Here is a 55,206-nt window from a genome sequence, read left to right on the forward strand (position 1 = left end):
GCGGGGCTCCCCCGGGGGGGTGCGGGGGCCGCCGGGGGGCGGGGGGGGGGGGTGTGGGGGGGGGGGCCCCCCCGGGCGGGGGGGGGGGGGGGCGGGCCCCCGGGGGGGGGGGGGCCCCCCCGCCCTGGTGAGCCCGGTCGGCTCAGGGATGGCGCAGGCCGCGCTGCCAGTCGGCCTCGGGCTTGGCCCGCTCGAAGACCAGCCGCTCGTGCAGCCGGAACGGCCGGTCGGACCAGAACTCCAGGGAGGTCGGGCGGATCCGGTAGCCGCTCCAGTGCGGCGGACGCGGCACGTCGCCGTCGCCGAAGCGGGCCGTCTCGCGGGCCACCGCCTGCTCCAACTCGGCCCGGTCGGCCAGGGGTTGGGACTGCTGCGAGGCCCACGCCCCGATCCGGCTCTGCCGGGCCCGGGAGGCGAAGTAGGCGTCCGCCTCGGCCTCGGTGGCCGCCTCCACCGGGCCGCGGAACCGGACCTGACGGCGCAGCGACTTCCAGTGCAGCAGGCCGGCCGCCTGCATGTTCTCGGCCAGCTCGGCGCCCTTCCGGGACCGGGTGTTGGTGAAGAACACGAAGCCGTCCGGGTCGAAGTCCTTGAGCAGCACCATCCGGACGTCGGGGAGCCCGTCCTGGCCGGTGGTGGCGATCGCCATCGCGTTGGCGTCGTTGAGCTCGGTGTCCTCGGCCTCGGCCAGCCAGCGCGCGAACAGCTCGAACGGGTCGGTCGCGCCCTCGGTGCCGGTCGGCGACGGGTCGGTCAGCGGGCTGTCGGTCAGCGGGGTGTCGGTCACGGTCAGCCCTTCAGTTCCTGCATCTCGGCCAGCACGTGGCGCCACTTGTCGTCCTCCGGCCCGCGGTCGGTGATCAGGTGCGGCACCCCGTCGGTGTCCACCAGCACCTCGGCGGCCGGCGGCACGTTGAGGAACTCCATGTGCTGGGTGGCGCAGTACGCGCCCACGTCGAGGATCAGCAGGTGGCTGCTGCCGTCCACGCCGTCCGGCACCCAGACCTCGCCGGGCAGCACGTAGTCGTGCCGCAGGATGGTGCGACCGCGCAGGGCGGCGGTGCAGCCGCCGGTCTGCCCGTCGGTCGGGATCTCCCGGAGCTCCTCGTCCAGGAAGACCACGTGGTGGTGGCGCTCGCGCAGCTGGGCCGAGGGCATCAGCATCCGGGTGCCGTCGGTCACCACGATGTTGGACACCGGGTTGGTGATCACGCTGCGCTCGACGCCGAGCAGCAGCGCACCGGTGTCGGCCAGCACGTCGCGGGCCGGCTCGAACATGAACCGGACGTGCTCCGGGATGCCCATCCGGTCGGCGATCGCGCGCAGGTCGCCCAGGTACTGGCCCCAGTCGAAGTGCTTCTCGTCCTCCGCCCACGCCTCGTAGACGAAGCCGTGGCCACCCGCGAAGTTGATCGAACGGGTCTGCGGGAAGTGCTCGTTGAAGATCGAGAACAGGGTCTCGATGATCTCGGTCATCGCCTCCCGGGAGTTGCCGCTCCCGCAGTAGACCTCGAAGCAGTCCAACTCCCGGCCGTGCTCGGCCAGCAGCGCGGAGAGCTGGTCCAGCTCGCGGAGCTTGATGCCGGGCTTGCCGGAGTCCAGGCTGTCGATCCGCGCGCTGATCGAGGGGGCGCCGGCCTCCAGGGAGAACCGCACCTCGTCCAGGCTGGACAGGAAGGTCGGGTGGCCGGTCTGCGCCCAGTAGGTCATCTCCTCGTCGGAGACGTGCCCGGGCGAGACGATGAACCGCTCGAAGCCGAACTGCTTCAGCAGCCGGTACTCGCCGGGGAGTTGGACCAGCAGGCCGACGCCGAGCCGCTGGAACGGCCGCAGCACGTGCGGGTTGGAGTTGGGGAAGAACGGCACGTACAGGTCGACCCGGTCCCGCAGGCCGGCCGCCTCGGCCGCCCGCATGATCCGGTCGACGTTGCGCAGCAGCTGCGCCTCGCTGTACACGAACACCGGAGTGCCGACCTGCTCGGCGATCGTCTTCAGGTCGGCCGAGCCGAGCCAGCCGTGGGCGAGCTTCGATTCGGTGGCGCTGGTCATGGAAATGCCGGAAGACATTCGAGAACCCCCATGCGGAATTGTCCGAAGAACCCCTCGGATGGTCACACCCCTGCCCCGAAAGGGAGAGTGACGAAGAACGCGCACCCGTACAACGGCGGGGCACAGTGCGTCTTCGAGATCAAGGTCGAGCGTAAGGTGACAATGTCATGATCACAAGGAACATCCGGCCCCAGCGATCTTGAAACGGCTACGGATCGTTACTCCTTCGCAGGTCAGCGCGACCGTGAAGCTCATGTGGAAAGTCGAATCCTCTCGCATGGTGAGATTTCCGGTGTCCGATATGACCTCATGTAAACCAGTGTAAAAATATCGAAGAGACTGATTCCGTTTGTGTGACCCTCCGTCAGATCGGGCCATACGGGGCCGAGTTGGACGTATCGGAAGCCTCCGGCAGACGGTTGACAGGGGCCGGGTGGAATCGTCTACGTTCTTTGTCGGCAAGGAAATGCACGGCCGTGTGCCCGAGTGGTCAGGGGGCCGCCTGCAAAGCGGTTCACATCGGTTCGAATCCGGTCGCGGCCTCGTGGCGGCGTCCGGCCGTGGTCACCGGGACACGGTCGGACGCCGCGGCTCCGACGTCCGGGCGGTGCCGTCCCCGGCCTCGCCGGCGATGCCGTCGGTGCCGTCGGTGCCGTAGGGAAAGGTGCGGACCGGCCGGAGGATCGCAGCGGCATGACCTGGGGCGGACACGCTGCCATGGTCCGAGGTGGATTCGGCCGCCTCGTGCGCGAGGATGGGGGCATGCCGAACCGTCTCGCGGACGCGACCTCCCCGTACCTGCAGCAGCACGCCGAGAACCCGGTCGACTGGTGGGAGTGGGGCCCCGAGGCCTTCGCGGAGGCGGAGCGGCGCGGGGTGCCGGTACTGCTCAGCGTCGGGTACGCGGCCTGCCACTGGTGCCACGTCATGGCGCACGAGTCCTTCGAGGACGAGGCGGTGGCGGCGTACGCCAACGAGCACTTCGTGGCGGTCAAGGTGGACCGCGAGGAGCGGCCGGACGTCGACGCGGTGTACATGGAGGCGGTGCAGGCCGCGACCGGGCAGGGCGGATGGCCGATGACGGTGTTCCTGACCCCGGGTCAGGAGCCGTTCTACTTCGGGACGTACTTCCCGCCGGAGCCCCGGCACGGGATGCCCGGGTTCCGGCAGGTGCTGGAGGGGGTGCAGGCGGCCTGGCGGGACCGGCGGGACGAGGTCGGTGAGGTGGCGGCCCGGATCCGGGCGGACCTGGCGGAGCGGGCCTCGGTGTACGGGGTCGGCAGCGGGGTGCACCGGGCTCCTGGGGGCGATGAACTGGCTTCTGCGGTGGAGGAGTTGGCGCGCAGCTACGACGAGAAGCGGGGCGGTTTCGGCGGGGCGCCGAAGTTCCCGCCGTCGATGGCGGTGGAGTTCCTGCTGCGGCACCACGCCAGGACCGGCGCGGCCGGGGCGCTGGAGATGGCGGAGCACACCTGCGAGGCGATGGCCCGCGGCGGGATCTACGACCAGCTGGGCGGCGGCTTCGCCCGGTACGCGGTGGACAACCGCTGGGTGGTGCCGCACTTCGAGAAGATGCTCTACGACAACGCCCTGCTGCTCCGGGTCTACCTGCACCTGTGGCGGACCACCGGCGCCGCGCTGCCGCGCCGGATCGCGCTGGAGACGGCCGACTTCCTGCTGCGTGAACTCCGCACCCCCGAAGGCGGGTTCGCCTCCGCGCTGGATGCGGACAGTCTGGACGAGGCGACCGGGAAGAACGCCGAGGGGGCGTACTACGCCTGGACGCCGGGCCAACTCGCCGAGGTGCTGGGGGAGTCGGACGCGGCAGTGGCCGCCGGACTGTTCGAGGTCACCGGGGAGGGGACCTTCGAGCACGGGAGCTCGGTGCTCCAGCTGCTCGCCGATCCGGCGGACGAGGGGGCCTACGAGCGGATCAGGACCGCGCTGTACGAGGCCCGGCTCGGCCGGCCGGCGCCGGCCCGGGACGACAAGGTGGTGGCGGCCTGGAACGGGCTGGCGATCGCCGCACTGGCCGAGGCCGGCGCACTGCTGGACCGGCCGGACCTGGTGGCGGCGGCCGAGCGGGCCGCCGATCTGCTGATCACCGTGCACCTCACCGAGGACGGCCGGCTGCTGCGCACCTCCCGGGACGGCCGGGCCGGGGCCAACGCGGGGGTGCTGGAGGACTACGCGGACACTGCCGAGGGCTTCCTCGCGCTGTACGCGGTGACCGGCGGGACGGAGTGGCTCGGGCTGGCCGGCGGCCTGCTGGACGTGGTGCTGGCGCACTTCCGGGACGAGGCGTCGGGGGCGCTGTACGACACCGCCGACGACGCCGAGGAGCTGATCCGCCGTCCGCAGGACCCGACCGACAACGCCACCCCCTCCGGGTGGACGGCCGCCGCGCAGGCGCTGCTGACCTACGCCGCGTACACCGGCTCGGAGCGGCACCGGACGGCGGCCGAGGGGGCGCTCGGCATCGTCGGCGCGCTGGGCGGCCGGGCACCGAGGTTCGTGGGCTGGGGCCTGGCCGCGGCCGAGGCGCTGGCGGACGGGCCGCGCGAGGTGGCCGTGGTCGGTGCCGAGGGCGACCCCGGGCGGGCGCTGCTGCACCGGACGGCGCTGCTCGGCACCGCACCGGGCGCGGTGGTGGCGGTCGGCGAACCCGGTTCCTCGGAGGTGCCGCTGCTGGCCGGACGGCCGTTGGTGGGCGGGGCGGCCGGGGCCTACGTCTGCCACCACTTCGTGTGCGAGGCGCCGGTCGCGGAGGCGGCCGAGTTGGCGGCGAAGGTGGGGGCCCGGCACGCCGGAAATGAGGGTGCGTGAGGTGCCGGATTTCAGGCAGGATGCGGCATGACCTGGACTCTTTCCTCCTCCCTGGACGACTTCCGCGCGCAGGCCGGTGATTTCCTGGCCGCCCATCCGGCGGAGAACACCGTCCTGCTGACCCTGGTGCACAACCTCGCCACCGCCGGGCTGCACGTCTTCGGCGAGGCCGACCCGTGGTTCGGCTGGTGGCGGCCGGAGCCGGACGCACCGGTGGCCGCCGCCTTCGCCCGGACACCGCCGTTCCCGCTCCGGCTGAGCGCGATGGAGCCGGAGGTGGCGGCCGAGCTGGCGGTGGCGCTCGCGCAGGACGGGCGGGAGCTGCCCGGGGTCGGCGGCGGGAAGGACGCCGCGGAGGCGTTCGCGGCTGCCTGGAAGCAGCAGACCGGGGTCGGGAGCAGTGTCAGGTCCGAGGAACGGCTGTACCGGCTGGGCGAGCTGACCGACCCGTCGCCGCTGCCCGCCGGTGCGGTCCGGCCGGCCAGGCCGGCCGAGACCGATCTGCTGACCGACTGGTTCGGGGACTTCGTCGCCGAGGCCGAGCTGGCCATCCCCGGGGAGAACCACCGGCCGACGGTGGAGCGGCGGATCGCCGGGGGCGGGCTGCTCGTCTGGGAGCACGAGGGGCGGGTGGTCTCCTTCGCCGGGGTCAGTGAGGTGATCGCGGGGATGTCCCGGATCGGGCCGGTCTACACCCCGCCGCAGGACCGCGGCCGGGGCTACGCGAGCGGCGTGGTCGCGGCGGGGTCGGCGCAGGCGCTGGCGGCCGGTGCGGCGGAGGTGCTGCTCTACACCGACCTGGCCAACCCCACCAGCAACTCGATCTACCAGAAGCTCGGCTACCGCCCGGTCGAGGACTGCCTCTCCATCGACCTCGCCTGACCCCACCCCCTACGCCGCCCGTACCGCGCTCGGGCCGCGCTCGGACCGCCTATGGACCGCCCGGAGGGCTGTCAGGGGCGCGAGGAACTGCGCGAGTCGGAAGACGGTGGGCCGATTGCCGGGTTCGGAGGGCCACTTGCAGGTGAGGCTCCGCACCCGGCACACGGGTCGCCGTCTCCCGCCGCGCGCAGTTCCTCGCGCCCCTGGTCCGTGCCCTTCCGGTTGGCATGCCTTCTGCTGTGCGTAGCTCCTTCGGACCACGCTCTGGACCGCCCGGAGGGCGGTCAGGGGCGCGGGGAACTGCGCGGGTCGGAAGACGGTGGGCCGATTGCCGGGTTCGGAGGGCCACTTGCAGGTGAGGCTCCGTTCCCGGCACGCGGGTCGTTGCCTTCCGCCGCGCGCAGTTCCTCGCGCCCCTGGTCCGTGCCCTTCCGGTTGGCATGCCTTCTACTGTGCGTAGCTCCTTCGGGCCGCGCTCTGGGCCGCCCGGAGGGTGGTCAGGGGCGCGGGGAACTGCGCGGGTCGGAAGACGGTGGGCCGATTGCCGGGTGTGGAGGGTCACTTGCAGGTGAGTCTCCGTTCCCGGCACGCGGGTCGTTGCCTTCCGCCGCGCGCAGTTCCTCGCGCCCCTGGTCCGTGCCCTTCCGGTCGGCATGCCTTCTGCTGTGCGTAGCTCCCTCGGGCCCCTGGTCCGTGTCCTTCCGGTCGACGTGCCCTCCGCCGCCCCTGGCCGGTGCTCTTCCGCCCGGCCGCTACTCCCAGTCCCAGCGGATGCCCAGCAGGCAAGGGCTCAGTGAGCTCGCGACCAGATGGACGCAGTGGTGCCCATCGAGTGTCAACTCCTCGCTCTCGTAAGGCGGTTCGCCGGGAGAACGGGTCGCGAAGCGGTGGCAGCGGACCGGCAGGGCGGCCGGGTGGAAGGTGATCTGGAGGACGTACTGCCCGGCACCGGAGTTGAAGCCCCGGACGTACTCGGTGGACGGCACCGCCGCCGGGGCGTCGTCGAAGCCGTACCCCAGCAGGTGGGTGTCCCCGGTCCGCAGTCGCCGGTCCAACAGCAGCTCGGCGACCAGCAGTTCGGCCGCCGGATCGCGCCGGACCCGTCCCGGTCGGCAGTTCTCCTCGCCCCGCACCCGCACGGCGGAGATGTCGCAGCCGGGGTCCCCCTGGTACAGCGCGAGGTAGCGGTCGATGCCGTCGCGGTGGGCCCGCAGGGCGTGCTGGGAGTCCCGGCTGACCATCTGCCGGTCGGCGCCGATCCGGACCCGTTCGATGTGGGTGACGGTGTGCAGGCCGGTGTCGGGCGGGCTGGCGATGGTGGCGAGCAGGCCGTCCACCGCGACGGCCGGGCCGATCAGGTCGCGGTAGGGGAGCACGGCGGGGCCGACGGCCGGTTCGGCGGGGGCCTGGCGAGGGCCGAGCAGCCGGGTCAGTGAGTGCTCGGGCAGCTCCAGTACTTCCTCCAACACCCGTACCGCGCGCAGCGATTCGGGCCGCTCGGGGCGGCGCCGGCCCTGCTGCCAGTAGCTCAGGCTGGTCACCCCGACCTGGACGCCGCGCTGGGACAGGTGCAGCCGCAGCCGGTGCAGGGCGAGGCCCCGGGCGGTGATGGCGGCCCGTAGGGCGAGGTGGAACGGGCCGGTGCGGAGGGCGGCTGCGAGCTCGGGTTGGACGGTCTGCTGCACGGCTGGCTCCCGTCTGTCAGTTGACCGTGAATATTCACACGCCCGTGCCGAGTTGTCACCGGTCCGGACGTGTTGACGTGGGCCGGGTGCCCGTCGCGTTCACAGCTCACGGGGTCCCGTTCACACCCGCCCGGGGGCCCTGACGAGGTGCGTTGACCGGCTCGCGTCATGGGCCGATGCTCACTGCACCGCGCCCCGTCGCGGTACCCCCACATCCCCTCTCCTGCGGGAACGCAAGGAGGAGAAGCCCATGCGAACGTCCAGTACACGTCTGCGCCGTGCCGTCGCCGCACTCGCGCTCGGCGTCCTCGCCCCCACCCTCGCGGCGGTCACCACCGTCACCCCGGCCCAGGCGGCCACCGCCCCCCAGGCCAGGCCCGCCGCCGCCCAGGCCCCCGGTGCCGTCACGGCGCTCGGGGCACGCAGGCTCAACATCACCATGCAGCAACAGCAGCAGACCAACTGGTGCTGGTCGGCGAGCGGCAACACCATCGCCACCTTCTACGGCTACACCTACAGCCAGAACCAGTTCTGCAACGCCGCCTTCAACCGCTCGATCAACTCCAGCTGCCCGAACAACCAGGCCACGCTGGGGAACGTGCAGACGGCGCTGCGCTACATCGGCATCAACTCCGGCTCGTACGTCACGGGTTACCTGCGCTACACCACGGTGCAGACCGAGATCGACGCCAGCCGGCCGATCGAGACCCGGATCCAGTGGTCCTCCGGCGGTGGCCACATGCACGTGATCTACGGCTACGACACCGGAAACAACTGGGTCTACTGGGGCGACCCGTGGCCGTCCAACTCCCGCTACAACTGGGCGGACTACAACTACTACGTCAACAACAACACGTTCTCCTGGACCCACTCCCTCTACCGGATCGGCGCCTGAGGAGACGACCATGACCAACACCATCCGTAGGCACTCCGCCCGGCTGCTGGCCGCCGGCCTGCTGGCCGCCACCGCCACCCTGGCCTCCGCCCCGCTCGCCCAGGCGGCCGACCCGGCCCCCGCCGCAGCCCCCGCCCAGCTCGCCCCCACCGAGCTGGGCGCGGCCCGGGCCGCGGCCGAAGCACCGTCCGTCACCGACCAGTTGGGCCGGTTCTTCGCCCGCAAGGGCGTCCCGCCGAACCAGTCCATCGCGCTCTCCCCGGCCGACGAGGCCAGGGCCGCCGCGCAGGCCGCACCCCGGCTGAGCGGCGACACCGTCCCGGTCTACCTGCTGGACCCGGGCTTCGTGGCCGGCACCCCGGGCGCCCCGGTGGCCCGGGCCGAGTTCACCGCCAGCAAGGCCGTCGCGGCCGACGGCCAGGTGGCCTCGGTCTGGACGGCCAAGCAGGGCGCGGGCTGGCGGGTCGTCAACATCGCCACCGGCGGCGACGAGACCGACTACGCGGCGCAGGCGGCCTCCACCGGCGGTGGCACCGCCTTCCGCGAGCCGCAGATCGACGCCTGGTACGTGCTGCGCGGCGGCCGGGTGCTGCCGTTGGACGAGGACGCCCGCAAGGCGGTCGGCGCCGGGGTGAGCCTGGCCGACTACCAGCAGCAGGTGCGGCAGCGGTACGGCGACAAGCTGCCCGGTTCGGCGTACGACCGGGCGGGCAAGGGCGGTGGCTACCAGGCCGCTCCGGTGGCGGAGCCGGACGGCCCGTCGCTGCTGACGGCGGGCACGGCGGGCGCGGCCCTGCTGGTCACCGCCCTGACCGGCCTCGGACTGCGGACGGCCCGGCAGCGGGCCCGGAGGTAGCACCGGGGCGGACGGCCCGGACGCGGCACCAGAGCGTCCGGCGAAGGTCACCACAACAGCACCCCAACAGCACGACAGCAGCACGACAGCAGTGGGAAACGGAGGGCGCGGTGCCGGAAACCGGCACCGCGCCCTCGGTCTTTTTTGACGAAGCGTTGACCCCTCGTTCGCCTTCCTGCCGGTCCGGCATGTCACCGTGTGTGCCGTCGGAATCCCATGGAGTGTCAGAGGAGGGGAGCAGATGGCGGTGCGGTTCACGGGGACGCTGGTCGCGCTGGCGGCGGCGTTCGCGGTGGTGCTGGCCTACGTGCTGGGCGGGCCCAGGATGGTCTGGATCGTCGCGGCGGCCGAGGTCGGGCTGGTGATGCTGGACGTGGCCCGCCGGTTCAAGGTGCGGGCGCTGCGCCGCAGAGCAGCGATCCGGCCGGAGGCCGATCACTGCGAGCAGTGCGCCCGGGCCCGGCAGCGGCTGGAGGGCCGACGCGCCCGCTGACGGCGTGTGCCCGCCGACGACGTGTGCGCTGGCGGCCCGCCCGCTGACGGCGTGTCCCCGGCGACCAGCCCCTGGTGGCCCGCCCGCTGACGTGGTCTCAGTTCGCGACGCTGTACGCGATCAGCGAGACCCCGACGTACTGCGTGATGAACGCCCCCAGGGTGAAGGCGTGGAAGACCTCGTGGAAGCCGAACCAGCGTGGTGAGGGGTTCGGCTTCTTGAGTCCGTACACCACCCCGCCCACGCTGTAGAGCACGCCGCCGACCACCATCAGCACCATCACGGCCACCCCGCCGGTGCGCAGGAAGTCCGGCAGGAAGAACACCGCCGCCCACCCCAGGGCCAGGTAGCACGGGGTGTAGAGCCAGCGCGGGGCGCCGACCCAGAAGACCCGGAAGGCGATCCCGGCCAGCGCTCCGCCCCAGACCAGCCAGAGCAGCAGCTGCTGCCGGCCGCCGTCCAGCAGCAGGATGGTGAAGGGGGTGTACGAGCCCGCGATGATCAGGAAGATGTTCGCGTGGTCGAGCCGGCGCAGCACCGCGTCGCCGCGCGGGCCCCAGTCGAAGCGGTGGTAGACCGCGCTCACGCCGAACAGCATCCAGGCGCTGATCGAGTACACCGTGCAGGCGATCCGGGCCTCGGTCGAGCCGGCCAGGCAGATCAGCACGATCCCGGCGGCCACCGAGGCCGGGAACATCCCCGCGTGCAGCCAGCCGCGCCACTTGGGCTTGATCTCCGCCAGTGCCTGGCTCAGGACATCCGTCATGGCGCGATCCTACCTACGGTCCCGTAGGTTACCAATAAGTAGGAAGTGATGATCGCCACCTTTGTACGTTCTGGAGTGTTCGGTGGTGGCACTCGGGGTCCCCGAGAGGGACGCCGATGCCTTGTTACCCGTCAGTACTTAGACAAGAAGGCGTAAAAATTGCGCCAATCACGCCTCTCTGCCATGTCAGGGGCTTGAGCCCGGAGCTACGGTGTAGACACCCTCAACCACCGCGACGCCGCCTCCCCGACGAGATGGCGTGAAACGGAGCGATCGTGTCGAACGAGATCTCTGCGCCCAGCGCACCCGCGCCGACCCGTCACAAGCGCCTGCTCGCCTGGGTGAGCGAGATCGCGGAGCTGACCCAGCCGGACGCCGTCGTCTGGTGCGACGGCTCAGAGGAGGAGTACCAGCGCCTCGCCGACCAGCTGGTGGCCCAGGGCACCTTCACCAAGCTCAACCAGGAGAAGCGGCCCAACTCCTACTACGCCGCCTCCGACCCGACCGACGTGGCCCGGGTCGAGGACCGCACCTACATCTGCTCCGAGCAGGAGAAGGACGCCGGCCCGACCAACAACTGGAAGGCCCCCGCCGAGATGCGGGAGCTGTTCACCGGCGCCGAGGGCCTGTTCAAGGGCGCGATGAAGGGCCGCACGATGTACGTCGTGCCGTTCTCCATGGGCCCGGTCGGCTCCCCGCTGGCCGCGTACGGCGTCGAGATCACCGACTCCGCCTACGTCGCCGTCTCGATGCGCGTGATGACCCGGATGGGCCAGGCCGTGCTGGATCAGCTCGGTGAGGACGGCGAGTTCGTCAAGGCCGTGCACACCGTCGGCGCCCCGCTGGCCGAGGGCCAGGCCGACGTGCCGTGGCCGTGCAACACCACCAAGTACATCTCGCACTTCCCGGAGACCCGGGAGATCTGGTCCTACGGCTCCGGCTACGGCGGCAACGCGCTGCTCGGCAAGAAGTGCTACGCGCTGCGGATCGCCTCCACCATGGCCCGGGACGAGGGCTGGCTGGCCGAGCACATGCTCGTCCTCAAGCTCACCCCGCCGTCCGGCGCGGAGCCGAAGTACATCGCCGCCGCCTTCCCGTCCGCCTGCGGCAAGACCAACCTGGCGATGCTCCAGCCGACCATCCCGGGCTGGAAGGTCGAGACCATCGGCGACGACATCGCCTGGATGCGGTTCGGCGCCGACGGGCAGCTCTACGCGATCAACCCGGAGGCCGGCTTCTTCGGCGTCGCCCCGGGCACCGGCACCGACACCAACGCCAACGCGATCGACACCCTCTGGGGCAACACGGTCTTCACCAACGTCGCGCTCACCGACGACGGCGACGTCTGGTGGGAGGGCCTGACCGACGAGCCGCCGGCCCACCTGACCGACTGGCGCGGCAACGACTGGACCCCGGAGTCCGGCACCCCCGCCGCCCACCCCAACGCCCGGTTCGCCGTCCCGGCCGCGCAGTGCCCGACCATCGCGCCGGAGTGGGAGGCCCAGGGCGGCGTGCCGATCTCGGCCATCCTGTTCGGCGGTCGCCGGGCCACCGCCGTCCCGCTGGTCACCGAGTCCTTCGACTGGCAGCACGGCGTCTTCCTGGGCGCCAACATCGCCTCCGAGAAGACCGCGGCCCAGGAGGGCACCGTCGGCGAGCTGCGCCGCGACCCGTTCGCGATGCTGCCGTTCTGCGGCTACAACATGGGCGACTACTTCGCCCACTGGCTGAAGCTGGGCGCCGAGGCCGACGCCGCGAAGCTGCCGAAGATCTACTACGTCAACTGGTTCCGCAAGAATGCCGGCGGCGACTTCGTCTGGCCCGGCTACGGCGAGAACAGCCGGGTGCTGAAGTGGATCGTCGAGCGACTGGAGGGCATCGGCGCCGGTGTGGAGACCCCGATCGGCGTGCTGCCGACCGTCGAGGGCTTCGACCTCAAGGGCCTGGAGATCGCCGACGCCGACCTCGACCTGCTGTTCTCGGTCGACAGGGACATCTGGCGCCAGGAGGCCGCCCTGGTCCCCGCCCACCTGGAGCTGTTCGGCGAGCACACGCCGAAGGCGCTCTGGGACGAGTACGCGGCGCTGGTCGACCGCCTGGGCTGACGCCCGGTGAGCTGACCCGGCGTCACGGAACGGCCGGAGCCCCGACCGTACGATCCCAACCCTCTGGGGATCGTCCGGGCGGGGCTCCGGCCGTTCTGCCGAAGGCGCGCTACGGCTGCACGTAGCCGGAGAGGAAGTCGCCGATCCGGGTGACTGCGTCGGTGATGTCCTCCGGGCGGGGCAGCGTGACCAGCCGGAAGTGGTCGGGCTCGGGCCAGTTGAAGCCGGAGCCCTGGACGATCAGGATGCGCTTGGCCCGGAGCAGGTCCAGCACCATCCGGGCGTCGTCCTTGATCTTGTAGACCTGCGGGTCCAGCCGGGGGAAGGCGTAGAGCGCGCCCTTCGGCTTCACGCAGCTCACCCCCGGGATCGCGTTCAGCAGCTCGTACGCCGCGTCCCGGGACTCCAGCAGCCGGCCGCCGGGCAGCAGCAGGTCCTTGATGGACTGCCGGCCGCCGAGCGCGGCGGCCACCGCGTGCTGGGCCGGCATGTTGGCGCACAGCCGCATGCTGGCCAGCACGTTCAGGCCCTCGATGTAGCTGGCCGCCCGGTGCCGGTCGCCGGAGAGCACCATCCAGCCGGACCGGAAGCCGGCCACCCGGTAGGACTTGGACATCCCGTTGAAGGTGACGCAGAACAGGTCCGGCGCCAGGGTGGCCAGCGGGACGTGCACCGCGTCGTCGTAGAGGATCTTGTCGTAGATCTCGTCCGCGTAGAGCACCAGCTTGTGCCGTCGGGCGATCTCGGCGATGCCCTCCAGCACCTCGCGCGGGTAGACCGCACCGGTCGGGTTGTTCGGGTTGATCACCACGATGGCCCTGGTCCGGTCGGTCACCTTGGCCTCGATGTCGGCCAGGTCCGGGTACCACTCGGACTGCTCGTCGCAGCGGTAGTGCACGGCGGTGCCGCCGGCCAGCGAGACCGAGGCGGTCCACAGCGGGTAGTCCGGGGCCGGGACGAGCACCTCGTCGCCGTCGTCCAGCAGGGCGGTCATGGCGAGCTGGATCAGCTCGGAGACGCCGTTGCCGAGGAAGACGTCCTCCACCGTGAGGCCGTGCAGGCCGCGGTCCTCGTAGTGCATCACGATGGCGCGGCGGGCCGAGAGCAGGCCCTTGGAGTCGCCGTAGCCGTGCGCGGTGGAGAGGTTCTTCAGGATGTCCTGGAGGATCTCCGGGGGCGCTTCGAAGCCGAAGGCGGCGGGGTTGCCGGTGTTCAGCTTGAGGATGCGATGGCCCTGGTCCTCCAGTCGCATCGCCTCGTCGAGCACCGGGCCGCGGATGTCGTAGCAGACATTGGCGAGCTTGCTGGACTGGATGACCTGCATGCTCGGTAATGCTACGGCCGCGAGGCCCGGAACAGGCACGTGGCCTTGCCCACAACATCAGGTGTTCCGGGAGACTGTGCCCCATGACGGCGATTCTGGGCGGGGCGCTGGCCGGGCTGCTGGCGGTGCCGTGGGTGCGGTGGTCGGTGCGGCGGTGGGCGGTGCCCTATGAAGGGGAGAGCGCGTGGCCGGTGCCGCTGCCGGTGCTGGGCGTGGTGACGGTGGCGGCCGGGGCGGCGGTCGGGTCCGGGTACGGGGCGGTGGCCGGCTGGCCGGTGCTGGTCTGGCTGGCGGTGCTCGGCGTGCCGCTCGGCCTGATCGACGCCTCCGTGCACCGGCTGCCCGACGTGCTCACCCTGCCGCTCGCCCTCGGCACCGCCGCCCTGCTGGTGCTGACCGAGCGTCAGGGGCTGCTCCGCTGCCTGCTCGCGGCGCTGGCGCTCGGCCTGGGCTTCGCCCTGCTGGCCCTGCTGGTGCCGATCGGCCTCGGGGACGCCAAGCTGGCTCCCAGCCTGGCCGCCCTGCTGGCGGTCAGCGGCTGGTCCACGGTGCTGGCCGGGCTGGTGTGGACGGTCGTGCTGGCCGGGGTGTGGGCGGTCGCGCTGCTGGCCACCCGGCGGGCCGGCCGCCAGGACGACCTGGCGTTCGGCCCGCCGCTGCTGCTCGGCACCCTGCTCGCGGTGCTGCTGGCGGGGTAGCCGGCGGGGTGGTCCCGAGCCTCCGTCAGCAGCCTCCGTCAGCCGATCCAGTGCGAAGCGGCGCTGTGGCGGTACGTGTTGACCGACCTGCTGCCGGGGGCGATGAGCGTGCCGGCCCCGGCGTAGTTGGAGTTCTCGAAGACCTCCACCCGGGTGTCGGTGCGGTTCCACCACGAGCCGACCCCGTCCAGGAGCCGGATCGAGGTGCCGGGGTAGCTGAGGCCGATGTAGCTGCTCCGGCTCGCGGTGGTGTCGAAGACGTGCCCGGTGAAGTCCCGGCCGTAGTAGAGGCAGAACTCGCCGCTGTCGCAGACCCCGTCACCGGTGGCGGCGGAGGCGGTGCCCGTCATGCCGGAGGTCAGCGCCGCCGCGCCGGCCAGACCGATGATCGCCTTGCGGAACGCACGCATGACCACTCCCCGTCGGAGGCCGACCGATCGTCGAACTGTCAGGCGCGGTACGGGAGTCGGCTTCGCCCGGCCGCGCCACGACAGAATCCTACGCAGGCGCACGGCCCTGCCCGGCTCCGGAATCGGCCATGCCGGTGCGCAGGTGGCGGGAGAGCACGTCGGAGGCCCGCCACGCCTGGAGCGGCGTGACGGGCCTCGGGGTGCGCGACCCCACCCTCATAGGGCGCGCACCGGGGGAGGTGTTACGGCATGGCGTGGACGAACGGGCCCACGGTGTTGGAGAAGGCGTTGCCGTTGTTGGCGTCCCAGTTGGTCGACCAGGTCATCGCGCCGCGGATGGTCGGCCACTTGGCCGGCGGGACGAAGGAGCCGCAGTTGGTGCCGGTGGCCAGGCAGCTGAGCGCGTTGTTGACCACGCTCGGGGCCACGTAGCCGCCGCCGGCCGCCTTGGTCGAGGCCGGGACGCCGATGCCGACCTGGTCGGGCCGCAGGCCGCCCTGGATCTGGGTGCAGACCTGGGAGGTGATGAAGTCGATGGTGCCCTGGGTGTAGACCTTGCCGTCGCAGCCGTTCATGCCACCGGAGTTGTAGAACTGGGTGTTCATCACGGTCAGGATGGACTTGGTCTTCAGCGCCAGCTTGAAGTACGCGCCCTCGGTGGAGTAGACGCCGATGGTCTCCGGCGCCATGGTGAGGACGAACTTCGAGCCGATCTTCGCCTGCAGGTTGAGCAGCGCGTTGCCCAGGTGCTCCGGGTTGACCCCGTTCTCCAGGTCCACGTCGATGCCGTCGAAGCCGTAGTCCTTCAGCACCGCGTAGGCGGTGTCGGTGAAGGCGGTGGCGGCGGTGGCGTCGTTGACCGTGATGGCGCCGTTCTGGCCGCCGATGGAGAGGACGACCTTCTTGCCGGCCGCCTGCTTGGCCTTCACGTCGGCGCGGAACTGCGCGTCGGTGTAGCCGCCGAGCTTGCTGGACAGGCCCGGGTCGAGCTGGAAGGTGATCGCGCCGGTCCGGGTCGGCACCGAGTCCGCGAACGACACCTCGATGATGTCGTAGGCGCTCTGCACCTCACTGAGCTTCTGGACCGTCGCGCCGTTGTCGAAGTTGTGCCAGTAGCCGGTGAGCACGTGCTTCGGCAGGTCGGTGACCGGACCGGTGGGGGTCGAGGTCGGCGTGACGGTGGGGGTCACGGTCGGGGTGACCGTGGGCGTCACGGTGGGGGTCACGGTCGGCGTGGGGGTGACCGTGGGCGTGACGGTGGGGGTCGGGGTGACGGTCTGGGTCGGCGTCGGGGAGGCGGTGCCGCCCGGGCCGGTCAGCGTGATGTCGTCCGCCTGGTAGGCGGCCTGGCCGTACCAGCCGTGCACGTAGAGCGTGACGCTGTTGACGTTCGCGCCGGTGGTGAAGGTGGTGGAGAGCTGGTTCCAGCTGGACTGGCTCGACCAGACCGACGGGTCGGTGCCGCCGGTGCCGCGCACCCCGAGGTAGGTGTACGGGCCCTGGACCCAACCGGCCAGCGCGTAGCTGGTGTTGGGCAGCACGCTGACGGTCTGCCGGCACTCGGCGGTGTCCGAGCTGCTCGGCGCCGCGTTCAGCGCGTAGGAGCCGGTGCGGGCCGGGGAGGAGACGGCGGAGGCGGTGCCGGTGCAGGTCCAGCCCGAGAGGTTCCCCGCCTCGAAGCCGCCGTTGGCCACCAGGTTCCCGACGGCGGCGTTGGCGCCGCCCGCGAACAGGGCCAGGCCGGTGGCGGCGAGGGCGAGCGCGGTGCCGCCGGCCGCGAAGGCGGGGACGGGGCTGCGCCGGCGCCGGTGGGACGGCTGCGACAGCGTACGAGCCATGGAGACGCTCCTGTGGGGAGGGAGGAGCCGCCGCGGTGGGGGGCGCGGCGGCTCCGTTGTGGGGGAGGGGAGTCCGCTGTGGTTCCGGTGGGAGCGGCGGCCGTGTGGGGCGGCCACGTGCTCTTGGTCACAAGCTGGACTAGACCAATGGCAAGCGTCAAGGAGTCGGCGGGCGGCTTACGGCATATTTAAGGAACAGGAGACCGTTCCGTGTCCCGGGTCACGGCGCCGTCGTCAGGTCGTGACACGGTCGGTACCTGCGGCTTTACCGTGCGGACCGGTGCCGGAGTAGGCTGCGCAGGGTATTTTTCGGCACCCTGCCCGGGGCCGAGGCACGGAGGGACCGAACAACATTGGGTCTGCGCGACGTCGTCGAGCGCACGCCGGGTCTCCGCACCCTGCTGGACAACGCCTACCGGCTCTACGGCCGCCGGGTCGAGGTCCACCTGGAGAACACCCCGCACCACATCGGCGTGATCCTGGACGGCAACCGCCGCTGGGCCAAGGCGACCGGTGGCACCACTGCGGACGGCCACCAGCGCGGCGCGAACAAGATCAGCGAGTTCCTGGGCTGGTGCGAGGAGACGCACGTCCAGGTGGTCACCCTCTGGATGCTCTCCACCGACAACCTCTCCCGCCCGGCGGACGAGCTCGTCCCGCTGCTCGGCATCATCGAGGACACCGTCCGCCGGCTCGCCGCCGACGGCCGCTGGAAGGTGCACCCGGTCGGCGCGCTGGACCTGCTCCCCGAGCGGACCTCCTCCACCCTCAAGGACGCGGCCGAGGCCACCGCCCACGTCAACGGAGTCACCGTCAACGTCGCGGTCGGCTACGGCGGCCGGCACGAGATCGCCGACGCGGTCCGCTCGCTGCTCCAGGAGCACGCCGAGCGCGGCACCTCGATCGAGGAGCTGGCCGACCTGCTCGACGTCGAGCACATCGCCGAGCACCTCTACACCAAGGGCCAGCCCGACCCGGACCTGGTCATCCGCACCTCGGGCGAGCAGCGGCTGTCCGGCTTCCTGCTCTGGCAGAGCGCGCACTCGGAGTTCTACTTCTGCGAGGCGTACTGGCCGGCGTTCCGGCGGGTGGACTTCCTGCGGGCGTTGCGCGATTTCCAGCTGCGCAACCGTCGGATGGGTCTCTGAGGCCCCGTCGGACGGGACCGCCCGGCTGCGGTGGGGGTCGGCCGGGGGTGTGGGGTTCTCCCCCGCAGTGGAGGGGCCTGCTGCTGCGAGGCGTACCGGCCGGCGTTCCGGCGGGTGGACTTCCTGCGGGCGGTGCGGGACTTCCGGCTGCGCGACCGTCGGACGGGTCTCCGAGGCCCCGTCGGACGGGACCGCCGCCCCAGGGGTGTCCCGGGTGGTCAGGGCCGTTGGCCCACGGTCGGCCTGACGTACCGAAAGTTAACCAACAGGATGATCTCCAGGTGGGTTCGTCAGGTCTGAGGTGAGGGAATAGACCCACCATGACCGGTACCCGGCCGCCCGGGTCGGGGGACCGGCTCTGGAGGCCAAGTGGTCAGTACCAAGAGCCGCCGGACACCAGACCGGCGCACGTACGTTCTCGACACCAGCGTGCTCCTGGCGGATCCACTCGCCATGACCCGCTTCGAGGAGCACGAGGTCGTCCTCCCCGTGGTCGTGGTCACCGAGTTGGAGGCCAAGCGGCACCACCCGGAGCTCGGCTACTTCGCCCGCCAGGCGCTGCGCCTGCTGGACGACTACCGGGTCCGCTTCGGCCGGCTCGACGAGCCGATCCCGGTGGGGGAGGTGGGCGGCACCATCAGGGTGGAGCTCAACCACTCCGACACCTCGGTGCTCCCGGCCGGCTACCGCATCGGCGGCAGCGAGGCCGACACCCGGATCCTCGCGGTCGCGCGCAACCTCCAGGCCGAGGGGTACGACGTCACCGTCGTCTCCAAGGACCTGCCGATGCGGATCAAGGCCAGCTCGGTCGGTCTGCTCGCGGAGGAGTACCGCGCGGAGCTGGCGATCACCTCGGGGTACACCGGGATGTCCGAACTCCACGTCTCCGGCGACCAGGTGGACGCGCTGTTCGGCGCGGCCCACGACGCCGCGCTCGACGTGGAGGGTGCGGACGGGCTGCCGGTGCACACCGGTCTGGTGCTCACCTCCGAGCGGGGCAAGGCCCTCGGCCGGGTCACCGCGGACGGCCGGGTGCGGCTGGTCCGGGGCGACCGGGAGGCGTTCGGCCTGCGCGGTCGCAGCGCCGAACAGCGGGTGGCCCTCGACCTGCTGCTCGACCAGGAGGTCGGCATCGTCTCGATGGGCGGCCGGGCCGGTACGGGCAAGTCCGCGCTGGCGCTGTGCGCCGGCCTGGAGGCCGTGCTGGAGCGCGGGCAGCACCGGAAGGTGATGGTCTTCCGTCCCCTCTACGCGGTCGGCGGGCAGGAGTTGGGATACCTGCCGGGCAGCGAGGCGGAGAAGATGGGCCCGTGGGCCCAGGCGGTCTTCGACACCCTCTCGGCGGTCACCACGCCGGACGTGATCGAGGAGGTCATCTCCCGGGGGATGCTGGAGGTCCTGCCGCTCACCCACATCCGGGGGCGCTCGCTGCACGACGCCTTCGTGATCGTGGACGAGGCCCAGTCGCTGGAGCGGAACGTGCTGCTCACCGTGCTGTCCCGGATCGGCCAGGGCTCGCGGGTGGTGCTCACCCACGACGTGGCCCAGCGGGACAACCTCCGGGTCGGCCGGTACGACGGGGTGGTCGCGGTGGTGGAGAAGCTGAAGGGCCATCCGCTGTTCGCCCACATCACCCTGACCCGGTCGGAGCGTTCGCCGATCGCCGCACTGGTGACCGAGATGCTGGAGGACGTCGGCCCCTAGGCGGGCCGGCCCGGTAGGGCATAGCGGGGCAAGTACGGACAACGGGACCTGGTACGAAGTATCAGGTCCCGTTGCTGTCATCAGATCTGACTGTCAGTCGGACGCGTCCCCGCCAAACACCCTGGTGGCGAAGGTTGTGACATCTGCCACGCGAAGGGGAATTGCGTTGACCCGTCCCGGTGCGGCATGGTGAGGGTTCTGTCAGGCCCCGCGTACGGCACATATCACCCGACAACTCCGGTCGGCGGGTGGACAACTGAACAGCCATGAGCCGTACGCCGCCCGAACGAACCGCCGATCCGGCCTGCCGGAGAGGTGCCGGGCCAGCGTCTCCCGTGACCAGAGCACCACCATGGAGGCCAGTGACCAGGGGCATGGTGCACCCGGACGGTCACGGCTGCGGGTGCTGCTGGAAGGAAACCATGTGACTCGGATCTCGGTCCGGGGAGTTGCCGTGGCCTCCGCCACCGCCGTCACCGCTGTCGGTGCGGTCGTGGGTGTGGCTTCGGGCAGCGAGGGCGCGAAGCAGACCCAGCCGGTCGATGTCGCCGGAGCCACCCTGCTCCAGGACGTCCCGGTGGGCGCCCACGCCCAGACGGTCAGCGACCACTTCGCCGCCCAGGCGTCCGCGCAGCAGGCTTCGGCCGACGCCGCCGCCAAGAAGGCCGCCGAGGAGGCCGCGCGCCAGAAGGCCGCCGCCGACGCGCAGGCCAAGGCCGACGCGGAGAAGGCTGCCAAGGAGGCCGCGGAGAAGGCCGCCAAGGCCGCCGAGGCCAAGCGCAAGAGCGACGAGGAGGCCGCGAACCGCGCCAAGGCGCGCTCCGTGATGGCCAGCGTCCCGGCCGGCTCGGTCCAGGAGATGGCGGCCCAGATCGTCGGCAACGACGCGCAGTTCCAGTGCTTCAGCCAGATCGTGAAGCGCGAGAGCGGCTGGAACTACACCGCCAGCAACCCGAGCTCCGGCGCGTACGGCCTGGTCCAGGCGCTGCCCGGTTCCAAGATGGCCTCGGCCGGCGCGGACTGGCGGACCAACCCCGCGACCCAGATCAAGTGGGGCCTCAACTACATGAACAGCCGCTACGGCTCGCCCTGTGGCGCCTGGTCGTTCTGGCAGTCCCACCACTGGTACTAGACACCACGTCAGACCACGCGCACGGCCCCGACCTGTCCTCAGGTCGGGGCCGTCGTCGTCCCGGAGGGGGCGGGCCGCGCCGCCCGGAAGCGCTTGACCGTGCGCGCGGGCGGTGCGGCCGGGTGCGGACGCGGTGCCCGGAGTGGGTCCTGGTGCCTCCGGGGCCGGTCCGCGGACAGGCGGTCCGTGTACTCCGGCCCCTGCCCGCGACTCAACTGTCCGAAACATCCCGATTCGTGGATGTCTGATCGAGCCGGTCCGGGGTATCCGTGAGCCGGGCCCGGTCGGGCCGGGTACCGTCGTCCCCGGACGGCCGTGGCGGGACCCACGGCGCGCGAGCGGGGAGCGGTGGTCGAGGTGGCACAGGGCCTCTGGTTGTCCCGGGCGGCAGCCCGGTTGGGCTCCGCCCTCCAGCGGGGCGCGGCGCGGGCCGGGCAGGCGGCGGCCGAGCCGGGCGGGAGCGGCGGACTGCCGGTGGTCCGGGAGGCGCCGGCCGGTGCGCAGTCGTCGGTGCAGTCGCAGTCGCAGCCGGTGCCGCAGGTACGGGTCTTCGTCGAGGCGCCAGCCGAGCCGCCCCGCCCCGAGCCGGTCCGCGAGGCGTACCAGGTCCGCCCGGACACCCCGGCCGAGGCGCTGCCGTGGGGCCTGCGGGTGGCGGCCGAGTCGACCTGGCGGCTGCTGCTGCTGGCGGCGGCCCTCTACCTGGTCTTCCGGGTGGTCGACATGCTCCGGCTGGTGGCCTTCGCGGTGCTGGCCGCCCTGCTGGTCTCGGCCCTGCTGGAGCCGGTGGTCTCCTGGCAGAAGCGGCACGGCGTACCGCGCTCGCTGGCGGCGGCCAGCAGCTTCCTGGCCGGGATAGGCGGCATCGGCCTGGTCGGCTGGTTCGTGGTCTGGCAGGTGAGCACCAACCTGCACGACGTCACCGACCAGGTGCAGGCCGGCGTCGAGCGCCTGCGGGAGTGGCTGGTCACCGGACCGCTGCACCTGACGGAGCAGCAGATCACCGACTTCGCCAAGCAGATCTCCACCGCGATCGGCACCAACTCCGAGCAGATCACCTCGGCCGGCTTCACCGGCGTGACGGTGGCGGTGGAGGTGCTGACCGGCGTGGTGCTGGCCTTCTTCACCACCTTCTTCCTGCTCTACGACGGCGCCCGGATCTGGAACTGGCTGCTCGGCGTACTCCCCCGGCAGTCCCGCTACGCGATGGCCGGGGCCGGCCCCAAGGCGTGGAGCACGCTGACCGCGTACGTGCGCGGCACCGTCTGCGTGGCCTTCATCGACGCGCTGTTCATCGGGATCGGCATCGAGCTGCTCGGGGTGCCGCTGGCCATGCCGCTGGCGGTGATCGTCTTCCTCGGGGCCTTCGTGCCGCTGGTCGGCGCCCTGGTGACGGGCACCATCGCGGTGCTGATCGCGCTGGTGACGGTGGGTCCGTTCACCGCGCTGATGGTGCTGGTGGTGCTGGTGGCGGTGCAGCAGATCGAGGGCCACCTGCTCCAGCCGCTGATCCTCGGCCGGGCCGTGCGGGTGCACCCGCTCGCGGTGGTGCTCGGAGTGGCGGCCGGCACCATCGTCGGCGGGATCGGCGGAGCGGTGGTGGCGGTGCCGCTGATCGCGGTCACCAACACGGTGGTCTCCCACCTGCGCCGCCGGGCCGCCGCCGGGCAGGAGGTCTTCGAGGCGCTGGAGGCGGCCCAGGCCGCGCAGGCGGCCGACCGGGCCTGAGGCCCGGAGCACCTGAGACCGGAGCATCTGAGACCTGGAGCGCCCGAGACCCGGAGCGCCCGAGACCCGGAGCGGACGTACGACGGGGCCCCTTCCGTTTCACCCGGAAGGGGCCCCGTCGAGGTTGACGAGCCGTCAGACCAGCGCCTCGGTGGAGAGCGCGGCCTCGGCGTCCAGCACGGACGCGACGGCCTGCAGCACGGCGGCGATCTTGATGGACGCCTGGATGGTCTCCTGGTCCACGCCCGCCTTGCGCAGTACGCCCTCGTGCGAGTCGAGGCACTGACCGCAGCCGTTGATCGCGGAGACCGCGAAGCACCACAGCTCGAAGTCGGCCTTCTCGACGCCCGGGGTGCCGATGATGTTCATCCGCAGACCGGCCCGCATGCCCGCGTAGTCCTTGTCGGACAGCAGGTGGGTGGTCCGGTAGTAGACGTTGTTCATGCCCATGATCGCGGCTGCGCCCTTGGCGGCGTTGTACGCCGCCGGGCTCAGCTCGGCCTTGGCCACCGGCTCCAGCTCGCGCAGCACCGAGGCCGAGCGGGTCGCCATGGCGCAGGAGAGCACGGTGCCCCAGAGCTGCTGGGAGGGCAGCTCGGAGTTGCCTATCACGGCGCTCAGGTTGAGCTTCAGGTCCTTCGCGTAGTCCGGAAGGGCCGCCTTCAGTTCGTCGAGCGCCATGGGTCAGCCCGCCAGCAGGGACTGGGCGTCGAGGGTGTCCTCGCCCTTGTTCCAGTTGCACGGGCACAGCTCGTCGGTCTGCAGGGCGTCCAGCACCCGCAGGACCTCCTTGGGGTTACGGCCGACGGAGCCGGCGGTCACCATGACGAACTGGATCTCGTTGTTCGGGTCCACGATGAAGACCGCGCGCTGGGCGGTGCCGTCCGCACCCTCGACGCCGCAGGCCCGCATCAGCTCGTGCTTGACGTCGGCCAGCATCGGGAAGGGCAGGTCGCGGAGGTCCTTGTGGTCCTTGCGCCAGGCGTGGTGGACGAACTCGGAGTCGCCGGAGACGCCGAGGATCTGGGCGTCGCGGTCCGCGAACTCCTCGTTCAGCTTGCCGAACGCGGCGATCTCGGTCGGGCAGACGAACGTGAAGTCCATCGGCCAGAAGAAGACGATCTTCCACTTGCCCTCGTAGGACTTGTGGTTGATCTCGGCGAAGGCGTTCGCGGCGTCGAGGTCGACACAGGCGTTGAGTTCGAACTCCGGGAACTTGTCACCGATCGTCAGCACGTTCGCTTCTCCAGACTTGGAAACTGAGGGGATTTGTCCGGTATCCGGACAACATCCACAGTCGCACACCGGGACTGATAGGGGAAATCGTTAGACTCGATCCATCTGATCGGAGAGAGCTATCAGTCCCATGAGCACCAAGCCCCGCACCTCCCGCGCGCCGCGCACCCCCACCATCGCCCAGCTGAAGGCGTTCCTCGCGGTCGCCGAGCACCGCCACTTCCGCGAGGCCGCGGCCGTCAGCGGCACCAGCCAGCCCGCGCTCTCCGGGGCGGTGGCCGCCCTGGAGGAGACGCTCGGGGCGCAACTGCTGGAGCGTACGACACGGAAGGTCATCATCACTCCCCTGGGGGAGCGGGTCGCCGAGCACGCGCGCCGGGTGCTCGCCACCCTGCACGCCCTGACCGAGGAGGTGGAGGCGGCGCGGCGCCCGTTCACCGGGCCGCTGCACCTCGGGGTGATCCCGACGGTCGCGCCGTACCTGCTGCCGGTCGTGCTCCGGCTGGTCCGCGACGCCTACCCGGACCTGGAGCTGCACGTCCACGAGGAGCGCACCCCCTCGCTGCTGGAGGGGCTGGCGGCCGGGCGGCTCGACCTGCTCCTGCTCGCCCTCCCGGCGGGCGGCGCCTCGCCGACCCGGGACATCCCGCTGTTCGACGAGGACTTCGTGCTGGTGGTGCCGCCGGAGCACGAGCTGGCCGGGCGGACGGACGTGCCGCGCGACTCGCTGCTCGACCTGGACGTCCTGCTGCTGGAGGAGGGCCACTGCCTGCGGGACCAGGCGCTCGACCTGTGCCGCGAGGTCGGCGCCGACGCGGGCGGCTCCACCCGGGCCGCGGGCCTCTCCACCCTGGTCCAGCTGGTGGCCGGCGGCCTCGGGGTGACGCTCCTCCCGGCCACCGCCCTCGACGTGGAGACCGGCCGCACCGACCGCCTCGCCACCGTCCGCTTCGCGCACCCCGCCCCGGGGCGCCGGATCGGCCTCGCCACCCGCCCCGGCTCGGCCCGGGCCCCGGAGCACGAGCGCTTCGCGGTCGCCCTGCGCGAGGTCCTGACGGAGCTCCCGGTCCGCATCGTCGCCTGACGGCGGGGCGGCCCGGGCCGGGGCCGGACGACCAGGGGTCCGGCGGGGGGACGGGAGGTGGCCGGGCGGTTGTCCAAGGTTCTCGTGGAGTTGCCGGTCCGGATCATGTCCTGACGGGTACTCAACTCCTAGGCTGATCGCACTGGACATGGGGGTGGGCGGATGTACGTCGCCAGGGTCGAGGTGGAGAACCTGCGCGGATTCCGGGGTGCCAGGACGGTCGATCTGGACCTGACCAGGCCGGACGGGTCGCACGCCGGGTGGACCGTCCTGGCCGGTCCGAACGGAGCGGGAAAGACCACCCTGCTGGCGGCCGTCGCGGCGGCGCTCGGGGAGCCCACCGACCCGTCGGGGTGGCTGCCGGAGGGCGCCGAGGAGGGGGGCGTCCGGCTGGACGGGGCGCACTGGCGGGTGACCCGGGCCGAGGACGGCGGACTGCACTGCCGGCGCAACGGGCCGCGCGGGTTCCTGGCGCACTACCCGTCCCGGCGCCACCTCACCGAGGGGGTCTCCTGGCTGACCGGCCAGCAGCTGCTGGCCTTGGAGCGCCAGCCCGGTGCGGTCGAACTGGTGGACGGCGTACGGGCCCTGCTGGACGACGGGCTCCTCCCGGCGGGCCGCCGGCTCGGCCGGATCGACTGCGACGGCATCCGGATCGCCGAGGCCGGCCGGGAGGCACCGCTCGGGGACGGCGGCACCGGGGAGCTGGTCGGCCTGGTGCTGGACCTGCTGGCCAGGGTCCACCGGACCCACCCCGACGAGGAGTTGGTGATCGACGGCACGCCGCCCACGGTGCCGGTGGCCGGCGTGGTGCTGATCGACGAGGCCGAGGCGCACCTGCACCCGGAGGGCCAGCAGCGGCTCGGCGCCTGGCTGGTGGCGCACTTCCCGGGCCTGCAGTTCATCGTCTCCACCCACAGCCCGTACGTCTGCCAGGCCGCCGACCCGGGCGGACTGGTCCGGGTGCCGGGGCCGGCCGAACGCCGCAGCCCGTACGTGCTGGACGAGGACCTGCACCAGCGGGTGGTCTACGGCAGCGGTGACGACACCGCGCTGACCGAGCTGTTCGCGATGCCGAGCGTGTACTCGCCGGAGGCGGAGGAGGAGCGGCGGCTGCTGATCGCCCTGGAGCAGAAGCTCTACGCCGGGCGCGCCTCGGCCGCCGAGCTGGCCGCGTACCGGGAGCTCGGCGCCAAGCTGAACGCCTCGCTGGCGGCCCGGGTGGACGAGGCCCGGGACAGACTGGGGGGTGGGCGGTGATCCCACTCCAACGGCCGCCGCTGAACGACGAGTTGGCCGCCGAGCTGGCCCGCCGGACCGAGGCGGTCCGGCGGGCCGGGCTGACCACGGCCAGCGGGCGGGCGGCCTGGCGGACCGCCCGGGCGCCGAAGGCCCGGCTGCGGGCGCTGCTGCACCGGATGTCCCCGGGCCTGCTGCGCTGCATGTACTGCGGGGACAACCTGGGCACCGACATCGACCACTTCGAGCCGATCGCCCGCGCCCCGCTGCGCACCTTCGACTGGCACAACCACCTGCTGGCCTGCGCCTACTGCAACTCCAACCAGAAGCGCGACCTCTTCCCCTGCGACCCGTCCGGCGAGCCGCTGCTGATCGATCCGGCGGCCGAGGACCCGGCCGACCACCTGCTGCTCTACCTGGAGTCCGGCGCCTACCAGGGCCTGACCGCCAAGGGCCGCGCCACCATCGAGGTGTTCGCCCTCAACTCCCGGGCGGAGCTGGTGCGCGGGCGCCGGCTGGCGTTCGCGGTGGTGAAGGCACTGCTGCGGGACTGGCGGGCCCGCACCGAGGCGGGGGACCACGCCACCGCGGCCGAGGTGGCCGACGCGCTGGACCAGCTCTGGCAGGCCGACGTGGTCCGTGCGGTGCACCGGCTGACCGCCAACCCGCCGCTGGCCGAGGCGGTGCTCGGCCCGGAGGCGGCCGGTGCGCTGGCGGCCCTGGCCGCCGCCCCCTACCGGCCGGGCGGCGGGCGGAACTGAACTTTCGTCGGTACCGGCCGCCCGGGCCGGGCCCGTACCGTCGCACGGGTGACCTCCACCGACCTCCGGGCAGCCGCCCCGGCCTGGCTGCTCGCCGCCCTGCTGTGCCCCGCCCTGCTACCGCTGTCCGCCGGAGGAGTGCTGACCCCCGGAGGGCCGTGACCTCGGTGGGAGCGCGGGGCCGAGCGGCGGCAGCCCCCGTCGGTCAGGTGGCCGGGCGGGGGGTGGGGAGGCGCTGCTCGAACCAGACCACCTTGCCCGCGCCGAGCCGGGTGGCGCCCCAGCGTTCGGCGCAGCGCGCGACTATCTGGAGCCCCCGGCCGCGCTCGTCGTCCGGGCCGGCCCGGCGGGCCCGGGGGAGCAGGGCGCTGTCGTCGCCGACCTCGCAGCGCAGGACCGAGGTCCGGACCAGGCGGAGGGTGACCGGGCGGGTGGCGTGCTGGATGGCGTTGGTGACCAGCTCACTGACCATCAGCTCGGTGTTGTCCACCAGGGATTCCAGTCCCCAGCGGCGCAGTGCGTGCCCGGCCAGCCGGCGGGCCCGGCCGGGGGTCTCGTGCCGGGGCTGGAGGTACCAGTAGGCGACGTCCTCGGCCGGGATGCCGTCGAAGGTGGCGGCCAGCAGGGCGATGTCGTCGGCCCGGTCGCCGGGCGGCAGGATCCGCAGGGCCTCCTGGCAGAGCTGCTCCGGGGTGCGCGGTGCCCCGTGGCCGAGCCGGCTGCGGAGCAGTTCGAGCCCGGTGGCCAGGGGACGGCGGCGGGTCTCCACCAGGCCGTCGGTGAAGAGCAGCAGCGCCGAGCCGGGCGGTGCGGGCAGCTCGACGGAGGTGAAGTCCACCCCGCCGACCCCGATCGGCGCCCCGGCCGGCAGCTCCAACAGCTCGGCCTTGCCGTCGGGTTGGACCAGGACGGGCGGTACGTGCCCGGCGTTGGCCAACACCACCCGGTTGGCGATCGGGTCGTAGACCGCGTAGACGCAGGTGGCCAGGTGCTGCTCCCGGCCGAGCCGCTGGGCCTGCTCGTCCAGGTGGTAGAGCACCTCGTGCGGCGGCAGGTCGAGGGCGGCCAGGGTCTGGGCGCTGGTGCGGAGTTGGCCCATGATGGCGGCCGAGGTGAGCGAGTGGCCCATCACGTCGCCGACGATCAGCGCGACCCGGTTCCCCGGCAGCGGGACGGAGTCGTACCAGTCGCCGCCGACCTGGGCGCCGCGCTCGCAGGGCAGGTAGCGGTGGGCCAGCCGGACGCCGTGCCGCTGCGGCAGGTGGGTGGGCAGCATGGAGCGCTGCAGCTCGTCGGCGATCTCCCACTCGCGGGAGTAGCGCAGCGCGGTGTCCACCGCCAGGCCGGCCTGGGTGGCCAGGTGGGCGGCGGTCGCGGTGTCGGTGGCGTCGAAGGCCAGCGCGGCGTCGTAGGCGGCGGTCAGGGCGAACGCGTCCGGCGCCCCGGGTCCGGTGAACTGGCCTTCCTGCACGTGGAGTTCGGAGCTCGGGGCGGAGAGCTTGGACGGCCGGCGGATCAGCAGCAGCAGGCCGAGCACGGTCTTGCGCCCGCGCAGCGGCAGTGCCAGCAGCGCCGTCCCGGCGGCGAGCCGCCCGAGGGTACGGGCCCCGTACAGCTCCTCCAGCAGCGGCCGCAGCCGGGCCGCCGACGGGGTGCCCAGCACCACCGGCCCGGTCGGGAACTGCTGGTTCAGCGCCCGGGCCACCGCGCCGCCCGGCACCAGCCGGCGGGTCCGGGAGCGCCGGCCGAGCCGGGTGCCGTGCAGGTGGTGGATGGTCAGCGCGGCCGGGCTGCCGGAGAAGCGCTCCATGTCGGGCAGCGGGTCCCGCAGGTGCACCACGGCGGCGTCGGCCAGCGCCGGCACCAGCACCTTGCCGAGGTTGCGCAGGGTGTGGGCCAGGTCGAGCGAGCTGTTGATCCGCCGGGTGGCGTTGTCCAGGTACGCCAGGCGCTCGGCGGTGCGGGCCCGGCCGCCGGGCAGCAGCGGGGGACGCCGCTGCGGCGGCACGACGGGTGACTGCCCCGTCCGGGGCTCGGGAAGGTCGCGCACGGGCTGCCGTTCTGCGAGGGTTGGCGTTTCTGCGGGGCGGGCGGGCGGGCGGGTGGTCGGTCGCGGTGCGGTCCGGCACGGGGCGCGGGCGGTGCGGGTGCGGATGCGCCGCGCGGACGGGGTGTCAGCCCGTCCGGCGACAGCGGAGGAAGAGCTGCTCCTCCGGCGGCAGCGTGGTGCAGGCGGGGGCGTACGGGTGGCCGTCGTGGCACTCCACGGTGAAGCCGGCCCGGTCCAGGGTCAGCTCCAGCTCCTCCCGCAGGTACCCGCTGATCCTTATCTCGTGGCCCAGGAAGGGCAGCGGGGCGTGGTCCAGGTCGGCCTCGACCATGCCGAGCGCCAGCAGGCCGCCGGGCCGCAGCAGCGTCCGGATCCGGCCCAGCACCTCCGGGATCTCCGCCTGCGGCAGCAGGATGAGCGAGAAGAACGCGGTCGCGGCGGCGTACCGGCCGGCCGCCTCCGGACCCAGCTCCGGCACGCCCCAGGCGTCCACCGCCCTCGGCGTGGCCAGGTCGTACATGTCGATTCGGTGGTACTCGGCCTCCGGCACCGTGCTCCGGGCCAGCCGGAGCATGCCGTCCGCGAGGTCCACCGCCGTCACCCGCAGGCCGCCCTCGGTGAGCTGACGGACCGTCGGGTCGCCCGTCCCGCAGCCCACGTCCAGCACCCGGGCGCCCGGCTCCAGCTCCTCCAGCAGCCAGCGGCCCGCGTCCAACTGCCCGGACTTGGCCGGGAACGCCTCCGCGTACCCGGCACCGATCGCGTCGAAGGCCACGGCCTGGAGCGCGCGCTCGGCGCGGCGGCGGCGCTGGTGGTGCTGCGGGGCCTGGGTGCCTTGCGGCGGGTGGGTCGGGTGCGGGGCCGGACTACCCGGAGCGCTCGGGGCACCCTGGCCGGGCTTGCGGCCGGGCTGGGAACCGTGACCCCGCGCGGGATCGGATATCTGTCCGGTCGTCACGATTGAGAGGCACCTTTCACCCTGGCCGCCGGCCGGCGGTGCCCGGGCGGCCTCCGTCGGCCTCCGCCCACCGCTCGTGACGGTCCGTCACGCTCCCGCGTCACACCCTGCTCCGCGCCGCCGTCCTGCCGCTCCCTCTGCCTCTGTCGGCTCGCCGTCAATACGTCGCTGGCCTCCGAGAATAGGCGCGATCAACCGACCGTAGGGTCCTTTTCCGGCCAACTCGTGCCGGTCGGGACGATTTTGGCCTGGATGACGGGAGCACTCCGGCGCGGGCAGGGTGGTGCGGACATCCGGTCCGCGCCGTGTGGCGCGATCGGGTGGCGCGACGGGGTGGCGCGGTGCCCGACCCCGGCCGTCACCCGGTCACGGAGCCGACGGGGCGTCCGGGCGGAGCTGACCGAGCTGACGGAGAGTGCCCGGAGGACGTTTATTGGTTGTCAATCGGGGCCTGCCAGAGTGGTCTCAGCGCCGGGGAAGCGTCGAGGCGCTCCCGCAGCCGGGGGGCTGCGGGAGCGCTGACGCTCGACGGGGGACCTGCTGGGGGGCGGGTGTCACGGCGCGGGGGGTGCCGTGGGCTCGGTGTGCTGCTGCTGGAGGATGAGGTCCTGTACGGGGACGACCTCGGGCACACCGAGCCGGGTGAAGACGGCCAGCGCCTCCTGGAGACAGGCCAGGCCACGGGCCGGCTGACCGAGTTTCAGCAGCGCCTCGCCGAGCGCCGCGTTGGCCAGGCCCTGGCAGTAGGCGGCGTCCAGCTCTTGGGCGATGGCGAGCGACTCGTCGGCCGCCTCGGCCGCCTCGGGGTACTGCCCGTCGGCCAGCAGACAGGGGGCGAGCCGGGCGAGCGCGTAGCCCTCCCAGATCCGGCGCTGCTCCGACTGGTACAGCTTGTGCGCCTCGCGCAGGTGCGGGGCCGCCTCACCGGGGGAGCCGGTCGACCTGAGCACCACGCCCAACTGGTAGAGCGTGTCGGCGAGGCAGGGCGTGTTGCCGGAGGCCCGCGCGGCGGTCACGGCCGCCTCGGCCGAACGCGCCGCGTCCTCCTGCTGGCCCAGGTCCAGGTGCGCCCGGGCGATGTTGCCCAGCAGCCGGGCCTCGCTGATGGTCGCGCCCAGGCTGCGGCTGATCTCGCGGGCCTGCTCGAAGAACGGCAGCGCCTCGGCCGGCCGGTCGGCCAGGCTGAGCACCACGGCGAGCAGGTTGGCGGTGTTCGCCCGCAGGTGGGTCCGGTCATCCGGCCCCTGGAGGTCGAGACTCCGGCGGAAGGACAGCTCCGCCTCGTGGTACTCACCGGCAACGTGCTGGAGGAAGCCGAGGGCCAGCCGCACCCTGGCCAGGGCAGGGGCGTCCGCGTGCGGTTGGTCGGCGTTGTGCAGGGCCACCCGGATGCGCGGTCCGTGCGTCGGGTCCTCGACCAGGCTGTTGAGCACGGTCAGCAGGTCCACTGCCGGCCGCAGCAGTTCCAGGGGCTCGGTGACGGCGGCATCGATGGTGCTGAGCACCAAGGACAGTTCTTCGCGGAGCCAGCTGCGCGCGGCGGAGCTGTCGGTGAGCGGACGGCCGGAGGCGATCGGCTGGTGGAGGGTCTCCGGCAGCACGTCGTCGGGCTCGATCGCCCGGGCCGCGTTGCGCATGGTGGCCAGCAGCCCGTCCAGCAGCCGAAGGAGAGCCGCTTGTTGCTCTCCGGTGTCCTTCAGCTTCTCGTTCTGCCGCTGGGCGAACAGCCGGAGCAGGTCGTGGTACCGGTACCGGCCGGGAGTGAAGCACTCCAGCATGTTCGCCTCGACCAGTGCTTCGGCGAGGGACTCCGCCTCGTACTCGTCGGTCCCGAGCAGCGCGGCTACGGCTTCCAGCGGGAGGTCCGGGGAGTCGACCAGCGACAGCAGTCGGAAAGCCCGCGCCTCATCGGGGCTGAGCTGACCGTAGCCGAGGCCGATGGTGGTCTCCACGGCGAGGTTGCCGAGCTGGAGCTCGTGCAGCCGTCGCCGTTGGTCCGCTAAGCGTCTGGCCAGGTCGGAGACGCTCCAGCGGGGGCGGCTGGCCAGCCGGGCAGCGGCGATCCGGACGGCCAGTGGGAGGAATCCACAGGCCGTCACCACGGCCAGTGCGGCCTCCGGTTCGGCCGCCACCCGCTGCTCGCCGACGATCGCCGAGAACAGCGCGAGGGCCTCCTCCGGAGTCAGTTCCTCGACGTCGACCAGGTGGGCACCCGGGAGCTCCGCCAGCCGGGAGCGGCTGGTGACCAGCACGGCGTTGCCGGAGACCCCGGGGATCAGCGGCAGCAACTGCCGGGCGTCCTTGGCGTTGTCGAGCAGGATGAGCATCCGCCGGTCGGCCAGCAACGAGCGGTAGAGCGCGGCGCGCTGCTCCAGGGTGTCCGGGGTCTCCGGTGCGCCGAGGGCGTACAGGAAGTCACCGAGCACCACGGCCGGGTCGGCAGGTGAGGCACTGGGTCCGCGCAGGTCCACGTACAGCTGGCCGTCCGGGAAGGAGGAGCGGATGCTGTGCGCCAGGTGCACGGCCAGTGTGGTCTTCCCGACACCGCCGATGCCCGCCAGCGAGGTGACCACGACGGCCTGGCCCGAACCACTCCGCAGGACATCGCGGAGTTCGTGGACCAGCTCGGAACGGCCGCTGAAGTCCGATACGTCGGCCGGAAGTTGAGCCGGCGGGACGAAGGGCGGCGCCTCCTCCTGCTCCACGGAACGACCGACCGGTCCCACCACCGGCATCAGGGTCGGGTCCCCGGCCAGGATGCGTGAGTGCATCGCGGCCAGTCCGGCACCCGGCTCGACGCCCAGCTCCTCGATGAGCAGCTTCCGGGTGTCGGTGTAGACACCGAGCGCCTCGGCCTGCCGGCCACAGCGGTACAGCGCCAGCATCAGCAGTTCGCGCAGCCGCTCCCGGAGCGGGTGCTCGGCCGACAGCGAGCTGAGCTCGGAGACGGTCTCGGCGTGCAGACCGATCTCCAGAGCCGAGGCGCAGCGCTCCTCGCAGGCCGCGACCTGACGCTCCGACAGCCGGATCCTGTGCGCCTCCGCGTGCGGGCCGGGGATGCCGGCCAGCGGCCGTCCGGACCACAGCTCCAGGGCGGCGGCCAGCAGCCGGTGGGCCTCCCGGTAGTCGCCGCCCGCCTTGGCCAGGGCGGCCCGGGTGAACTCCCGCTCGAAGACCGCGAGGTCGAGCGCCTCGCCCGGGACGCGCAGTGCGTACCCGTCGCTGACCGAAATCAGTAGCTCGGCGGGCGCCCGGACCTCACGGTTCGGCTCGATCAGCGAGCGCAGCCGGGAGACGTAGGTGCGCAGGGCGGCGACCGCCTGTGGCGGCGGCCGGTCACCCCACAGACCGTCGACCAGGTCCTGGGTCGCGACGGGCCGGCCCTGGTTCAACAGCAGGGCGACCAGCACGGCTTGTTGCTGCGGCGAGCCGAGGGAGAGGGGTTGTTCCCCGCGCCAGGCTTGCACGGGGCCGAGCACCTGGAAGCGCAGCGTGGGTGGCTGCTGCTCTAGCTCCATGGAATTCCCCCGATGGTGGCCAAGGTGAGGCGCCAGCTTATGAGCAAGCGGGCAAACGTTGGAGAAGCGGACGGGCCTCGGGATGTTTATAAGACATTTAGCGGGCCCTACGATACTGGGCGCACGCCCCGACCCGTCCGTCCGGGCTGACTGATCTGATTACCTGAAAGGCGGCGTCATGGCCGAGAACGAGACCACCACCGCGACCCCGAACGAGGCTCTCCCGGTGGCGGAGGCCGCACCCGTCGAGCAGTCCCTCGCCGCCGTCGAGCCCGACGCGCAGCTCTTGGAGGTCCTGGAGGACCTCTCGGCCGACGAGACCGAGGGCGAGGTCGCTCCGGAGGCCGAGCCGAAGAAGGACGGCGGCTACGAGCCGCTCGGAAACATCATCAACCGCCCGTAAGTACCGTATTAGCGTCAAATGCCCCGCCCCACCTCACAGGTGGGGCGGGGCACTCGCGTTATTCGGCCGAGCGGACCCGCAGGCTGGTGATCAGCGGACCGTCGGTGACCTCGGCGAAGAAGTCGTTCCCCTTGTCGTCGACCACGATGAAGGCGGGGAAGTCCTCGACCTCGATCCGCCAGACCGCCTCCATGCCGAGCTCGGGGTACTCCAGCACCTCGACCTTCTTGATGCAGTCCAGCGCCAGCCGCGCCGCCGGTCCGCCGATCGAGCCCAGGTAGAAGCCGCCGTGCTCGTTGCACGCCTTGGTGACCTGCTTGGAGCGGTTGCCCTTGGCCAGCATCACCATCGAACCGCCCGCCGCCTGGAACTGGTCGACGTAACTGTCCATCCGCCCGGCGGTGGTGGGGCCGAACGAGCCCGAGGCGTAGCCCTCCGGGGTCTTGGCCGGGCCGGCGTAGTAGACCGGGTGGTCCTTCATGTACTGCGGCATGCCGTCGCCCGCGTCCAGCCGCTCCTTGATCTTCGCGTGCGCGATGTCGCGGGCGACCACCAGCGTGCCGGTGAGCGAGAGCCGGGTCTTGACCGGGTACTTGGAGAGCTCCGAACGGACCTCCGACATCGGCCGGTTCAGGTCGATCCGGACCACCTGGTCGTCCAGGTGCTCGTCCGTGGTGTCCGGCAGGTACTTGGCCGGGTCGGTCTCCAGCTGCTCCAGGAAGACGCCCTCGGCGGTGATCTTGCCCAGCGCCTGACGGTCGGCCGAGCAGGAGACGGCCATCGCGACCGGCAGCGAGGCGCCGTGCCGGGGCAGGCGGATCACCCGGACGTCGTGGCAGAAGTACTTGCCGCCGAACTGCGCGCCGATGCCGATCTTCTGGGTGAGCTCGGTGACCTTGGCCTCCAGCTCCAGGTCCCGGAAGCCGTGGCCGGTGGCCGCGTCGCCGCTGGTCGGCAGCGAGTCCAGGTAGTGCGCGGAGGCGTACTTGGCGGTCTTCAGGGCGAACTCGGCGCTGGTGCCGCCGACCACGATCGCCAGGTGGTACGGCGGGCAGGCCGCGGTGCCGAGCGAACGGATCTTCTGCTCCAGGAAGTTGAGCATCGAGGCCTCGTTGAGGATGGCCTTGGTCTCCTGGTACAGGTACGACTTGTTGGCGCTGCCGCCGCCCTTGGCCATGAAGAGGAACTTGTACGCGTCGCCGTCGGTCGCGTACAGCTCGATCTGGGCCGGCAGGTTGTTGCCGGTGTTCTTCTCGTCCCACATCGTCACCGGGGCCATCTGCGAGTACCGCAGGTTCAGCTTGGTGTACGCGTCGAACACGCCCTGCGCGATGGCGGACTCGTCGCCGCCGGAGGTCAGCACGTTCTGGCCGCGCTTGCCCATCACGATCGCGGTGCCGGTGTCCTGGCACATCGGCAGGATGCCGCCGGCCGAGATGTTGACGTTCTTCAGCAGGTCCAGCGCGACGAAGCGGTCGTTCGGGCTGGCCTCCGGGTCGTCCAGGATGCGGCGCAGCTGGGCCAGGTGGTCCGGGCGCAGGAAGTGCGAGATGTCGTGCATCGCCTCGGCGGTGAGCAGGCGCAGGGCCTCGGGCTCCACCTGGAGGAAGCGGCGCCCGGCGGCCTCGACGACGCTGACGCCCTCGGAGGTGAGCTTGCGGTACGGGGTCGGGTCCGCACCGAGGGGGAGGAGGTCGGAGTAGGCGAACTCTGGCGTGGGAGCCATGCGTGGAGGTCCTTAACTGATCCGGCTGCGTCGACGAAGCACCCTCAAGGTTAGGTGCCCGCGCGACGGGGGTTGCGCGCAGGTGAGCCTGCGTGACGGGAGTCACTACGACTTGGTCATAAGGCCGGTTCGAACAGACCTCCGGTGACTAGGCTTGGAGGGTGGAGAACTCCGAGCCGTCCAAGGCCGATCTGACCAAGCGTCCGGTGGACGCCTCGCCCGCCCCGGCCGTCGCGCCGGCCGTCGCCCCGGCCGCCACCGCGCCCGTGGCCGTCCCGGCCGCCGGCCCCGTCCCGGAGGCCGAGCTGCGCGCCTCCGACGCCGACCGGGAGCGGGTCGCCGAGCTGCTCCGGGATGCCTACGCGGAGGGCCGGCTGACCGTCGAGGAGCACTCCGAGCGGATCGAACTCGCTTACGGTGCCAAGACCCTGGGCGAGCTGGTGCCGCTCACCCGGGACCTGCCGGTGTCCGCGACCCCGCCCTCGCTGACCAAGCCGCAGCCGGCCGCCGAGCGCCCGCCGGTGCTGCCGGCCCGGACCGAGGCGCCCACCGTGGTGGCGATCTTCGGCGGTGCGGCCCGCAAGGGCCGCTGGCGGGTGGGCTCGCAGCTGCGCGCGGTGGCGCTGTTCGGCGGGGTGGAGATCGACCTCACCGACGCGGTGTTCGAGTCTCCCGAGGTGGAGATCGAGGTGTTCGCGATGTTCGGCGGAGTGGACGTCAAGGTCCCGGAGAACGTCTCGCTGCACGGCAGCGGGCTCGGCCTGTTCGGCGGCTTCGACGTCAAGGAGCAGACCGTGGCCGATCCGTACGCCCCGGTGGTCCGGGTCAAGGGGGCGGCGATCTTCGGCGGTTGCAGTGCCAAGCCGCGTCGCGGCAAGAAGCTCAAGGACTGGGTGCGCAAGCAACTCGAAGGCTGAGCAGGAGAGTTGGCCGGTGCCGGGCCGGCGGGGCGTCGCCTGCCGGGGCGGCACCGCCCGGCCCGGCGAGTGCACTGCGTAGTCATGCGCATGCGGTGTGCATGAACCGGGGTACGGCGGGGTAGTTCCTGACGCACATCGTTTCTTGAACGGCTGTGACCCCGGGGGCGGCTGAGGTTTCGACCCGACGCGTGCGGGGTCGCTGCGGGGCAGCCGGGCAGGGAGCCCTTTCACCCCGAGCCTTGAGCCTCGTCAGGAGTAAGCCGTGCTGCATCCGATCGAGTCCAGCCCCCGCGCCGCCACCGTGGCGGTCCACGCCGCCTCCTCGCCGGTGGCGGTGGTGGCCCCGAGGCTCGACTCACAGGACGACAACCCCTGGCACACCGGGGCGGCCTGCCGCCGGGACGAGGCCGTGCTGTTCTTCGCCCCGTCCAAGGAGCCGACCGCGGCCCGGCTCTCCCGCGAGGAGCAGGCCAAGCAGGTCTGTGCCCGCTGCCCGGTGCTGCTGGAGTGCCGGGAGCACGCCCTCACCCAGCCGGAGCCGTACGGCGTCTGGGGCGGGCTCACCGCCGCCGAGCGCCGGGTGGTGCTGGCCCGGCGCCGCCGCCGGGACACCGAGCGCCGCATTCCGGCCGCCCGCCGGATAGCGGGCTGACCGCCCGTCAGGGCGGCGGCTGCCGGAGACCGTCCGGCCGCCGCCGCCCTTCGGCGCGCGGTGATCAGTTGGCGCGGTCGAAGTCGATCGCGCTGTAGGCCCGCAGCTTGGACAGCTTGTGGGTGGAGTGGATCTCCCGGATGGTGCCGCTCTTGGAGCGCATCACCAGCGAGCTGGTGGTGGCGGTCTCCGAGCGGTAGTGCACGCCGCGCAGCAGCTCGCCGTCGGTGATGCCGGTGGCGACGAAGAACACGTTCTCGCCGCTGACCAGGTCGTCCGTGGTGAGCACCCGGTCCAGGTCGTGGCCGGCGTCCAGGGCGCGCTGGCGCTCCGCGTCGTCCTTGGGCCAGAGCTTGCCCTGGATCACCCCGCCCATGCACTTCATGGCGCAGGCCGCGATGATCCCCTCGGGGGTGCCGCCGACGCCCATCAGCAGGTCGACGCCGGTGCCCTCACGGGCCGTCATGATGGCGCCGGCCACGTCGCCGTCGGAGATGAACTTGATCCGGGCGCCCGCCTCGCGGATCTCCCGGACCAGGGTGTCGTGGCGCGGGCGGTCCAGCACCATCACGGTGACGTCCTCGACCGCGGTGCCCTTGGCCTTGGCGACCCGGCGGACGTTCACCGCGACCGGCGCGGTGATGTCGACGTACTCGGCCGCCTCGGGGCCGGCCACCAGCTTGTCCATGTAGAACACCGCACTGGGGTCGAACATGGTGCCCCGGTCGGCCACCGCCAGCACGGCCACCGCGTTGCCCATGCCCTTGGCGGTCAGCGTGGTGCCGTCCACCGGGTCCACCGCGACGTCGCACTCGGCTCCGGTGCCGTCGCCGACCCGCTCGCCGTTGTAGAGCATCGGGGCTTCGTCCTTCTCGCCCTCGCCGATGACGACCACGCCGTTCATCGAGACGGTCGAGACCAGGGTGCGCATCGCCTTCACGGCGGCGCCGTCGGCGCGGTTCTTGTCGCCCCGGCCGACCCACCGGCCGGCCGCCATGGCGGCGGCCTCGGTCACCCGGACGAGTTCGAGGGCGAGGTTGCGGTCGGGGGCCTCCGGGGCCACCACCAGGGAGCTGGGGAAGTTGCTGTGCGGGGCGGTCATCGTCGTTACCTCTCTGTACGCGACGGCCAGAGCGCCCGACAGAGTTGCCTGGTCGAACGCCGTGATGAGGGTGCTGCGATCGTATCTGTCCACCAGATGACTGTCTGTGGCGCACCCCCGGTGACCGGGTGTTCCGTCCGGTTCCGTCCGGGTTCACCCGTCGGAGTGCACCCCGGTCGTCCGGAGTCGCAGGGGTATGGGTCACCATGGGGGGGTGGCAGGCAACAGCAGCATGAGAGGCCGGCAGACGGTACGGGACATGGTCCTGTCGATGCTGGCGGTCGGGTTCGTGGTCTTCGTCGGGTACCTGTTCATCCCGCACTCGGAGGGCGACGGCATCAAGGCGGTGGACTACCGCTCCACGCTGGCCTCGGCCAAGCGTGCCGCGCCCTACCCGGTGCTGGCCCCCGAGGGCCTGGGCACGGACTGGAAGCCCACCTCGGTCACCTACGACGGCGGCGCCAAGGGCAGTGCGGCCTGGCACCTGGGCTTCGTCACCCCCTCCGGCCAGTACGCCTCGGTCGAGCAGCGGGTGGCCGAGCAGGAGAAGGCGGTGGCCGAGACGGTCGAGGGCGCCAAGCCGGACGGCACCGCCACGGTGAACGGCCAGGAGTGGCAGCGCTACCAGGGCAAGTCCTACCGGGCGCTGGTGGTGCGGACCGGCACCGCCACCACGGTGGTCACCGGCACCGCCTCCTGGGAGGAACTGACCGGCTTCGCCGAGCGCCTGAAGTGACGGCGGACGGCTGACACGCGCAGCCGGCACACGCACGGGAGCCCCCGGCCTGGTGGCCGGGGGCTCCGTCGTGCTCGGTGCCGTGCTCGGTCGCTGACGGAGGGTCAGACGGTGGTGACGACCTCGTCGTACTCCAGGCGCGGGGAACGCGGGAACCAGGCGTCCTCGCCCGGCTTGCCGATGTTCACCACGGCCAGCACCGAGTGCTCGCCGTCGCCGAAGAAGTCCTTGTTCAGGCCGTCGGCGTCGTAGCCGGTCATCGGGCCCGCGGCCAGGCCGGCGGCGCGCACGCCGATGATGAAGTACGCGAGCTGCAGCGAGGCGTTGAAGCGCGCCGAGGCGGTGCGGCCCTCGATCTCCTCGAAGTGGCTCTTGGCGGCCGGGTAGTGCGGGAAGAGCTTCGGCAGCTCCTCGTGGAACTCGTGGTCGGCGGCCAGGATCGCGACCAGCGGGGCGGCCTCGGTCTTCTTCTTGTTGCCGTCGCCCAGGTGCGAGACCAGGCGGGCGCGGGCCTCGTCCGAGCGGACCAGGACGATGCGCAGCGGCGACTGGTTCATCGAGGTCGGGGCGTACTTGACCAGGTCGTAGATGGCCTGGACCTGCTCGTCGGTGACCGGCTCGTCGGTGAAGGTGTTGGCGGTGCGGGCCTCGCGGAACAGGAGGTCCTGAGCAGCGGCGTCAAGAACCAGGGTCATTGCGGTCCACCTCATGCGGAAAGTGAAGAACGGAAGCTTTCGAACAGCCGGTCGTGCGCCGTTCGTACGGGTCCAACGTTAGGTGAAACTTAAACAATTCCGCAACTCATCAGTGGTCTCTGTCACATCGAGTTCACGGAGGCCCCGTCGGCCCCGCTGCTCACTCCCCCGTCGTGCCCCCGCCGCCCTCCTCGGCGGCCAGCGCCGCGTCCAGCCGGGCCCGCGCGCCGTCCAGCCACCGCTGGCAGACCTTCGCCAGCTCCTCGCCGCGCTCCCAGAGCGCCAGCGACTCCTCCAGCGGCACCCCGCCGGCCTCCAGCCGGCGGACCACGTCGAGGAGAGCATCCCTCGCCTGCTCGTAACCGAGGCCGTCGTCGGCGCTATTCCCCAGGGACTCTGTCATGTCGTCAGGGTAGGCGCCGGAAGCGACAATTCGCTGTCAGGTCCGCCGCTCGCGGACTAGCCTGCCCGCCATGATCACGGTACGGGCGGCCACCCCCGCCGACGCCGCCGAGCTGGTGCGGCTGCGCGGGCTGATGTTCGAGTCGATGACCGGCGCGGCGGCGCCGGGGGAGTGGGAGGCAGCCGCCGGGACGGTGCTCCGCGAGCGGCTGGCGGCGCCACCGGAGCAGCTCACCATGCCCGCCTTCGTGGTGGACGACCCCGCCCGCCCCGGTCGGCTGGCCGCCTGCGCGGTCGGCACCCTGGAGCGGCGGCTGCCCGCCCCCGGCCATCCGGACGGTCTGTTCGGCTTCGTCTTCAACATCTGCACCGACCCGGACCACCGGCGGCGCGGCCTGGCCCGGGCCTGCACGGTCGCGCTGCTGGACTGGTTCGACGAGCGCCGGGTGACCCGGATCGACCTGCACGCCGCCCGGGGCGCGGAGCAGCTCTACCGCAGCCTCGGCTTCGGCGAGCACTCCGTCCCGCTCTCCCGGACCCGGTTGCGGTAGGCGGTGCCGAGCGGGCTGCCCCGGGTGCTACGGACCGGTGTCCGAGCTGCCGTTGCCTCCCGTGCCTCCCGGCGTGCCCCCCGCCCGCTACGCCTGATCCACCGTCACCTCGAAGGCCCCTTCGGCGACCCGGGCGTGCAGCCGCTCGCCGGCCGCCAGCGCCGCCGGGTCGGTGACCACGTGCCCGTCCGCCCGCTGGAGCACCGCGTAACCGCGCTCCAGGGTGGCCAGCGGGGAGAGCGCCACCACCCGGGCCAGGGTGTGCCCGAGGTCCGAACCGGCCGCGTCCAGCCGGTGCCCGAGCACCCGGCGGGCCCGGCCGACCAGCTGCGCGACCTCCTCGGCGGGCCCGTCCACCAGCCGGTGCGGCGCGGCCAGCACCGGGCGGCTGAGCACCCCGGCCAGCCCGGCCCGCTCGCGCTCCACCCGCTGGGTGACGTGCCGTCGGGCCCGGTCGCGCAGCTGGTGCACCCGGGCCAGCTCCTCGCCCACGTCCGGCACCACCCGCTTCGCCGCGTCGGTCGGGGTGGAGGCGCGCAGGTCGGCGACGAAGTCCAGCAGCGGCTGGTCCGGCTCGTGCCCGATCGCGCTCACCACCGGCGTCCGGGCTGCCGCCACCGCCCGGATCAGGGTCTCGTCGGAGAACGGCAGCAGGTCCTCCACGCTGCCGCCGCCCCGGGCCACCACGATCACGTCCACCTCGGGGTGCGCGTCCAGCTCCTCGACGGCCGCCGTCACCCGGGCCACCGCGCTGACCCCCTGCACCGGCACGTTCCGCACCTCGAAGCGGACGGCCGGCCAGCGGCGCCGCGCGTTCTCCAGCACGTCCCGCTCGGCGGCCGAGTCCCGCCCGGTGACCAGGCCGATGCAGTGCGGCAGGAACGGCAGCCGCTTCTTCCGCTCGGCGTCGAACAGGCCCTCGGCGGCCAGCGCGCGCTTCAGGTGCTCCAGCCGGGCCAGCAGCTCGCCCAGCCCGACCAGCCGGATCTCGGTCGCCCGCAGAGAGAGGGTGCCGCGTGCCACGTACCACTCGGGCTTGGCGTGCACCAGGATCCGGGAGCCCTCCCGGACGTCCTCGGCCACCTGCTCGAAGACCTGCCGGAAGCAGGTGACGGTCAGTGAGACGTCCCGGTCCGGGTCACGCAGCGTCAGGAACACCACCCCGGCGCCCGGTCGGCGGCTCAGCTGGGTGATCTGCCCCTCCACCCAGACCGCCCCGAGCCGGTCCACCCACCCTCCGATGAGCGCGGACACCTTGCCGACCGGGATCGGCGCCTCGGGTGAGCTGCTGTTGGCCATACCGAGGAGGCTATCCCCGGACACCGACGCGCACGCCCCCGACGACCGCGCCGGGCGGGGCTCCGGCGGGGCTCCGGGGGCGCCGGTTCCCGGTGGGGACCGCCGGGCTCCGGGGCGGCGGACTCGGCGTCGTCGGTCCCGTCCGGCCGAGGGGCTCGTCCCCGGGCTCCGTTCTGCGCGCCTCGGCGGGGGCAACCGCTTCCGGTGCGGCCCGCAGGGCTCCGTGCCGTCGGAGTCGGGGAGACACCGCCCGGCCCCACCGGCTGCCCGCGCCCGGCCCCACCGGCCGTCGCGGGCGCGGGCAGGACCCCGCCCGAGGTGCGGTCGGCGACGGCCGCCGTCCGGAGAGCCCGCCCTCACCCCTCGCCCCCCTCCGCCGCGACTAGGCTGGCCCGGCGACGGGGTGTCAACTGCGGGGAGTGGCGAGGCGATGACGATCACCAAGGGCGCCAACGTGCCGGTGGCCACGGCCGAGGTGCGGGTCGAGCTGGGCTGGCGGGCCGGGCCGGGCGTGCCGGACGCCGACGCCTCCGCGTTGCTGCTGAGCGGCGGCCGGGTCCGTTCCGACGCCGACTTCGTGTTCTACAACCAGCCCCAGGACGCCGCCGGCACCGTCCGCCACAACGGCAAGCAGCAGCTCCCGGACGGCTCCGTGGTCGACGGCCTGACGGTCCGTCTGCCCGTCGTGGAGCCCGGCGTCGAGACGGTGGTGCTGGCGGCCTCCAGCGACGGCGGTCCGTTCGGCGCCCTCCCCGGCCTGTACCTCCGCCTGCTGGACCCGGCCACCGGCGCCGAACTGGTCCGTTTCGACGACCCCGGGGCGACCACCGAGACCGCCTTCGTGCTCGGTGAGCTCTACCGTCGGGGCGAGGGCTGGAAGTTCCGCGCGGTCGGCCAGGGCTACGACTCCGGGCTGGCGGGTCTGGCCACCGACTACGGCATCCAGGTCGACGAGGAACCTGCCGCCGTCCCCGCCCCCGTCCCCGTCGCTGCTCCCGTTCCCGCTCCGCCGGTTCCGCCCGCCGCGCCCCCGGCCGCGATGCCCGATTCGTTCGAGCTCCAGCCCCCGGTCCCGGCCGGGTACCCGGCCCCGCCGCAGTCGCAGCCGCCGTACCCGCCGCAGCCGGGCTACCAGGGCCAGCCGCCGTACCCCGGTCCGGCGCAGCCGCCGACCCCGACCCCGCCCTATCCGACCCCGTACCCGCCGCAGCCGGGCTACCAGGGCCAGCCGTCGTACCCCGGTCCGGCGCAGCCGCCGACTCCGGCCCCGCCCGGGTACCCGGCCCCGCCGCAGTCGCAGCCGCCGTACCCCGCCCCGGCCGCCCACCCGGCCGAGCCGCACGCCCCGGCGTCGGCCACCCCGACCGCCCCGCTGAACTTCTCGAAGATCACCCTCACCAAGGAGGCCCCCAAGCTCTCGCTGCGCAAGCACGGTGCGGTCGGCGGCCTGCTCCGGGTGAACCTGAACTGGGCGGCGGGCCAGGCCACCCAGGCCGGGCAGCCGCAGAAGTCCGGCGGCTGGCTGGCGAAGCTGCGCAACGCGGCCCAGGGGACCCAGGGCGCCCTGGCCGGCCGGGACCTCGACCTGGCCTGCCTCTGGCAGCTGAGGGACGGCAGCGCGGGCGTCGTCCAGGCGATCGCGCAGCGCTTCGGCAACCTCCAGGAGCCGCCCTACGTCCAGCTGGCCAACGATGACCGGACGGGGGCGGCGGCCCATGGCGAGGACCTCTGGATCAACCTCGACCGGTCCGCCGAGATCGAACGCCTGCTGGTCTTCGCCTTCGCCTTTGACGGCCGCCCGCTGAACGGCCTGAGCGGCCTGGCCACGCTCTTCCCGGCCGACGGCATGCCGGTCGAACTGCCCTTGGACGGCTGCGAGTTCCCGGCCACCAGCTGTGTGGTCGCGCTGCTGGAGAACGACGGCGAGGGCCTGGTGGTGAAGCGGGAGGGCAGCTGGTTCCAGGCCACCCCGGAGATGTCGAACCATCAGATGATCGACCAGGCGTACGGCTGGGGCCTCAGCTGGAGCAACGGCTCCAAGTGACCCGGCCGCCCGGACCGCCCGAGGGGCGGTCAGGGGCGCGGGGCTCTGCCGATCTGCGGCTCCGCCGCGTGGGTGCGCAGGGGAACGCGACGACCTGTGGGCCGGGTACGGAGATTCACGTGCAGGTGAGTGTCCGTACCCGGCACACGGGTCTACGTCTTCCGTCTCGCGCAGTTCCTCGCGCCCCTGACTGCCCACTGGGCCCGGTGGCCGCCTTCCGGCCCGGTGATCGACCTTCGGGCAGCCTGACCGCCCACCGGGCGGCCCGGCCGCGGCTGACGCCGCGTCAGCCGCGGCCGGGACGCCGGGAGGCCGGGCTCTGGACCGCGAGCACCACCAGCCCCACCGCCAGCCACCCCGCCCCGACCCACTGCGCGGTGGCGGAGGCCTCGACCAGCACCCACCCGATCACGGCCATGCCCAGCAGCGGCACCAGCAGGTGCCGGAACCAGTCCGTCGAGGACCCCTTGACGGTGTACCAGCCGATCACCGAGGCGTGCAGCAGCCCGAAGGCGGCCAGCGCGCCGACGTTCACCACCGAGGTCAGCCGGTCCAGCCCGTCGTCCCGGCCGGCCGCCCAGACCGCCGCGACCAGGGTCACCACGGCGGCCGTCAGCAGCGCCCGCTGCGGCACCGCCGTCCGGGGATCGACGGCCGCCAGGGCCCGGGGGAGCCGGCCCTCCCGGGCCATCGCGAACACCAGCCGCCCGGCCGCCGCCTGCCCGGCCAGTGCGGCGAAGGCCGCCCCGATCGCCTTGCTGGCCGCCACCAGGGTCTGCAACCAGTGCCCGATCGAGGCGTCCACGGTGTCGTAGAAGGCCGAGCCCTGGGCCGCCGGGTCGGCCGCCAGCTGATCCGGCGTCACCGGGCTGAGCAGCGCGGCCAGGTAGGTCTGCGCCACGAACAGCACCCCGGCCAGCGCCAGGCACCACAGCACCGCCCGGGCCACCGCCGCCGAGGCGCCGACCGCCTCCTCGACGAACGAGGCGATCGCGTCGAAGCCCAGGTAGGACAGCACGGCCACGCTCACCGCCGCCATCACCGCCGTGAGCGAGAAGCCGCCGATGCCGGTCAGCGGGCTCAGCCAGTCGCGCTCCGCCCCGTCCCGGGCCAGCACCACCACCGCCGAGACCACGAAGACCGCCAGCACCACGATCTCCAGCGCCAGCACCGCGAAGCCGACCGCCGCCGCCGTCCGCACCCCGAGCAGGTTGAGCGCGGTGGTGACCAGCACCGCCAGCGCCGTCCAGACCCAGCGGGAGACCTCGGGCACCAGCGAGTTCAGCGCGATCCCGGAGAACAGGTACGCCACCGCCGGGATCAGCAGGTAGTCCAGCATCGCCATCCAGCCGGCCACGAAGCCCCAGCTCTCGCCGATCCCGGCCCGGGCGTAGGCGAAGACCGAGCCGGCCCGCGGCACCGCCCGCACCATCTGGGCGTAGCTGTACGCGGTGAAGCCCATCGCCACGGTGGCCGCCAGGTAGACCGCCGCCACCGCGCCGTGGCTCTTGGCGTCCAGCACCCCGAAGACGCCGACCGGCGCCATCGGGGCGATGAACAGCAGCCCGTAGACCATCAGATCCCGTACGCCGAGGCTCCTGCGCAGTTCGCCCGGCCGGTCAGCCTGCTCGCTCATGCTCAGATTTGACCACTCGTATCCGTTTCGTTCCGGTATCCGGGTGCCGTCGGCGCGGCCTCCGACCGCCCGTACCATGGGTCACATGTCCAACTCTGCGCAGCGCCGTGTCCTGCTCGCCGCCCCCCGGGGCTACTGCGCGGGTGTCGACCGCGCCGTCATCGCCGTGGAGAAGGCCCTGGAGCAGTACGGGGCCCCGATCTACGTCCGCAAGGAGATCGTCCACAACAAGTACGTGGTGCAGACCCTGGAGAAGCAGGGCGCGATCTTCGTGGAGGAGACCGAAGAGGTCCCCGAGGGCTCGATCGTGGTCTTCTCGGCCCACGGTGTCGCCCCCTCCGTCCACGACGAGGCCCAGGTGGGCAAGCTCGCCACCATCGACGCCACCTGCCCCCTGGTCACCAAGGTGCACAAGGAGGCCGTCCGGTTCGCCGACGAGGACTACGACATCCTGCTGGTCGGCCACGAGGGCCACGAGGAGGTCGTCGGCACCATGGGCGAGGCGCCCGACCGGATCCACCTGGTCGACGGCGCCGAGGACGTGGCGAACGTGAAGGTCCGCGACGAGTCCAAGGTCGTCTGGCTGTCCCAGACCACCCTCTCGGTGGACGAGACCATGGCCACCGTCGGCGAGCTGAAGAAGCGCTTCCCGCTGCTGGTCAGCCCGCCCAGCGACGACATCTGCTACGCCACCCAGAACCGCCAGGTCGCGGTCAAGCAGCTCGCCCCCGAGGCCGACCTGCTGATCGTGGTCGGCTCCAAGAACTCCTCCAACTCGGTCCGCCTGGTCGAGGTCGGCCTGGAGTACGGCGCCAAGGCCGCCCACCTGGTCGACTTCGCCGACGAGATCGACGAGGCGTGGCTGGAGGGCGTCGAGACCGTCGGCCTGACCTCCGGCGCCTCCGTCCCGGAGATCCTGGTGGACGGCGTGCTGGCCTTCCTGGCCGAGCGCGGCTACGCCGACGTGCAGACCGTCCGCACCGCCGAGGAGCACCTGGTCTTCTCGCTGCCGAAGGAGCTCCGCCGCGACCTGCGTGCCGAGGCGGCCGGCAAGCTGGCGTAGTACCCCTCCCCGTCCGTAGCGCGAACCGCCACCGTCACCCTTAGGTTGGTCCACAGGCTGTGGACTCGAATACCTGGAGGGCGACGGTGGCGGCGGTTTTCGGTGTGGACATCGGTGGTTCGGGCATCAAGGGCGCCCCGGTCGACCTGACCGGCGGTCAGCTCGCCGAGGAGCGGCACAAGGTGCTGACCCCTCAGCCCTCCACCCCCGAGTCGGTGGTGGCCGCCGTCCGCGAGGTGGTCACCCACTTCGGCCACCACGGCCCGGTCGGCCTCACCTTCCCCGGCGTGGTGGTCGACGGCCGCATCCAGACCGCCGCCAACGTCTCCAAGGACTGGATCGGCCTCGACGCGGCCGGCCTGTTCCGCGAGGAGCTCGACCTGCCCTGCACCGTCCTCAACGACGCCGACGCGGCCGGCCTGGCCGAGGTCCGGCACGGCGCGGGCCGCGACCGCTCCGGCGTGGTGCTGGTCCTCACCTTCGGCACCGGCATCGGCAGCGCCCTGTTCTCCGACGGCGTGCTGGTGCCCAACACCGAGCTCGGCCACCTCGAACTGCGCGGCAAGGACGCCGAACGCCGCGCCTCCTCGGCCGCCCGGGAGCGCCACGAACTCAGCTGGACCGAGTGGGCGGAGCGGGTCAACGAGTACCTCGACCTGGTGGAGAAGCTGTTCTCCCCTCAGCTGATCGTGATCGGCGGCGGGGTCAGCCGCAAGCACGACAAGTTCCTGCCGCTGCTCACCGACCGCCCGGCCGAGGTGGTCCCGGCGGAGCTGCGCAACGACGCGGGCATCGTCGGCGCGGCGATGGCCGCCGCTGCGGCGGCGGCCGGCTGAGTCGGGGGCGCGAGCCGTCCGGCGGGGCGGCCCGGCGGGGCGGCGTTCGTACGGGGCGTCGGGCGGTCTCGACGGGCTGAGCCTCCGGCCGGACGGGGCGTCGGGCGACCGACGGCCGGCCGACCGCTGTCGGCGACTCGCGATGTCGTCCGCCGCCGCCTGTCCTGCCCCGACCTGCGGCGGCCCGTCCCGGCCCGTCTGCCCGTCTCCCGGCCGCTCGTGCCCCGGCCGCCCGTGCGCGGTGAAGCGCCGCCCGGCCGCCCTGACCCGTCGTCAGGCTCCGCGCCGGGCCCGGATCCTGCGCTGCGCCAGGAACCGGGCCGCCACGATCACCGCCGCCAGTCCCGTCCCGGTGAACAGCCACCCCGCCCGCAGCGCCAGCCCGCTGGCCAGCCCCACCACCTGCCCGGTCACCCCCGGCGCCGACACCGGCCCGAGCACCAGCAGTGCCGCCGCGAACGCGATCGGTCCGCTGATCGGTGCCGCCGGCAGGTCCGCCAGCCGCACCCGGACGGCGAGTTGGAAGCAGACCGCGATGTAACCGAGCCCGAACAGCACCCCCAGATCGCCGAACAGCAGCCGGTCCGCCCCGGCCGCCAGCAGCGTCCCGACCAGTGCCAGCAGCCCCGTCCCGACGGCGGTCAGCCGGGCCGGCGGACCCCCTCTGCCACTGCCCCCGCCACCTCCGCCACCGCGTGCCCTCGCGGCCAGCCGCAGCGGCACCCGCAGCGGCCCGGCCAACGGCCTGCGCGGCCGGGCCGCCGCACCGCCCCTGGCCTCGGGGGACCCGGCGGGCCCCGGTACGGCGGCCCCGCCCGGACCGCTCGGCGGTCGGCGTCTGGGCCCTGGCGGCTGGGTTCGGATGCTCTGCTCCACTCGCCCAACGTACGGTCGGATCATCGCCACAGTGTGTAATGGCCGCGGTGGCCGCACACCGTGTCCCCGAACGGAGTAGTCTGCGGGCCGTTCGAGATCGTTCGTTGCCCAACGGGGAGGCAGGATGACCGAGTTCGGGTTCGCCCGGCTGCACCACGTCCAGCTCGACGTGCCGGCCGGATCGGAGGACACCTGCCGCGAGTTCTGGGGCGGGGTGCTCGGTCTGGCCGAGCTGCCCAAGCCGCCGGTGCTGGCCGCGCGCGGCGGCTGCTGGTTCGGCGGCGGCGGGGTGGAGGTCCACCTCGGTGTGGTCGGCGAGCACCAGCCCTCCCCGAAGGCCCACCCCGGTTTCCTGATGACCGACCTCGACGCCCTCGCCGCCCGGCTGGCCGAGCACGGCCACCCGGTGACCTGGGACGGCAACTTCCCCGGCTACCGCCGCTTCCACTCCGCCGACCCGTTCGGCAACCGCCTGGAGTTCCTGGAGCCCGACCCCTCGGCCTGACCCCGGGCCTGATGCCGGCCTCACCCCGGCCCGACCCTCGGCCTGATCCGCCCCTCCGCCGGGCCCGTAGACTGGGGGACCGGTCCGGCCCGCCCGGCCCGCTCCACGCCCTCCAAGCCCCGGGACATCGCTTCATGTCGCTCTCGATCGGAATCGTCGGCCTGCCGAACGTCGGCAAGTCGACCCTGTTCAACGCCCTGACCAAGAACGACGTGCTGGCGGCCAACTACCCGTTCGCCACCATCGAGCCGAACGTCGGCGTCGTCGGTGTCCCGGACCCGCGCCTGCAGAAGCTGGCCGAGATCTTCGGTTCGCAGAAGATCCTCCCGGCCACCGTCGACTTCGTCGACATCGCCGGCATCGTGCGCGGCGCCAGCGAGGGCGAGGGCCTGGGCAACAAGTTCCTCGCCAACATCCGCGAGTCGGACGCGATCTGCCAGGTCATCAGGGCGTTCAACGACCCGGACGTGGTGCACGTCGACGGCAAGGTCTCGCCCAAGGACGACATCGAGACCATCAACACCGAGCTGATCCTCGCCGACCTCCAGTCGATCGAGAAGGTCCTCCCCCGCCTGGAGAAGGAGGCCCGTCTCAAGAAGGACACCGCGGCCACCCTCGCCGCCGCCAAGGAGGCCCAGGCCATCCTGGAGACCGGCAAGACCCTCTTCGAGGCCGGCTTCGACATCTCCCTGGTCCGTGAGCTCCACCTGCTCACCGCCAAGCCCTTCCTCTACGTCTTCAACGTGGACGAGGACGAGCTCGCCGACGAGCCCTTCAAGGACACCCTGCGCGCACTGGTCGCCCCCGCCGAGGCCATCTTCCTCAGCGCCAAGATCGAGTCCGAGCTGATCGAGCTCGACGACGCCGAGGCCCTCGAACTCCTCCAGTCCATGGGCCAGGAGGAGCCCGGCCTCGCCACCCTCGGCCGGGTCGGCTTCGACACCCTCGGCCTCCAGACCTACCTGACGGCCGGCCCCAAGGAGACCCGGGCCTGGACCATCAAGAAGGGCGCCACCGCCCCCGAGGCCGCCGGTGTCATCCACACCGACTTCCAGAAGGGCTTCATCAAGGCCGAGGTCATCTCCTTCGACGACCTGGTCGAGACCGGCTCCATCGCCGAGGCCCGCTCGAAGGGCAAGGCCCGCATCGAGGGCAAGGAGTACGTCATGCAGGACGGCGACGTGGTGGAGTTCCGCTTCAACGTGTAGTCGTGTGCTGGCTGCATGTCAGGCGTTGAGCCAGACGTGCGCATCAGAAGGGGTCGGGCTCTGTCGAGCCCGACCCCTTCGTCGTCCCCGTGCTGGATGAGTGCTGGATGTTCTGACGCATGGTCAGCGGTTGTCAGGTGTCGTAAACGGTGGACCGATGCCCCACGTGCACGACCCAGACCACCAGTTCCCCGCTCTCGACCGTGTAGACAACGCGGTAGTCACCAACCCGTAGGCGCCGACGATCTGGCTGGAACACGAGTGCGGTGGTGTTGAAGCCGAGCGGATCGCTTTCCAGCTCGGTCAGCTTGGCCAGGATGCGCAGCGCCATCTCGCGCGGGATGTTCCGAAGCTCGGCCTGCGCCTCGGGGCGAAAGACGGTCCGGTACTCACTCACTGCGCGCCAGCGTCTCCCTCATGATGTCCTCGATCGGGATGCTGGGCGCGGGGTTGGCCATGCGCTCGTTGATGATCCGATTGATCTCGCGCTCTTCCCACTCCTGGTACTTGCGCAGTACGTCGATGGAGACGACGGCGGCGACTTCCTTGCCGCGGCGTGTGATCACGGTGGGGACGTCATCGCGGTCGGCGCGCTCCACGACCTCGGCGAGGTGTGCGCGCACGTCTCGAATGGACTCTACGGGTAGAGGCTGCGTCATGCGCTCAAGCGTACCTAGTGTCCCATGTGTACACAATGTCGCGAGCGGGCGGACCGCCCTCGCTGCGGACGCGCGTGTTGGAGGTGCTGGATGGGCCTGCACGGTGCTGGATTCGTGCCGTGCTCGTCTGCTGTAACGGTGCTGATGCCGTGCTGACTCGGACCCTCAGGAGCAGCGCTTCCGCAGGCCACGGCGCTGTGGTGGAGGCTCCGCTTCAACGTCCGGTCGAGCGTGCTGTGCGGTAAGGGGTCGGGCTCCCAGGGGTCCGGCCCCTTCGCTGTTGCCGTGGCCCGTCTTCCGCCACGGCGTCAGCGGCGATCAGCTCCCGTAGATCGGTCCGGTCTGCCGTCTGCCCGGCGATCCGGCTGCTGGGCCGGCGCGCGCCGTACGGTGGGCAACGGAGTGAGACGGGCGAGATGAAGGGCATGCGGTGAGGACGGATCTGGAGTGGCTGGCGCGGGCGGTGGAGCTGTCGCGGCGGTGTCCGCCGTCGGAGACGGCGTTCTCGGTGGGGGCCGTGGTGGTCGGGGCGGACGGGGTGGTGCTGGCGGAGGGGTACAGCCGGGAGGGGACGCCGCACGATCATGCGGAGGAGGCGGCGCTGGCGAAGCTGCCGGCCGGGGACGAGCGGCTGCGGGGGGCGACGGTGTACAGCTCGTTGGAGCCGTGCGGGGAGCGGGCCTCGCGGCCGAGGACGTGTGCGGAGTTGATCGTGGCGGCGGGGGTGCCCCGGGTGGTGGTGGCCTGGCGTGAGCCCGATCTGTTCGTGACGGGGTGTCAGGGGACGGCGCTGCTGGAGGCGGCGGGGGTCGAGGTGGTGGAGCTGCCGGAGCTGGCGGCGGAGGCTCGGGCGGTGAACGCGCACCTGCTGAGCTGACGGGGAAGGGGCGGGGGATGTGTGGTCGTATGACCGGGTTTTGTAGCCTGGTGGTACGTACCCGCCCGGAGGAGATCTGCCATGTCCGTGACCCTGAACGCCCGCGCCGTGCTGCTCGACATGGACGGCACGCTGGTCAACTCCGAGGCTGCGGTCGAGCGTTGTTGGCGTCGTTGGGCGGCGGAGCACGGGATCGACGGTGACCACGCGATGAGTGTGGTGCACGGCCGGCAGGGGCACCTGTCGATGGCGATCCTGCTCCCGGAGCGCCCGATGGCGGAGAACCTGGCCGACAACCGGCGGATGCTGGCCGAGGAGGTCGCGGACCTCGACGGGGTGGTGGAGGTGCCGGGAGCGGCGGTCTTCCTGGCCGCGCTGCCGGCCGGTGCGCAGGCCCTGGTGACCTCGGCCGACGACACCCTGGCCCGGGCCCGGATGGGGGCGGCCGGGCTGCCGCTGCCGGAGCTGATGGTGACGGCCGAGTCGGTCGGGGCGAGCAAGCCGGACCCGGAGGGCTTCCTGAAGGGGGCGGCCGGGCTGGGGTTCGAGCCGGCGGAGTGCGTGGTGTTCGAGGATTCGGAGGCCGGCATCCGGGCCGGAATCGCGGCCGGCATGCGGGTGGTGGGCGTGGGGCCGCGCGCGGCGGCCTTCGGCCCCACGGTGCACGTGGACACCCTGGAGCAGGTCAGGGTGACCGTCGGGGCGGACGGCGGCCTGGTGCTGGAGATCGGCTGACGGTGGGTCGGCCGACGGCGCGGCGGTGGGGGCGGCGGGCGGCGGGCGGTGGGTCAGGGCCGGGGCGGCAGGGGGAGCGGGAGGGCCGGCAGGCCGTCCACGCTGACCGGGACGTACGGCTTGCCCTCGCAGTAGACGGCGAACTCCTCATCCGTCTTGCGGTCGAAGAAGTCGGCGTGCAGCGAGCGGTCCTCGCGGAAGTCCATCAGCGGGACGGCGAAGCCGCAGGAGTCGCTGACCCGGGTGGCGTGCACCAGCACGATGGCCCGCAGCGCGCTGCCGTCGGCGTCGGCCGGGAAGTGGGTGATCAGCTCGGCGAAGCGCGGGTCGTCGCGGAAGACCGGTTCGCCCCGGCCGTGCACCCGGACCACGGTGGGCGGGCCGTCGAAGGCGCACCACATCAGGGTGATCCGGCCGTTCTCCCGCAGGTGGGCGATGGTCTCGGCGGTGGAGCCGCCGAAGTCCAGGTAGGCCAGGGTGAGTTCGTCGATGATCGCCAGGGTGCCGGAGCGGCCCTTGGGGGAGAGGTTGACGTGCCCGTCGTCGGCCAGGGGGGCGGTGGCGGTGAAGAAGACCGGCTGGCTCTCGATGAACTTCCGCAGACGGCCGTCGATGCTTTCGTAGGTCTTTCCCATGACTCCGATTGTTCCGCAACGGGCCTGTCCCGAGCCAGGGTTCGGCGCAACTGTCTCGCGATGAGAGACGGATGTTCTCGCGAATCGAGACGAGTCGTAGGCTCGGAACGGCGGCACACCGGCCGTCCCGAGACAAGGGGGAGCTCTCGTGAGCGAGCAGCGGCATGCCTACACCCACGGCCATCAGGAGTCGGTGCTGCGGTCGCACCGGTCCCGCACCGTCGCCGATTCGGCTGCCTACCTGCTGCCCGAACTGCGCGCGGGGCAGCGGGTGTTGGACCTGGGCTGCGGGCCGGGGACGATCACCGCCGACCTGGCCCGACTGGTCGGCCCGGCCGGGCGGGTGGTGGCGGTGGACCGCGAGCCGCAGGTGCTGGTGGAGGCGGCTGCGTACGCGGCGGAGCAGGGCCTGGGGAACGTCACCTTCGAGACCGCCGACGGGCACCGACTGCCGTACGCGGACGGGGAGTTCGACGTGGTGCACGCGCACCAGGTGCTGCAGCACGTGGCCGATCCGGTGGCCGTGCTGCGTGAGCTGCGCCGGGTGACGGCCCCGGGCGGCGTGGTGGCGGTCCGGGACGCGGACTACGCCGCGATGACCTGGTACCCCGAACTGCCCGAGCTGGACGAGTGGTTGGCGCTGTACCGGCGGATCGCCCGGGTCAACGGCGGTGAGCCGGACGCCGGCCGGCGGCTGGCGGCCTGGGCCCGGGAGGCCGGCTTCACGGAGCTGACCGCCTCCTCGGCCACCTGGACCTTCGCCACGCCGGAGCGGCGCGAGTGGTGGGGTGCCGTGTGGGCGGAGCGCACGGTGGGGTCGGCCACCGCCGCGACGGCGGTGGCGCAGGGGTTCGCGGACCGGGGGGACCTGGACCGGATCGCCGAGGGCTGGCGGCGCTGGGCCGCCGACCCGGACGGCTGGTTCGCCGTGCTGCACGGGGAGTTGCTGGCCCGGAGGTGAGGCGGAGCGGGACGGGGCGCGGGCGTCAGGTCGGGATGCCGGCCCGCTCCAGCACCCGGGCGAAGGCCGCCCGGTCGTACCGCGACCCGTCGGTGATCCGCTGTCCGTCCAACACCACGGTCGGCGTGCTGCCGACCCCGGAGCGCTCGAAGGCCTGCCGGGCCGCGCCGACCCAGTCCCGGTACGCCAGTCCCTGCACGGCCTGGTCGAAGGCGTCGCTGCGCAGCCCGGGCACGCCGGAGGCCACGTCGAGCAGGAAGGCGTCGGTGAAGCCGTCGCGCCCCTCCTCGGTGGGTTGGTTGGCGAACAGCGCGGCGTGGTACTCGGGGAACCTGCCGGCCTCCAGGGCGGCCCGGGCGGCGTTCGCCGCCTTCACCGAGCCCTCGCCGCCCAGCCGCCCGTCCAGGAAGGAGGCCAGGGTGTACTCGATCCTCAGCTCGCCCCGGGCCGCCGCCGAGGCCAGCAGCTCGCCCGTCGCGCCCTCGGCGGTCGCGCAGTACGGGCAGCGGAAGTCGGCGTAGACCTGCACGGCGTGCCGCGCGTCCGGGTCGCCGACCACCACGGTGGTGCCGTCCGCGCCCAGCCGGGCCGGGAGTTGGGAGAGCGTGGTCGCCTCGGTCGCGGGCAGCGCGCGCGGCGTGGCGCTGGTCCGCTCGGTGGTCGGGGCGGTCGCCCGGTCCTGGGCGCTGCCGCACCCGGCCAGGCTGACCGCGAGCAGCCCGGCGGCGAACGAACCGGCCAGCACCTGCCGACGGCGTGGCAGCAGGTTGCGGATCGGTCCACCCGGTCCACCCGGAACGGCGGGTGCGACGGGTACGACGGGTGCGGGCATGGAGTGCTCCTCTCCGGCCGGGGCCCGGAGAGACGGACCACCGTGTCTGTGACGCTAGTGAGCCGCCGCCGGACCGAGCAGAGGCGCAGGGCCCGGACCCGGGCTGACCTTGGTCCCGGGATGTGGGGCGGCGGGGACAGCAAGGGTGGGAGGGGCGTGGGTGGTCCGGCTGACGCCTCCTCAGCTCGCCCCGCTTACCTGCCGTTAACCGCCGCCGTACCCGGCGGTAGCAGTCGGCTCGTAGCGTTCGCGCAGCAGCGTGTCCCGGTCCGTCCCCCACCGGACCGGGGCGCGCGCCGCCTCGTGCGCCGCCCCGCGTACGGCCCCGCACGCGGTCCTCCTAAGGTGAAGTCCATGGGGACGACGGAGACGTACCGGGTGATGCGGCAGGACGACAACGGCAACCGCTTCCTGGTGGCCAAGGGGCTGACCCGGCCGGCGGCCGAGTCGATGGCGGCCGAGTTCGAG

The 55,206-nt window shown here is 72.5% G+C and carries 51 protein-coding genes and 1 tRNA gene (1 of these 52 only partly in view); 29 read left to right on the forward strand and 23 right to left on the reverse strand.

Annotated features, from left to right (window positions below):
* Positions 1 to 142 precede the first annotated feature (142 nt).
* Both pdxH and ACIRBX_RS20310 read right to left on the reverse strand, forming a co-directional pair.
* Entirely contained in the window at positions 143 to 787 is a 645-nt protein-coding gene (pdxH, locus tag ACIRBX_RS20305; protein WP_402298437.1) for a pyridoxamine 5'-phosphate oxidase, read from the reverse strand.
* Positions 788 to 789: 2 nt separating this feature from the next.
* On the reverse strand, positions 790 to 2,049 hold the full coding sequence (locus tag ACIRBX_RS20310; protein ID WP_402298438.1) for a hypothetical protein: 1,260 nt from the start codon (positions 2,047 to 2,049) through the stop codon (positions 790 to 792).
* 472 nt (positions 2,050 to 2,521) lie between these two features.
* Between ACIRBX_RS20310 and ACIRBX_RS20315 the strand changes: the two genes are divergently transcribed.
* The 3 genes from ACIRBX_RS20315 to ACIRBX_RS20325 all read left to right on the forward strand — a co-directional run bounded on the left by ACIRBX_RS20315 (position 2,522) and on the right by ACIRBX_RS20325 (position 5,757).
* Positions 2,522 to 2,592: transfer RNA gene (locus ACIRBX_RS20315), tRNA-Cys, on the forward strand.
* A 219-nt stretch (positions 2,593 to 2,811) separates the two neighbouring features.
* Positions 2,812 to 4,875: a thioredoxin domain-containing protein gene (locus ACIRBX_RS20320; protein WP_402298439.1), complete on the forward strand. Its 2,064-nt coding sequence runs from the start codon at positions 2,812 to 2,814 to the stop codon at positions 4,873 to 4,875.
* 27 nt (positions 4,876 to 4,902) lie between these two features.
* Positions 4,903 to 5,757 (forward strand): GNAT family N-acetyltransferase, encoded by an 855-nt coding sequence (locus ACIRBX_RS20325; protein ID WP_402298440.1) that lies wholly within the window; start codon positions 4,903 to 4,905, stop codon positions 5,755 to 5,757.
* Between the two features lie 752 nt (positions 5,758 to 6,509).
* Here ACIRBX_RS20325 and ACIRBX_RS20330 read toward each other — a convergent pair.
* Positions 6,510 to 7,442, reverse strand: coding sequence for a hypothetical protein (locus ACIRBX_RS20330; protein WP_402298441.1), 933 nt, complete (start codon positions 7,440 to 7,442; stop codon positions 6,510 to 6,512).
* Positions 7,443 to 7,692: 250 nt separating this feature from the next.
* Here ACIRBX_RS20330 and ACIRBX_RS20335 point away from each other — a divergent pair, with 250 nt between their 5' ends.
* The 3 genes from ACIRBX_RS20335 (at position 7,693) to ACIRBX_RS20345 (ending at position 9,686) form a co-directional block, all read left to right on the forward strand.
* Positions 7,693 to 8,337: a papain-like cysteine protease family protein gene (locus ACIRBX_RS20335; RefSeq protein WP_402298442.1), complete on the forward strand. Its 645-nt coding sequence runs from the start codon at positions 7,693 to 7,695 to the stop codon at positions 8,335 to 8,337.
* A gap of 10 nt (positions 8,338 to 8,347) precedes the next feature.
* A complete protein-coding gene (locus ACIRBX_RS20340) occupies positions 8,348 to 9,193 on the forward strand; it encodes a hypothetical protein (RefSeq protein ID WP_402298443.1) in 846 nt (281 codons plus the stop codon).
* 241 nt (positions 9,194 to 9,434) lie between these two features.
* Complete coding sequence (locus ACIRBX_RS20345) at positions 9,435 to 9,686, forward strand: hypothetical protein (RefSeq protein ID WP_402298444.1); 252 nt, start codon at positions 9,435 to 9,437, stop codon at positions 9,684 to 9,686.
* A gap of 97 nt (positions 9,687 to 9,783) precedes the next feature.
* Here the strand turns inward: ACIRBX_RS20345 and ACIRBX_RS20350 are convergent, their stop codons facing one another.
* Positions 9,784 to 10,452 (reverse strand): hemolysin III family protein, encoded by a 669-nt coding sequence (locus ACIRBX_RS20350; RefSeq protein WP_402298445.1) that lies wholly within the window; start codon positions 10,450 to 10,452, stop codon positions 9,784 to 9,786.
* A gap of 275 nt (positions 10,453 to 10,727) precedes the next feature.
* Between ACIRBX_RS20350 and ACIRBX_RS20355 the strand changes: the two genes are divergently transcribed.
* Positions 10,728 to 12,557: a phosphoenolpyruvate carboxykinase (GTP) gene (locus ACIRBX_RS20355; RefSeq protein WP_402298446.1), complete on the forward strand. Its 1,830-nt coding sequence runs from the start codon at positions 10,728 to 10,730 to the stop codon at positions 12,555 to 12,557.
* A gap of 109 nt (positions 12,558 to 12,666) precedes the next feature.
* Here ACIRBX_RS20355 and ACIRBX_RS20360 read toward each other — a convergent pair whose 3' ends face one another.
* Positions 12,667 to 13,881 carry a pyridoxal phosphate-dependent aminotransferase gene (locus ACIRBX_RS20360; protein WP_402298447.1) on the reverse strand — a complete coding sequence of 405 codons (1,215 nt, stop codon included), beginning with the start codon at positions 13,879 to 13,881 and terminating at the stop codon, positions 12,667 to 12,669.
* 83 nt (positions 13,882 to 13,964) lie between these two features.
* Between ACIRBX_RS20360 and ACIRBX_RS20365 the strand changes: the two genes are divergently transcribed.
* The gene (locus ACIRBX_RS20365) at positions 13,965 to 14,579 is read left to right on the forward strand and encodes a prepilin peptidase (RefSeq protein ID WP_402298448.1); all 615 of its coding nucleotides are present in this window, start codon (positions 13,965 to 13,967) and stop codon (positions 14,577 to 14,579) included.
* Positions 14,580 to 14,617: 38 nt separating this feature from the next.
* Here ACIRBX_RS20365 and ACIRBX_RS20370 read toward each other — a convergent pair whose 3' ends face one another.
* Together ACIRBX_RS20370 and ACIRBX_RS20375 are read right to left on the reverse strand one after the other, a co-directional pair.
* Positions 14,618 to 14,989 (reverse strand): peptidase inhibitor family I36 protein, encoded by a 372-nt coding sequence (locus ACIRBX_RS20370; protein ID WP_402298449.1) that lies wholly within the window; start codon positions 14,987 to 14,989, stop codon positions 14,618 to 14,620.
* Positions 14,990 to 15,231: 242 nt separating this feature from the next.
* Positions 15,232 to 16,827: a chitinase gene (locus tag ACIRBX_RS20375; protein WP_402298450.1), complete on the reverse strand. Its 1,596-nt coding sequence runs from the start codon at positions 16,825 to 16,827 to the stop codon at positions 15,232 to 15,234.
* A 398-nt stretch (positions 16,828 to 17,225) separates the two neighbouring features.
* On the opposite strand from ACIRBX_RS20375, the gene ACIRBX_RS20380 reads away from it, so the two are divergent.
* From ACIRBX_RS20380 to ACIRBX_RS20395, 4 genes are all read left to right on the forward strand, one after another.
* Positions 17,226 to 17,975 (forward strand): isoprenyl transferase, encoded by a 750-nt coding sequence (locus ACIRBX_RS20380; protein ID WP_402298786.1) that lies wholly within the window; start codon positions 17,226 to 17,228, stop codon positions 17,973 to 17,975.
* 369 nt (positions 17,976 to 18,344) lie between these two features.
* Positions 18,345 to 19,679 carry a PhoH family protein gene (locus ACIRBX_RS20385; RefSeq protein ID WP_402298451.1) on the forward strand — a complete coding sequence of 445 codons (1,335 nt, stop codon included), beginning with the start codon at positions 18,345 to 18,347 and terminating at the stop codon, positions 19,677 to 19,679.
* A 424-nt stretch (positions 19,680 to 20,103) separates the two neighbouring features.
* Entirely contained in the window at positions 20,104 to 20,811 is a 708-nt protein-coding gene (locus ACIRBX_RS20390; RefSeq protein WP_402298452.1) for a transglycosylase SLT domain-containing protein, read from the forward strand.
* 315 nt (positions 20,812 to 21,126) lie between these two features.
* A complete protein-coding gene (locus tag ACIRBX_RS20395; RefSeq protein ID WP_402298453.1) occupies positions 21,127 to 22,539 on the forward strand; it encodes an AI-2E family transporter in 1,413 nt (470 codons plus the stop codon).
* 135 nt (positions 22,540 to 22,674) lie between these two features.
* On the opposite strand, the gene ACIRBX_RS20400 is transcribed toward ACIRBX_RS20395, so the two are convergent.
* Together ACIRBX_RS20400 and ACIRBX_RS20405 are read right to left on the reverse strand one after the other, a co-directional pair.
* Complete coding sequence (locus ACIRBX_RS20400; RefSeq protein ID WP_402298454.1) at positions 22,675 to 23,220, reverse strand: alkyl hydroperoxide reductase; 546 nt, start codon at positions 23,218 to 23,220, stop codon at positions 22,675 to 22,677.
* A gap of 3 nt (positions 23,221 to 23,223) precedes the next feature.
* On the reverse strand, positions 23,224 to 23,775 hold the full coding sequence (locus ACIRBX_RS20405; RefSeq protein WP_345282077.1) for a peroxiredoxin: 552 nt from the start codon (positions 23,773 to 23,775) through the stop codon (positions 23,224 to 23,226).
* A 130-nt stretch (positions 23,776 to 23,905) separates the two neighbouring features.
* Between ACIRBX_RS20405 and ACIRBX_RS20410 the strand changes: the two genes are divergently transcribed.
* The 3 genes from ACIRBX_RS20410 to ACIRBX_RS20420 all read left to right on the forward strand — a co-directional run bounded on the left by ACIRBX_RS20410 (position 23,906) and on the right by ACIRBX_RS20420 (position 26,859).
* Positions 23,906 to 24,859, forward strand: coding sequence for a LysR substrate-binding domain-containing protein (locus tag ACIRBX_RS20410; RefSeq protein ID WP_402298455.1), 954 nt, complete (start codon positions 23,906 to 23,908; stop codon positions 24,857 to 24,859).
* Between the two features lie 162 nt (positions 24,860 to 25,021).
* The gene (locus ACIRBX_RS20415; protein ID WP_402298456.1) at positions 25,022 to 26,119 is read left to right on the forward strand and encodes an AAA family ATPase; all 1,098 of its coding nucleotides are present in this window, start codon (positions 25,022 to 25,024) and stop codon (positions 26,117 to 26,119) included.
* Entirely contained in the window at positions 26,116 to 26,859 is a 744-nt protein-coding gene (locus tag ACIRBX_RS20420; RefSeq protein WP_402298457.1) for an HNH endonuclease, read from the forward strand. Before ACIRBX_RS20415 ends, ACIRBX_RS20420 begins: the two co-directional genes overlap by 4 nt.
* A 205-nt stretch (positions 26,860 to 27,064) precedes the next feature.
* On the opposite strand, the gene ACIRBX_RS20425 is transcribed toward ACIRBX_RS20420, so the two are convergent.
* The 3 genes from ACIRBX_RS20425 to ACIRBX_RS20435 all read right to left on the reverse strand — a co-directional run bounded on the left by ACIRBX_RS20425 (position 27,065) and on the right by ACIRBX_RS20435 (position 33,385).
* Positions 27,065 to 28,909, reverse strand: a complete 1,845-nt coding sequence (locus ACIRBX_RS20425; protein WP_402298458.1) for a SpoIIE family protein phosphatase — start codon at positions 28,907 to 28,909, stop codon at positions 27,065 to 27,067.
* A 124-nt stretch (positions 28,910 to 29,033) separates the two neighbouring features.
* Complete coding sequence (locus ACIRBX_RS20430; protein WP_402298787.1) at positions 29,034 to 29,684, reverse strand: class I SAM-dependent methyltransferase; 651 nt, start codon at positions 29,682 to 29,684, stop codon at positions 29,034 to 29,036.
* Between the two features lie 737 nt (positions 29,685 to 30,421).
* Positions 30,422 to 33,385 (reverse strand): BTAD domain-containing putative transcriptional regulator, encoded by a 2,964-nt coding sequence (locus ACIRBX_RS20435; RefSeq protein ID WP_402298459.1) that lies wholly within the window; start codon positions 33,383 to 33,385, stop codon positions 30,422 to 30,424.
* 178 nt (positions 33,386 to 33,563) lie between these two features.
* On the opposite strand from ACIRBX_RS20435, the gene ACIRBX_RS20440 reads away from it, so the two are divergent.
* Positions 33,564 to 33,788, forward strand: a complete 225-nt coding sequence (locus ACIRBX_RS20440) for a hypothetical protein (RefSeq protein WP_402298460.1) — start codon at positions 33,564 to 33,566, stop codon at positions 33,786 to 33,788.
* A gap of 58 nt (positions 33,789 to 33,846) precedes the next feature.
* Here the strand turns inward: ACIRBX_RS20440 and ACIRBX_RS20445 are convergent, their stop codons facing one another.
* Complete coding sequence (locus ACIRBX_RS20445; protein WP_402298461.1) at positions 33,847 to 35,514, reverse strand: fumarate hydratase; 1,668 nt, start codon at positions 35,512 to 35,514, stop codon at positions 33,847 to 33,849.
* A gap of 161 nt (positions 35,515 to 35,675) precedes the next feature.
* Between ACIRBX_RS20445 and ACIRBX_RS20450 the strand changes: the two genes are divergently transcribed.
* Together ACIRBX_RS20450 and ACIRBX_RS20455 are read left to right on the forward strand one after the other, a co-directional pair.
* Positions 35,676 to 36,431 (forward strand): DUF1707 domain-containing protein, encoded by a 756-nt coding sequence (locus ACIRBX_RS20450; protein WP_402298462.1) that lies wholly within the window; start codon positions 35,676 to 35,678, stop codon positions 36,429 to 36,431.
* A 265-nt stretch (positions 36,432 to 36,696) separates the two neighbouring features.
* Complete coding sequence (locus ACIRBX_RS20455) at positions 36,697 to 37,086, forward strand: WhiB family transcriptional regulator (protein ID WP_402298463.1); 390 nt, start codon at positions 36,697 to 36,699, stop codon at positions 37,084 to 37,086.
* Positions 37,087 to 37,150: 64 nt separating this feature from the next.
* Here ACIRBX_RS20455 and glpX read toward each other — a convergent pair whose 3' ends face one another.
* Complete coding sequence (gene glpX / locus ACIRBX_RS20460) at positions 37,151 to 38,188, reverse strand: class II fructose-bisphosphatase (RefSeq protein WP_402298464.1); 1,038 nt, start codon at positions 38,186 to 38,188, stop codon at positions 37,151 to 37,153.
* Between the two features lie 232 nt (positions 38,189 to 38,420).
* On the opposite strand from glpX, the gene ACIRBX_RS20465 reads away from it, so the two are divergent.
* A complete protein-coding gene (locus tag ACIRBX_RS20465) occupies positions 38,421 to 38,924 on the forward strand; it encodes a DUF4245 domain-containing protein (RefSeq protein ID WP_402298788.1) in 504 nt (167 codons plus the stop codon).
* Between the two features lie 104 nt (positions 38,925 to 39,028).
* Here ACIRBX_RS20465 and ACIRBX_RS20470 read toward each other — a convergent pair whose 3' ends face one another.
* Positions 39,029 to 39,619 carry a malonic semialdehyde reductase gene (locus ACIRBX_RS20470; protein WP_402298465.1) on the reverse strand — a complete coding sequence of 197 codons (591 nt, stop codon included), beginning with the start codon at positions 39,617 to 39,619 and terminating at the stop codon, positions 39,029 to 39,031.
* 160 nt (positions 39,620 to 39,779) lie between these two features.
* Positions 39,780 to 40,022, reverse strand: coding sequence for an exodeoxyribonuclease VII small subunit (locus tag ACIRBX_RS20475; protein ID WP_402298466.1), 243 nt, complete (start codon positions 40,020 to 40,022; stop codon positions 39,780 to 39,782).
* A gap of 70 nt (positions 40,023 to 40,092) precedes the next feature.
* On the opposite strand from ACIRBX_RS20475, the gene ACIRBX_RS20480 reads away from it, so the two are divergent.
* Complete coding sequence (locus ACIRBX_RS20480; RefSeq protein WP_402298467.1) at positions 40,093 to 40,572, forward strand: GNAT family N-acetyltransferase; 480 nt, start codon at positions 40,093 to 40,095, stop codon at positions 40,570 to 40,572.
* 87 nt (positions 40,573 to 40,659) lie between these two features.
* Here the strand turns inward: ACIRBX_RS20480 and xseA are convergent, their stop codons facing one another.
* The gene (gene xseA, locus ACIRBX_RS20485; RefSeq protein WP_402298468.1) at positions 40,660 to 41,871 is read right to left on the reverse strand and encodes an exodeoxyribonuclease VII large subunit; all 1,212 of its coding nucleotides are present in this window, start codon (positions 41,869 to 41,871) and stop codon (positions 40,660 to 40,662) included.
* Positions 41,872 to 42,301: 430 nt separating this feature from the next.
* Here xseA and ACIRBX_RS20490 point away from each other — a divergent pair, with 430 nt between their 5' ends.
* Complete coding sequence (locus tag ACIRBX_RS20490; protein WP_402298469.1) at positions 42,302 to 43,915, forward strand: TerD family protein; 1,614 nt, start codon at positions 42,302 to 42,304, stop codon at positions 43,913 to 43,915.
* A 286-nt stretch (positions 43,916 to 44,201) separates the two neighbouring features.
* Here the strand turns inward: ACIRBX_RS20490 and ACIRBX_RS20495 are convergent, their stop codons facing one another.
* Positions 44,202 to 45,551, reverse strand: a complete 1,350-nt coding sequence (locus ACIRBX_RS20495; RefSeq protein ID WP_402298470.1) for an APC family permease — start codon at positions 45,549 to 45,551, stop codon at positions 44,202 to 44,204.
* Between the two features lie 85 nt (positions 45,552 to 45,636).
* Here ACIRBX_RS20495 and ACIRBX_RS20500 point away from each other — a divergent pair, with 85 nt between their 5' ends.
* Together ACIRBX_RS20500 and ppgK are read left to right on the forward strand one after the other, a co-directional pair.
* Positions 45,637 to 46,614, forward strand: a complete 978-nt coding sequence (locus ACIRBX_RS20500; protein ID WP_402298471.1) for a 4-hydroxy-3-methylbut-2-enyl diphosphate reductase — start codon at positions 45,637 to 45,639, stop codon at positions 46,612 to 46,614.
* Between the two features lie 86 nt (positions 46,615 to 46,700).
* Entirely contained in the window at positions 46,701 to 47,450 is a 750-nt protein-coding gene (gene ppgK, locus ACIRBX_RS20505) for a polyphosphate--glucose phosphotransferase (RefSeq protein ID WP_402298472.1), read from the forward strand.
* A 273-nt stretch (positions 47,451 to 47,723) separates the two neighbouring features.
* Here the strand turns inward: ppgK and ACIRBX_RS20510 are convergent, their stop codons facing one another.
* Complete coding sequence (locus ACIRBX_RS20510) at positions 47,724 to 48,326, reverse strand: DUF6542 domain-containing protein (protein ID WP_402298473.1); 603 nt, start codon at positions 48,324 to 48,326, stop codon at positions 47,724 to 47,726.
* A 124-nt stretch (positions 48,327 to 48,450) separates the two neighbouring features.
* On the opposite strand from ACIRBX_RS20510, the gene ACIRBX_RS20515 reads away from it, so the two are divergent.
* A complete protein-coding gene (locus ACIRBX_RS20515) occupies positions 48,451 to 48,831 on the forward strand; it encodes a glyoxalase (RefSeq protein ID WP_402298474.1) in 381 nt (126 codons plus the stop codon).
* Between the two features lie 134 nt (positions 48,832 to 48,965).
* Entirely contained in the window at positions 48,966 to 50,039 is a 1,074-nt protein-coding gene (gene ychF, locus ACIRBX_RS20520) for a redox-regulated ATPase YchF (protein ID WP_402298475.1), read from the forward strand.
* A 133-nt stretch (positions 50,040 to 50,172) separates the two neighbouring features.
* Here the strand turns inward: ychF and ACIRBX_RS20525 are convergent, their stop codons facing one another.
* On the reverse strand, positions 50,173 to 50,436 hold the full coding sequence (locus ACIRBX_RS20525; protein WP_402298476.1) for a type II toxin-antitoxin system RelE/ParE family toxin: 264 nt from the start codon (positions 50,434 to 50,436) through the stop codon (positions 50,173 to 50,175).
* Positions 50,429 to 50,698 carry a type II toxin-antitoxin system Phd/YefM family antitoxin gene (locus ACIRBX_RS20530; protein ID WP_402298477.1) on the reverse strand — a complete coding sequence of 90 codons (270 nt, stop codon included), beginning with the start codon at positions 50,696 to 50,698 and terminating at the stop codon, positions 50,429 to 50,431. The genes ACIRBX_RS20525 and ACIRBX_RS20530 overlap by 8 nt, the downstream gene beginning before the upstream one ends.
* A 430-nt stretch (positions 50,699 to 51,128) precedes the next feature.
* Here ACIRBX_RS20530 and ACIRBX_RS20535 point away from each other — a divergent pair, with 430 nt between their 5' ends.
* Positions 51,129 to 51,575: a deaminase gene (locus tag ACIRBX_RS20535; protein WP_402298478.1), complete on the forward strand. Its 447-nt coding sequence runs from the start codon at positions 51,129 to 51,131 to the stop codon at positions 51,573 to 51,575.
* A gap of 81 nt (positions 51,576 to 51,656) precedes the next feature.
* Positions 51,657 to 52,310: an HAD-IA family hydrolase gene (locus ACIRBX_RS20540; protein ID WP_402298479.1), complete on the forward strand. Its 654-nt coding sequence runs from the start codon at positions 51,657 to 51,659 to the stop codon at positions 52,308 to 52,310.
* Positions 52,311 to 52,363: 53 nt separating this feature from the next.
* Here the strand turns inward: ACIRBX_RS20540 and ACIRBX_RS20545 are convergent, their stop codons facing one another.
* Entirely contained in the window at positions 52,364 to 52,945 is a 582-nt protein-coding gene (locus ACIRBX_RS20545; RefSeq protein ID WP_402298480.1) for a pyridoxamine 5'-phosphate oxidase family protein, read from the reverse strand.
* 148 nt (positions 52,946 to 53,093) lie between these two features.
* Here ACIRBX_RS20545 and ACIRBX_RS20550 point away from each other — a divergent pair, with 148 nt between their 5' ends.
* Positions 53,094 to 53,906 carry a methyltransferase domain-containing protein gene (locus tag ACIRBX_RS20550; protein WP_402298481.1) on the forward strand — a complete coding sequence of 271 codons (813 nt, stop codon included), beginning with the start codon at positions 53,094 to 53,096 and terminating at the stop codon, positions 53,904 to 53,906.
* A gap of 25 nt (positions 53,907 to 53,931) precedes the next feature.
* Here ACIRBX_RS20550 and ACIRBX_RS20555 read toward each other — a convergent pair whose 3' ends face one another.
* The gene (locus ACIRBX_RS20555; protein WP_402298482.1) at positions 53,932 to 54,738 is read right to left on the reverse strand and encodes a DsbA family protein; all 807 of its coding nucleotides are present in this window, start codon (positions 54,736 to 54,738) and stop codon (positions 53,932 to 53,934) included.
* Positions 54,739 to 55,092: 354 nt separating this feature from the next.
* Here ACIRBX_RS20555 and ACIRBX_RS20560 point away from each other — a divergent pair, with 354 nt between their 5' ends.
* Positions 55,093 to 55,206: the 5' portion of an SPOR domain-containing protein gene (locus tag ACIRBX_RS20560; RefSeq protein WP_402298483.1), read on the forward strand. 48 nt of this gene lie beyond the right edge of the window; only the first 114 of its 162 coding nucleotides appear in the window; it begins with the start codon at positions 55,093 to 55,095; its stop codon lies beyond the right edge, outside the window.

The sequence above is a fragment of the Kitasatospora sp. NPDC096147 genome (assembly GCF_044763225.1).
GTDB lineage: Bacteria > Actinomycetota > Actinomycetes > Streptomycetales > Streptomycetaceae > Kitasatospora.

What these genes read in the sequence shown, in the direction of transcription:
- ACIRBX_RS20310 (WP_402298438.1), bottom strand. Translation starts at nt 2,049, where the DNA reads ATGACCAGCGCCACCGAATCGAAGCTCGCCCACGGCTGGCTCGGCTCG.
- ACIRBX_RS20320 (WP_402298439.1), top strand. Translation starts at nt 2,812, where the DNA reads ATGCCGAACCGTCTCGCGGACGCGACCTCCCCGTACCTGCAGCAGCAC.
- ACIRBX_RS20325 (WP_402298440.1), top strand. Translation starts at nt 4,903, where the DNA reads ATGACCTGGACTCTTTCCTCCTCCCTGGACGACTTCCGCGCGCAGGCC.
- ACIRBX_RS20335 (WP_402298442.1), top strand. Translation starts at nt 7,693, where the DNA reads ATGCGAACGTCCAGTACACGTCTGCGCCGTGCCGTCGCCGCACTCGCG.
- ACIRBX_RS20340 (WP_402298443.1), top strand. Translation starts at nt 8,348, where the DNA reads ATGACCAACACCATCCGTAGGCACTCCGCCCGGCTGCTGGCCGCCGGC.
- ACIRBX_RS20345 (WP_402298444.1), top strand. Translation starts at nt 9,435, where the DNA reads ATGGCGGTGCGGTTCACGGGGACGCTGGTCGCGCTGGCGGCGGCGTTC.
- ACIRBX_RS20350 (WP_402298445.1), bottom strand. Translation starts at nt 10,452, where the DNA reads ATGACGGATGTCCTGAGCCAGGCACTGGCGGAGATCAAGCCCAAGTGG.
- ACIRBX_RS20360 (WP_402298447.1), bottom strand. Translation starts at nt 13,881, where the DNA reads ATGCAGGTCATCCAGTCCAGCAAGCTCGCCAATGTCTGCTACGACATC.
- ACIRBX_RS20365 (WP_402298448.1), top strand. Translation starts at nt 13,965, where the DNA reads ATGACGGCGATTCTGGGCGGGGCGCTGGCCGGGCTGCTGGCGGTGCCG.
- ACIRBX_RS20370 (WP_402298449.1), bottom strand. Translation starts at nt 14,989, where the DNA reads ATGCGTGCGTTCCGCAAGGCGATCATCGGTCTGGCCGGCGCGGCGGCG.
- ACIRBX_RS20375 (WP_402298450.1), bottom strand. Translation starts at nt 16,827, where the DNA reads ATGGCTCGTACGCTGTCGCAGCCGTCCCACCGGCGCCGGCGCAGCCCC.
- ACIRBX_RS20400 (WP_402298454.1), bottom strand. Translation starts at nt 23,220, where the DNA reads ATGGCGCTCGACGAACTGAAGGCGGCCCTTCCGGACTACGCGAAGGAC.
- ACIRBX_RS20410 (WP_402298455.1), top strand. Translation starts at nt 23,906, where the DNA reads ATGAGCACCAAGCCCCGCACCTCCCGCGCGCCGCGCACCCCCACCATC.
- ACIRBX_RS20415 (WP_402298456.1), top strand. Translation starts at nt 25,022, where the DNA reads ATGTACGTCGCCAGGGTCGAGGTGGAGAACCTGCGCGGATTCCGGGGT.
- ACIRBX_RS20435 (WP_402298459.1), bottom strand. Translation starts at nt 33,385, where the DNA reads ATGGAGCTAGAGCAGCAGCCACCCACGCTGCGCTTCCAGGTGCTCGGC.
- ACIRBX_RS20440 (WP_402298460.1), top strand. Translation starts at nt 33,564, where the DNA reads ATGGCCGAGAACGAGACCACCACCGCGACCCCGAACGAGGCTCTCCCG.
- ACIRBX_RS20445 (WP_402298461.1), bottom strand. Translation starts at nt 35,514, where the DNA reads ATGGCTCCCACGCCAGAGTTCGCCTACTCCGACCTCCTCCCCCTCGGT.
- glpX (WP_402298464.1), bottom strand. Translation starts at nt 38,188, where the DNA reads ATGACCGCCCCGCACAGCAACTTCCCCAGCTCCCTGGTGGTGGCCCCG.
- ACIRBX_RS20465 (WP_402298788.1), top strand. Translation starts at nt 38,421, where the DNA reads ATGAGAGGCCGGCAGACGGTACGGGACATGGTCCTGTCGATGCTGGCG.
- ACIRBX_RS20470 (WP_402298465.1), bottom strand. Translation starts at nt 39,619, where the DNA reads ATGACCCTGGTTCTTGACGCCGCTGCTCAGGACCTCCTGTTCCGCGAG.
- ACIRBX_RS20475 (WP_402298466.1), bottom strand. Translation starts at nt 40,022, where the DNA reads ATGACAGAGTCCCTGGGGAATAGCGCCGACGACGGCCTCGGTTACGAG.
- ACIRBX_RS20480 (WP_402298467.1), top strand. Translation starts at nt 40,093, where the DNA reads ATGATCACGGTACGGGCGGCCACCCCCGCCGACGCCGCCGAGCTGGTG.
- xseA (WP_402298468.1), bottom strand. Translation starts at nt 41,871, where the DNA reads ATGGCCAACAGCAGCTCACCCGAGGCGCCGATCCCGGTCGGCAAGGTG.
- ACIRBX_RS20490 (WP_402298469.1), top strand. Translation starts at nt 42,302, where the DNA reads ATGACGATCACCAAGGGCGCCAACGTGCCGGTGGCCACGGCCGAGGTG.
- ACIRBX_RS20495 (WP_402298470.1), bottom strand. Translation starts at nt 45,551, where the DNA reads ATGAGCGAGCAGGCTGACCGGCCGGGCGAACTGCGCAGGAGCCTCGGC.
- ACIRBX_RS20500 (WP_402298471.1), top strand. Translation starts at nt 45,637, where the DNA reads ATGTCCAACTCTGCGCAGCGCCGTGTCCTGCTCGCCGCCCCCCGGGGC.
- ACIRBX_RS20515 (WP_402298474.1), top strand. Translation starts at nt 48,451, where the DNA reads ATGACCGAGTTCGGGTTCGCCCGGCTGCACCACGTCCAGCTCGACGTG.
- ychF (WP_402298475.1), top strand. Translation starts at nt 48,966, where the DNA reads ATGTCGCTCTCGATCGGAATCGTCGGCCTGCCGAACGTCGGCAAGTCG.
- ACIRBX_RS20530 (WP_402298477.1), bottom strand. Translation starts at nt 50,698, where the DNA reads ATGACGCAGCCTCTACCCGTAGAGTCCATTCGAGACGTGCGCGCACAC.
- ACIRBX_RS20540 (WP_402298479.1), top strand. Translation starts at nt 51,657, where the DNA reads ATGTCCGTGACCCTGAACGCCCGCGCCGTGCTGCTCGACATGGACGGC.
- ACIRBX_RS20545 (WP_402298480.1), bottom strand. Translation starts at nt 52,945, where the DNA reads ATGGGAAAGACCTACGAAAGCATCGACGGCCGTCTGCGGAAGTTCATC.
- ACIRBX_RS20555 (WP_402298482.1), bottom strand. Translation starts at nt 54,738, where the DNA reads ATGCCCGCACCCGTCGTACCCGTCGCACCCGCCGTTCCGGGTGGACCG.